We start from the raw sequence: 55,132 nt of genomic DNA on the forward strand, positions 1-55,132 counted from the left end.
ACTCAATTTATGACACATAACGCTCCGCATATCTCGTGAATATGATCTCCAGACGATATCTCTGTCAAAAAACTGAAGAAAGACAACAATAGCCATCGTCAAAAGAATAATGGTTACTGCAGGCTTAACCCTCAAATTGATGCCACAAAACTTAGTTTCATTTTTAGTTGATGAAAGGCCAGGTACGCCATATATCTTCTCTACTGTATTGAGGACCCTTCTTGCCGATGCTGCGGTATTGGCAAAGCGGGAATACAAATGCCACAACAAAAAAACAACCACAAAGATTCCTGCGGCAGATACACTCAACGACATTGGGTCGCTGCTAGACACCTTTTCCGTAAAGAGAAAACTAAAAACAACAAAGGCACCTGCAATTGCAAAATAGGAAACAGTATCGTAGTGCCTTACTTCATACCCAAGATTAGCATAGCCTTGAGAAGGGAAGTGATTTAGATCATAGTTTGATATATCCACCCATTTTTCTTTCAGCTCCGCGATTGCGCGCTTTTCATGGCTAATCTGTTTAGATAAAAGGGCTTTGTTTGATGAGTTCTTTGATGCTTCATAAGTCAAGTGATATTGCTGCAAGACTCGACCGAATATATACTTTACTCGCATCATGTGAAATTCAGATGTAATGACATGAACTTCTCCAACCTCCCCCATGCCATTGAGAAACTTTAAAACTCCAAAAGCATCTTCCAATGTATTGGAAGTTTTAGTATGAGGCAAAATCCTATCAGGATTGATTCCTTCCCCTACTAAATACGAACCCAATAATTTTCCATGAGGTGTTGATGATGCGTTGAAATTCTTTCCGAAAGACCCCGTCGGGATTACTGAGTATTCACCATTGTTTTTCAAAAAGTCAATTGCGGCATTGGCCCGAAAAATGGTCGTCTCGGAAAGATTTTCGTCTTCATCATTTTCATTCCCCAGAAGCACCAATATCTTAATTCCCTCACGACTCATCTCGCCTCCCTAATATCTATCTTGCAAAAAGTTGGATGCCTAGACATCATGATTCCCTGTGCGAGTGTCGGCCTCCTGCGTTTTATCGTGGGTTAGTAAAACCAGAGCCACACTGTTTGTTAGGCATCAAACACCGCAGGAGGTCGACATGGTTAAAATTAACACACTTTTCGTCGGACTGGACGTACACAAGGAAAGCACTGATGTCGCTTTGATTTCCGATTCGATGGGGGACACTGTGCGCTACTACGGCACGGTTTCCACCAACATTAGGGCCTTCGACAAATTGCTGAAACAGCAGGCGACCAAGGCCAATCAACTCTGTGTTGTCTATGAAGCCGGTCCGTGTGGCTTCTGGCTCTACCGCCATCTCCAAAATCGAGGTATCGACTGCTGGGTCATTGCTCCTGCCCTCATTCCAAAAGCTCCCGGAGACAGGGTTAAGACCGACAGGCGCGATGCCTGTGCCTTAGCTCGTCTGGCCCGCTCTGGTGATATCGCACCCATTTATGTTCCTGACGCCAGAGATGAGGCGATCCGCGACCTCATTCGCTGCCGTGAGGATGCCATGTTGGACCTGCGCCAGGCTCGCCAACGTCTCAAGTCGTTCCTGCTTCGCAATGGCCATCCCTGTAGTGGCCGCCAAAACTGGACCGACGCCTATAAGCGTCATTTGGCCGACATCCACTTCCTCGAACCTGCCCAGAAGATCACCTTCCAGGATTATATCCACACCGTCACCGAGCGTTACGAGCGGCTGCAGCGCCTCGAGGTCGAAATGGAGACAATGGCCGAATCCTGGCGCTGGTATCCCTTGGTACAACAATTCACCGTGCTTCGAGGCATCCGCTTCCTGTCGGCCATCACCCTAATGGCGGAGTTGGGAGACTTGAGGCGCTTCTCCAGCCCCAGACAGTTGATGAATTTTGTTGGCCTCACTCCCAACGAGTACTCCAGCGGCGCCAGGGAGAAGCGTGGCCACATCACCAAGTGTGGCAATACCCATGCGCGACGCATCCTGATTGAAGCCGCCTGGTCCTACCGCTTCAGCCCCAAAGTCTCACGTGACCTGCAGATACGCCAGCAGCACCACTCTCCCAAACTGCAGCAGCGCTCCTGGGAGATTCAGCTGCGGCTGTGCGCCCGCTTTCGGCGCTTGCAGGCGCGGGGCAAGGAGTACAACAAGGTGGTTACCGCCGTCGCCAGAGAGTTCACTGGCTACCTCTGGGACATTGCTCAGCGCTTTGAACCAGAGCGACGCGTCCACTTGGGTTAACAATCAGGAAAACCATCCTGGTGAGACAGACCGGCGGCAGTGGTGAGAGCAACCCTCGACGGCGTTAGGCGTTCAAATACGCGATCCTAGAATGAGGCAAGGCTCCAGCGGCGCAAACAAGTAATGCGGATAACCAAACCCGCGAATATCAGCAAGGTCAACCGCCGAACATTGACTTGCCAAAGGTCGCTCACCGGGGTGTCCAAGCCGGCCTTTTGGGGCCCGGCCTGGACAGATCTTTGCCTATTGACAGGGGGAATCATATCAACGCCGCATTAAGGTGTGAGCGACGTTTGGCTATACTTGAGCGAAGCGAAAATGCCAAGCGTTGCGAATCACTCTTAAATGCTTTGTTAGGCATTTTTTTCTAACTTTTTAATCTCATCGTTTAACTGAGCTAAAAGAGTATCAACATCATCGCGGGTTAGATTGTCTTCTATGTGTTTAGATAGCCACGGATCTGTGTTTATGTTAATTGCAATTTCAATTGAACCGTCAGGCATTTGCTCTTTTTCAACACTTTCGAGAACAAAACCATCGAAATTCCAAGCTTCAAAAACACGATCAACATTGCGTTCAATCTGCTTTTCTCGCGTTAAGTCCATAGTTAAGTATTCAACTAGGGACTTATGAAACTCAGACTTTTTCCATGCTTCTTTCACTGATTCACCAACCGTGACCGCGAGTAAACCTAAGGCTGCAGTGGTTACCAAGCCAGTAATGGTGATGCTACCGCGCTCAATTTTTTCGATGTAGTAAGCATCGATATGATTCAACTTACCTTTGAGCTTGTCACGAATTGATTGTTTTTCTGAAGGACTCAAATCGCTTTGATTCACCAACACCATTACTTCTTGATATTGAATTTCTCGAATAACCGACGAAAATTTTTTAAGGATGGAGCGAAATGTACGGTCAGATACAAGATCTAACGTAGGGTGATAAATTTTAAAATATATATCTTTCATAAGATTTGGGGCTAGAGTCTAGGCTTATGCCGTTAGTAACACAATTTTAGCGAAAGTATGACTATATCAGGGACTGACGACCTAAACCGCTGAGCCATCGACATTTTTACTTATTCCCTGTCGGAATGTCAAATGTTTAGGTAATGCCTAACATTTTAATATGCGGAACCGTTCCGCCTTTCACTCATCGAGATTGTCCGCCTATCCCCGATTTGCTTACGGCGCGGCTCTCGTTGAAAATCCCCTTGATTCCGGCAGTTCGGAGCCTTGACCAGAGATCCAGGGCAAGCTGAATTGCGCGAAAGGCGGCCCCAGCTTGGGGAAAGGCGGAAGATCACTTCAACTGTATGTATATACAGTAACTATTGGTTCGCCACGGTTAGCGTTTGCAAACATATAAGCCATTGATATTATTCGACTATAATCCAGGCGTCGTTTTCATCAGGGTAAGCTCCGCCATCTGGCCAGGCGGTTGAGCCTGCCACGGAGCGATCCTTCCTAGCCTATCTGGCTGATTTTTAAGAAAGTAACGTTACAACTTTGACGCGGGCTTTTCAAAGGGGTCAAGTCACATGATGGGTCGGCATCAGTAAAATTCAGCACCATTTCAGACTCCAGGCGGTGTAGCTTCACGTCGCAATCCTATGACTTCGATTCTGGCGCGGACCATGGTCGTAGTACTATGTGGCCACCGATCCCAATACCGGAGTTTCCATGCCCCATTTCGTCATCGACTGCGCTCAAGAGGTGCTTGAAGGCCGGGACCAACAGGCTGTCCTGCGCGCCCTGCACCAGGCCGCCCTCGCCTCCGGCCTGTTCAACGAGGCCGCCATCAAGGTGCGCATCAACTCCTATGCCACCTACCTGGCCGGCGGCAGTCAGGATCCCTTTATCCACCTGTTTGCCCATATCCTCGACGGCCGCACCGCCGACCAGCGGGCCGAACTGTCCAAGCTGATGGTGGCCGAGTTGACCAGACTCTTCCCCGAGGTGCCCAAGATCGCCGCCAATGTCTATGAGATGAGCCGGCAGGACTACGTCAGCCGGCAGATGCTGGAAAGCGGCGACGGCCACTGATGACGGTGCTAGTTACCGGCAGTGCCGGACGCATCGGCCGCGCCATCTATGTTCACCTGGCCAATCTGGGGTACCCGGTAAGGGGCGTTGACCAGACCCCCTGCTCCACCGCCGATCTGGTGGGGGATCTCTGTAACGGCGAGGTTCGTCGGCAAGCCCTTGAGGGTGTCACCGCCCTGGTGCATACCGCGGCGCTGCATGCGCCCCACGTAGGACTTTGCAGCGACAGTGAGTTTGAGCGCATCAATGTGCAGCTGACCCAGGCGCTGGTCACCGAGGGGGTCAACCAAGGGCTGCGACAGCTGGTGTTCACCAGCACCACCGCCCTCTATGGCCATGCGTCCAAACCGACTCAGGGTCGCGCGGCCTGGGTGGATGAGCAGGTGACGCCGCAACCCAGAAACGTCTACCACCGCAGTAACCTGGCGGCGGAGAGCTGGCTCAGGCAATTCAGCCAGGAGACCGGTTTGCCGGTGACCGTGCTACGCATCTCCCGCTGCTTCCCCGAGGCGGTGGATACCATGGCGGTGTTTCGTTTAAGCCGGGGCATCGACGCCAGGGATGTGGCCTGCGGTCACGAGTTGGCCCTGCGCCACGCCCTGCCCGGCTTTACCCTGTTTAACCTCTCCGGTGCCACCCCCTTCAACAAGGGGGAGACCGAGGCGCTCTATCGCGATGCCGCCGCCCTAATTCGAAAGAAGCTGCCGCGGCTCGCCGATGAGTTTAAACGCCGCGGCTGGGGCCTGCCCGCCTCGCTGGATCGGGTCTACGATGCCGGTGCCGCCACCACCGCTCTGGGGTGGCAGCCGCAGCACGGCGTCGAGTCGGTGCTGGCCCTGTATGACCAGGGGTTGGCCGAGGTGCTGCCCCCGGGCTGGCAGGCCGCCAGATAGAGGGCCAGATTAAATGGGCTGTGTCTGAGTGAGCCGTTGAGGTGATTCAATGCCTTGCTCTAAACGGACTGGCCCATGTCATGACACACTCGCACATGAATGGGCACTCGGTGCGCTTTTCAACAGACACTGGCCCCTGACGTTGGTCAGGATGACGATGGTGCGTGTGATGCAGGGCGCACCCGGTAGCCAGGCTCGGGAGTGATCTGCAGCTCGGTACAGAGTGGATTCACCCCACTGCGGCCCCCGCCAGCACGGTCATGCCGGCGCATGCCGCTATCCAGAGGCTGTACCTGCAAGGAGTTGGGGACCTCTGGGACCGATGTCGACAGACACTGGACCCTGACGTTGGTCAGGGTGACGATGGTACCTAGGATACGGGGCGCACCAAAGAAAGTCCGGTGCGCTCGGCACCGGGCTGATTGGTTTGGTAGCCTGCTGCCGTCAGGCCCGCTCTTTCGGCCCGAACAGGTGATCCAGACTGGTGTACCTGCCGCCTCCCATGAAATAGAGGGCCAGCAGCATCACGAAGTAGGTGATGGCGAACTCGATGCCATTGTTGAGGATGACAAACTTGCCCGAGGAGGTGAGCCATTCGTAGTTGCCGTGCTGCTGCAAAATGGCGTTGGCGCGCTCCAGTTTCTCCGGGGCGGCCATCACCTGGTCGTTGGCCAGCCAGCTGGAGGCGTCGGCGATGGCCAGCCAGCCGTTGTCCCAGTGCACCGCAAAGGCGGCCACCAGCATGGTCACCATCAGCGGCAGGCTGATGAGGCGGGTGAACAGCCCCAGGATCAGCAGCAGGCCACCGACAAACTCGGTGCCCGCCGCCAGGGCCGCCATCACCTCGGGGAACGGCAGCCCCAGGCCCCATTCGGGGTTGCCAAACCAGGCGGCGGTGTCCTCGAAGTGGCTCAGCTTGTTGTAGCCGGCCTGGACAAAGATCGGCGCCAGGTAGAGACGGATCGCCAGGGGGGCCAGTCCCTCCAGAGACTGGGTTGCCCGGAAGAAGCCTTGCCACAGATGGATCAGAGCCTGCATAACTATATTCCTTTTAAGTTACTACTGACTAAGATGACCGGCGTGGTGACCCCTGGCTTTCACCGAAGTTAATTTTTTGATAAATCAGCCAGATCATCTATCAAAGAGCCTAGCTCACGATTCAGTCTCTTGCGCTGCTTTCCGGTGAGGCTGGCGTTGATCGACTCCAGGGCGTCGGCGAAGTTGTGCTGGTTGATGGTCAGTTGCGCCCGGTAGCCGGCGGGACGGATCTTGTCCGGGGTGACCAGCAGCAGCCTGAGCTCACTCTGCAGCCGCTGGCCGTCGCTGCGGTTGCGCAGCGCCTCACCGAAGCGCTCCTGCCACGCCTGGCGATAGGCCACCCACAGGTCCATGGACTGGTGGCGCTCATGGTTGAAGTCGTCGACCGCCTGGCGCTGCAGCGGGGTCAGCTTGCCCACCCAGCGCTTCAGGCTCTTGGCGGTGCGCTTGTTGGCCCGGGCCACGCGCTGGTCAAAGTCCTTGTTCAGGTAGCGATCAAGGTCTTTCTGGTTTTCTCTGCGAATGTTGGCCAGCAACTGCTCCACCTGCTCATCGGTCAGGGTCTGCATCAGCGGCACCAGTCTGGGCATCAGGTGATCGAAGATCCGCAGCCAGTGCTGCTCCAGGCGGCCGATGTGGGCCAGGGCGTCTTCGGAGGTCAGTTGATGGTTGATCTGGTGCCTGAGGGTCAGCAACTGGTGGCGGTACCTGGGCAGCTCCTCGCGACGGTGCCACGCCAGCATCTCGTCCACCATATCCTCGAACTGCGTCTCCTGGGAACGGGAAAGGTCAACGTAATCCGCCACCTCCCACTCGATGATCCAATCCAGCCAGTTATAGACAAACTTGGTGCTGCAGCCGGTCAACACCAGCGCCAACACCATCACAAGCACCCACCGTCCCTTCAAGGCCCACTCCCGGTTTGCGAACCGATCAATGTTGTTAACCCACTGTTAGAGCAGGACTCTGTGCGGAAAGTTCCGGGGACCAGGCTAGAGAGGTAGCCGCGACGCAAGCCCCTGGGCCAGCAGTTGCCGGTAGCGGTCGGCCCACGGCGTCAGTTGGGCCGGGTCGCCGCCCTTGGCCAGGGCCTGCCGACACCAGCTAAGGCAGGTCAGCAGGTAGAGCTGACCGGCGGCGTGCAGGGCGGCCTGTTCCCTGGCATCGACGTCAACCCCCACGGCGCGGTAATAGGCGGGCGCCGCGCTGGCCATATCGGGCCATTCCAGCATCAGGCAGGCCAGGTCCCACAGCGGGTGACCAAAACCGGCGTACTCGAAGTCGATCAGGCGCAGCCGCTGTTGCCCCTGGTGTGACCCACTGAGCCAGTTGCCGCGGCTGGGATCATGGTGGGTCATGCCGGGCCTAAGCCGGCTGGCCAGCAGCTGCTGCTGCAGGGCTGCGCCCTGCGGCCCCAGTCCCCCGGCGTAATCCAGGCGCGCCGGGGCAATCGGCAATTGGTGAAACCGGGCGAGCAGTTCGGCCGCCTGCACAGGCGCCAGCACCTCTGCCCGGCTTCCCCAAAGCTCAACAATGGAGAAGCGGTGGGTCGGATCCCAGTAGAGCAGCTCCGGTGTCAACCCCGCCCTGGCGGCGCCCTGCCAGGCGAGACGCTCGGCGGCGCGATCGGTGTCCATCCGCGCCCCGGCGCCGTGAACCCTCAGCAGCGCCCGGGGCTCACTGGGATCAATGCGGTAGAGGGCGTTAGCGCTGCCGCCGCCGAAGGGGCTCAGCCTGGCGCCGGCGTAGGCCGGCACCTCGCTGAGCAGGACCTCAGGCGAACGCCGGCTCACCCTGACTCCGGTAGGCGCTGCGCCAAGTGAAGTAGCTGGCCAGGGCCAGGCCCACATAGAGGACAAACAGACCGCTGGTCAGCAGCAGCTGCTTGCTGATGTAGAGGTAGATGGAGACCAGATCGATCACCACCCAGTAGAGCCAGTTTTCCACCACCTTGCGGGCGGTCATCACCGTGCCCACCACCGCAAAGCAGGTGGTGGCGGAGTCCAGGTAGGCCATGTCGGCGTGGGTGTAGTTGTCCATCACATAACCCAGCCCCAGCGCCACCAGGGTGGTGAGGCCGATCACCCTCAGGTGGCGATCGGCGCTCCAGACCTGGTAGTTCAGCCCCTCTCCCCGGCCGCCGAAACGCCACTGCCAGAAGCCGTAGAGTGCCATCAGCAGGTAGTAGCCGTTGAGCACCGACTCCATCAGCAGCGACACCTCCCAGAACAGCAGGGTGTAGATCAGGGTGCTGAAGAACGCCGCCGGCCAGCACCACAGGCTGCCGCGCATCGCCAGCAGCAGGTAGGCCAGGGCCAGCACCACCGCCACCCCCTCCCACAGGGTCATGGCGCCGGCCTGGGCCAGCGCCTCACTGACAAGGTTACTCACTGTGGTCAAGGTTCACGCCGCCGGGGATAAACTTGCAGACAAACACCCCCTTGCCCCACTCCCGGTGGGCCGCCTTCATCTCGGTGGCCAGCAGGGCCATGATGGTGTCGTAGTCTCCGCACAGTTGGGTGCTCATGCCATTGGTCTTGCGCTGGATCTCCGGGTAGGCGTCCAGGCGGCCGATGAACCATTGGATGGGTCGCAGGTACTGATCCTTGAGTGGGTAGAGGCTGATCTCCACGGCGAGTTGCATGGCGTTCTCCTTAGAAGTAGTCGTAACGGAAAGTCAGGCCGAACTGGCGGGGATCGCCGTAACGCACGTACAGGTGATCCTGCCAGCCGTCGTTGGGCTCGTTGCCGAAGGTAAACCCGCGCACCCCGTACTTCTCGTCGGTCAGGTTGCGGCCCCACAAGTAGAGGGCCCAGCGCTCCGCCTCGTAGCCCAGCTTGGTGTTCCACAGCACGTAAGAGTCGGACTCGGCGTTGCTGGTGGCAGAATCAGAGTAGTAGAAACTGTCCTGACCGTTGGCCACCAGGTTGGCGAACCAGCCCAGATCGTGACGGTAGCTGGCCCCCAGGTTGAACTGGTAGCTGGGCGAGTGGGCCAGCTCACGGCCGCTGAGATCGATGGGGGTGCCGTACTTGTCATTGTAGATGTAGTCGTCGTAGGAGGCGTCCAGCAGGCCCAGGCTGCCGTACAGCTCCAGGTTGGCGGTCAGCGCCCAGCTGAAGTCCGCCTCCAGGCCATAACTGGTGGAGCCGGTGGCGTTGGTGGTGTAGAGGAAGAAGCGCTGCGGATTGTTGGGATCCTGCACCGAGGCTTCCACCTGCTGATCCTGGCGGTCCATGTAGAACAGGGCGACGGTGGTGGACAGGGCCCCCTCCAGCCAGCCGCTCTTGACGCCGATCTCGTAGTTGTAGAGGGTCTCGTCCTCAAACTCCTTGGCGCCCGGCAGATCGGCGGGCACGTCCATGTTGAAGCCGCCGGCCTTGTAGCCGCGGGCGATGCGCAGGTAACCCAGGTGACGGTCACCCAGGTAGCGGCTGGCGGAGAGGTGGCCGCCCCACATGGTCTCGCTGGGGGAGAAGCTTTCACCGCTGTCGTCGCTGTAGTCGCTGCTGCGGTGCTCGATGCGCAGCCCGGCGGAGAACAGCCACTGGCCCAGTTCACTGTCCAGTTGGGCAAAGATGGCGCTGTTGGTGGCCTCGTAGTCGGACTTGAGGAACACGTCCTCCCAGCCGTTGTAGAAGCTCTCCAGATCGTTGGACTCCTCCAGCTTCATGGCGTAGGCGCCCACCAGCCAGTCGGTGGTGCCGGCAAAGATTCGACCCTGCTCGCCGGAGACCAACCGCAGCTCCTGGCTGTAGGTGGTGCGCTGCTGGTCCTTGTCCCACCAATAGTCGTACTGGCAGGGCACGGCGGCACCGGTCTCCCAGTCTTCACACTGGAGATTGCTCCAGTAGGCCGGGTTGGCCCAGTCGCCGTCGTAGGCGTGGCGGGCTTCGGTATCGGCCAGGCCGGTGATGGAGACCAGGGAGACGGCGCTGCTGGCCGCCCAGTTGAGTTTCAGCGAAGCACCGGTAGTGGCCTGGCTGTCCTCGCCCGGCTGGTCGGTCAGGGTGTCGAAGCCGTTGTTGTCCAGGGTCCAGGCGTCGTAGCCGTTGTCCAGGTCTGCGTGCAGCAGGGTCAGGTCGGCGGTCAGGTTGTCACTGGCCAACCAGCGCAGCTTGAGGCGCCCGGTCAGCTCATCGCGCTCATTGGTGTCGTCCCGGCCCAGGTAGAGGTTGTCGCGAAAGCCGTTCTGCTGGGTCTGCTGCAGCGAGGCGCGGTACAGCAGGGTGTCGCTGAGGCTGCCGCCGGCGTAGGCGCCCACGGAGACCAGATCGTCCTCACCCAGGCTGACCTCGGTGCCCGCCTCAAACTGCTCGGTGGGATCGTTGCTCTTGACGTAGATGACTCCGGCCAGGGCGTTGGCGCCGTAGCGGGTGCCCTGGGGGCCACGCAGCACCTCGACCTGCTGCAGGTCGAACAGGCTGGCGGCCATGCCGATGCCGGACAGGTCGATGTCATCGACGATAAAGCCCACGGAAGCGTTGGGGGCCCCCTGGTACTCCTCCTGCTCGCCGACGCCGCGGATCTGGAAGTAGCGGGGACGGGAGGTGGCCCCGGCCCAACTGAGGTTGGGGATGTTCTTCAGCACATCCTCGAAATGCTCGCCGCCCTGCTCCTGCATACGGGCGGTGTCCACCACGGTGACGCTGCTGGGCAGGCGGGCGATGTCGGCGTCGCGGAAATCGGCGTTGACGGTGATGGTTTCAATATCCTGGGCCTGCACAGAGCAGGAGACCGCCAGGGCAACAATGGAAAGCTTGGTGCGCATAGCCTTTAGACTTCTCTATTACTAAAAGGGAATACGACCGGATTTTGGGCAGGGACTTCAAGGCTGGGCCTTTCCTACGCCGGTATGATCCGGATCAGGTTCGCGGGTTTTCCAGTAGGAATCTCAGTATCGGTATCGATACACCCCGAGGCAGAGTTCAGTATACCCTGGCCACGGCACCTGAATCCACGCTGAATGGCGTTTACGCGGTTTTTTTGACCAGCCTGGGGCCGTTTGGCCAGACCCAGAACGCGGCGCGCACAAAAATGGACGGTGTCTGAGTTAGCCGTTTAAGTTAGGCGATGCCTGGGTTTAATCGGGCCAGCCCATGTCATGGCACCCTCAAGCATAAATGGCAACCTGGAACACTTTTCAACAGACGCTGGCCCCTGACGTGCGTCAGGGTGACGATGATGCGGGTGGTGCAGGAAGCACCCGGTAGCCAGGCTCAGCAGTCATCTGCAGGTTGCTGCCGAGTGGATTCCACCCACTGCGGCGCCTTCCAGCACGGTCATGCCGGCGCATGCCAGTATCCAGAGGCTGTTTCGTAAGGGCTTTTTTGGGCCTCCGGGGTCGATTCCGACAGACCTTGGTCCCTGACGTGCGTCAGGATGTTGCTGAGAACACCAAGAGCAAGGTGGGTTGGTGAGCAACGGTGATTTAAGACACGGCCCAAAAAAGCCGCTGAATACAGCGGCTCTTCAGCGGGGGACAGCGTCTGTCCTACTCGCCCACCACCCGGCGGACACTGAGCTCGAACTCCAGCGCCCCGGGACTCAGGGCCACCGCACTCACCTGGCGGCGTTCGCCGCCGGCCAGGTTAATGGCGCGCCAGCCGCGGTTGGCGGACTCCATCTCGGCCCCGCTCTCGTCGAAGAACACGAAGCGATATTGCAGATAGAGGTCGCCGGAGGCCTTGGAGACCAGGTCAGCCCGCCCCTGCAGGCGGCCGCCCATCAGCGACTTGTGCAGCTGGGTCACGGTCACCTCCCGCGCCAGGCTGGCGTTGTCCACCTTGATCTTGTCGGCGTCCGAGCGGACCACCAGGCCGGAGGTATTGGTGCTGCAACCGCCCAGAAGCAGGGCAAGCAACAGGGTGGGGATCCAATGACGCATGGTGACGCTCCTAATCGATAAGGAAGTGGGCTCTCGCGGTGGCGATGGGCTGTTTGCGGTTCGTCTGCCAACAGCTTACCGAAACGTTGGCCACCCGGCGACCCTGACGGGTGATACGGCACTCGGCGTAGGTTTCCCGGGCGTAGCCGGCACGCAGGTAATCGATGGAGAAGTCGACGATCTTGGGCACCCGGGCGGTGCGCAGAATCACCATCAACTGGACCATGGCGGACATCTCCATAAAGCCGGCGATGACGCCGCCATGGAGCGCCGGCAGCATCGGGTTGCCCATGTTGTCGGGGTTGTTGGGCAAACGGAACACCAGCTCCTCGCCCAGCTGCTCGCAGTTCATACCCAGATGCTGGGCATAGGGGATCAGCGCCAGCAGTTCGGTGTAATCCTTGTCGGCCACCGCCTGCTGCACTACCGGTTTGATGTTCATGCCTTCTCCTCCCCCAGCAGCGCGGCTCGAAACGCTTCGGTGACCAGTTCAGGACCGATTCTCATGAAGGAGCACACCACCTGAGCGATGGGATCGTCGATGGACTCCTGGTAGGCGATGCCCCGGGTAAAGGCCACCGACGAGGTGAGTTTGAAGCACTCCACCATGGCGTACACCGGCTGGTCCGGTTTGGCGGCCTTCATGTAATCCACCCGGAGATCCAGGGTGGGGCACAGCTCCAACTGCTCCTCTTTGGCGAAGATGGCGCAGATCACCGCCGCACCTGAAGCGGTGTCCATCAGGGTGGTGATCACCCCGCCGTGGAGCACCTTGGATTCGGGGTAACCTACCAGTTCGGGTTCGTAGGGCAGGCACAGAAGCACATGGTGCTCACTGGCTTCCAGGCAGTCGATCTTGAGCTTGCGGCACTGCGCCAGCTCATTGACAAACCGACCGGCCAGATCGGTCAGGGGGAAAAATTCAGGGTTAACAGGTTGCATCACAGTGGTTGAAGTTCCTTATCGTTTGCTCACTACCTCTGGCACCCCGGGGCGCCATCGAAGCAACGTCAGTGTGCTTTTCTGCCCTTAAAACAGGGGTCAAGACAGCTGTTAAGGATATCACTGAAGATGATTTACCGCTATTTGCCACCGATTCCCCCAGCCTGCCACTGGAAATCTATCGCTCCAGCGCCAGCGAAACGGCTCTGCGGCCATCCTCTCCTAGCCCAACGGGCCAACAGCTGCCGGCACAGGGCCTTCAACTGGGCGGCCACGGACCACCAGTCCCTTGCCCTCCAGCAGCGGACGGTAGGCTCCTGGCCCGCCTGATCGCCGCCCAGTTGACGCCCAAGGCTTCCCATTTGCCGCCGACGGATCTACAGTCGACCTAAGGGATTAATTTTTAGTCTGTTATTGTGAAATGGAGCGCCCCCTATGTCCCAGCCGCTGATCCTGCATCACTACGCGCTGTCCCCCTTCTCCGAGAAGATTCGGCTGATTCTGGGGGCCTCGGGGTTGCCGTGGCACTCCCTGCTGGTCTCCCCCCTGCCCCCACGCCCCGCTACCGACCCGCTGACCGGGGGCTACCGGCGTATCCCGGTGGCCCAGCTTGGGGCAGACCTGATCTGTGACAGCGAACTGATCGCAGAGGAGATCAGCGCCCTGGCCCAACAGCCCACCCTGGCCCCGTCGGCCAGCGACCGTCCGGCCCGGGAGTTCACCGCCTTCGCCGAGTCATCGCTGTTTTTCGATGCGGTCACCTCGGTGCCGCCCAGGCGGGCGCTGCATCAACTCAGGCAGCACCTGTCGCTGTGGGATACCGCCCGCTTCATCTGGGACCGGCTGGGGATCGCCCGGGAAACCGGCCGCCGTGAGCCCCTGGCCCAGGTGGCCCGGCGCTTTCGGCAGCGGTTAACCGACATCGAGGAGACCCTGCAGGGCCCCTACCTGTTCGGTAACCAGCCCGGTCACCCGGACTTCGCCCTCTACCACCCGCTGTGGTTTGTGGTCAACGTGGGCGGGGAGCCGCTGCCACCCCGGCTGCCACGGCTGACTCAGTGGTACCAGCAGATGAGCGCCTTTGGCCATGGTCAGCCCCGCGACATCCGCGGCCGCGAGGCCCTGTCGCTGGCCGCCGTCAGTCAGCCCCGCCCTCTCCCGCCGACGGCGCTGGATCATCCGGATATCGGCAAATCGGTGAGAATCACCCCGGGCGACTACGCCAGGGTCGCAACCCTAGGAACCCTGGCGGGCGTCACCGAGCAGCGCTGGATCCTGCGCCGGCAGACCCGGAGGTTCGACGCCGTCCACGTCCACTTCCCCCGTCAGGGCTACCATTACAAAGTCGCATAAAAATCGCTGTGTCTGGGTTGGCTGTTGAAGTAAGGCGATGCCTTGGTTTAACCGGGCCAGCCCATGTGATGACATACTCAAGCAAAACTCGGGACTTGGTGCTCATTTCGACAGCCCCTGGACCCTGACGTGCGTCAGGGTGACCATGGTGCGTGTGATGCAGGGCGCTCCCGGCAGCCAGGCTCAGCAGTCATTCTCGGGTTGCCACAGAGTGGATTCCACCCACTGCGGCCCCCGCCAGCACGGTCATGCCGGCGCATGCCGGTATCCAAAGGCTGTGCCTGGAAGAGTGTTGTGGGCCTCCAGGGAGGATGTCGACAGCCCCTGGACCCTGACGTGCGTCAGGGTGCGTGTGGTGCAGGGCGCTCCCGGCAGCCAGGCTCAGCAGTCATTCTCGGGTTGCTACAGAGTGGATTCCACCCACTGCGGCCCCCGCCAGCACGGTCATGCCGGCGCATGCCGGTATCCAGAGGCTGTGCCTGCAAGGGCTTTGGGGAGCCTCTAGGATCGACGTCGACAGACGGTGATTGCTGACCGTCTTCTGGATGACGATTGACAGGGTGTTGCTGAGAGCAACAAGAGCAGGGTTGGTGGGTGAACAACGGTTATTTAAGGCTCAGCCTAACAAAGGGGAGCCTCAGGCTCCCCTCGGTCGATCATTACACCGCCAGCATCGGACCCAGGGGCTTGCCCCCCAGCAGGTGCATATGGATGTGAAACACCTCCTGACCGCCATGCTGATTGCAGTTGATGATCAAGCGGTAGCCATCCTCATCGATGCCCGCTTCCTTGGCCAGCTTGGCGGCCACGGTCACCATTCGTCCCAGGGCCGGCTCATCGGCCGCCTTGACGTCATTGATGGTGGGGATCAGGGTGTTGGGCACGATCAGCAGGTGGTGGGGCGCCTTGGGACTGATGTCCCTGAACGCGGTGACCAGATCGTCCTGGTAGAGGATCTCGGTGGGGATCTCACGACGGATAATTTTGGAAAAGATGGTTTCTTCGGCCATTTTACAGGCTCCGGCTAGTCGGTTTTGTCCAAGAATCTCAGTATACTTGGCAAATCAGAGTTAGGGAAACCACGGTATCGGGAAACAGTCGACCCTGTGCCCGCTCCCCAGGGAGTTCAACGGTTTCCCTCAAGGACCGCGTCCGTTCCGCACACCGGACCATGCCAAAGGATACCAAATTCATGCTTCTCTACCGCATCAGCCCCGTCGATCCCCACGCCCACCTGTTCGAAGTCAGCATCGAGACCGGCCCGGCCCACCCCGGCCAGCGCTTCTCCCTGCCCAGCTGGATCCCCGGCAGCTACATGGTACGGGATTTCGCCCGCAACCTAATCCAGGTCGAGGGCACCGATGGCGACCGCCCCGTCCGCCTGGCCCAGCTGGACAAGCAGCGCTGGCAGTTGGAGGAGGATTGCGACCAGTTGGTGATCCGCTACCGGGTCTACGCCTGGGACCTGTCGGTGCGCAGCGCCCACCTGGACCAGACCCATGGCTTCTTCAACGGCACCAGCGTCTTCCTCAAAGTGGAGGGCCGCGAAGGGGAGCCGGTGCAGTTGGAGATTCAACCGCCTCAGGGCGAGGGCTACGGCGACTGGCGGGTAGCCACTGCCATGCCCCTGGCCTCGGGCACCGAGCGTTACGCCTTCGGCCGCTACCAGGCCAGCGACTACGACGAGCTTATCGACCATCCGGTGGAGATGGGCACCTTCACCCTGGCCAGCTTCCGGGCCCGGGGGGTGCAACACGACCTGGTGCTGACCGGTCGCCACTGGGCGGACACCGACCGCATCTGCGCCGACCTGACCAAGATCTGCGAAACCGAGATCGACCTGTTCGGCGGCAGCGCCCCCTACGACTACTACCTGTTCATGACCATGGTGCTGGGCGAGGGTTTCGGCGGCCTGGAGCACCGCGCCTCCACCGCCCTGGTGTGTGGGCGCGGCGACCTGCCCGCCACCGGCGAAACCGAGATGACCGAGGGGTACCGCACCTTCCTGTCCCTCTGTTCCCACGAGTATTTCCACAACTGGAACGTCAAGCGGATCAAGCCCGCCCGCTTCGTCCCCTACGAGCTGGATCAGGAGAGTTATACCCGCCAGCTGTGGGCCTACGAGGGGGTCACCTCCTACTACGACGATTGGCTGACCTACCGGGCCGGCTGTGTCGACCGGGACACCTACCTGACCATGCTGGGGGAGCTGATGACCCGGGTCACCCGAGGCAGCGGTCGCTTCAAGCAGAGCCTGAGCGACAGCTCCTTCAACGCCTGGACCAAGTTCTACAAGCAGGATGAGAACGCCCAGAACGCCATCGTCAGCTACTACACCAAGGGGGCGATGTTTGCCCTGTTCCTCGACCTCTCCATCCGCAAGGAGACCGGTGGCCGCCACAATCTCGACCAGCTGATGCAGCGGTTGTGGCAGGAGTTCGGCCTCAAGGGGATCGGCACCGAGGATGACACTCACCAGCGTATCGTCAGTGAACTGATCGGCCGCGATGCCGGCGACCTGTTCGCCTGGCTCGATCGCACCGAGGATCTGCCCCTGGCACCGCTGCTGGCGGAGTTCGGCGTCGAGCTCAGCCAGCGCAGCGCCACCTCCAACAGTGACAAGGGCGGCACCCGCGGCGAGGGGCTGGCGGTCGAGTTGGGCGCCAAATACAACACCGCCGCCGTCGGGGTGACCATCGCCAATGTCGCCGAAGGCGGGGACGCCCACCGCCTGGGCCTGGCCGCCGGTGACAACCTCATCGCCGTGGACGGCCTGCAGGTGGGCAGTGATCTGGACAAACGGCTCAACCGCTACGGCGCCGGCGCCCGCCTGAGCTGCCACTGGTTCCGCCGCGATGAGCTGATGAGCGGTACCCTGACCCTGACCCCGGCACGCCACACCACCAGCGTGCTGACGGTCACCGACGAGGGGAAGCTGGCTGGGTGGCTGTGATCCCCATCGGCGGCGAAGCCTGAGATGATCCTCGACCAGTTTCACCAGTGTCTGGCAAAGCTGGGGGCCGATGCCGGCGCCCTCTTGGCCCACCAAGGACGCTGCCAGCCGCTGAAGCTGGAGGCGGGCGCGGTGCTGCTGCCCCAGGGGGCGAACCAGAGTTCGGCGTTCTTCCTCGGCAGCGGAGTGCTCCGGGCCTGCCACTACTCCAGCGAAGGCCAGGAGCACATCAAGGAGTTCTACCTGCCCGGCGAGCTGTGCCTCCTCTACGCCAGCTGGCTGGATGGCCGGCCCACCGAGTACCAGCTGGAGGCCCTAACCCGGGTCGAGGTGCTGAAGCTGCCCCTGGCGCTGCTGGACCTGCCCCAGTGGCAGGGGGTCTGCCGGGCGCTGATGAGGCAGCAACTGCTCTACAAGGAGGAGAAGGAGGCGTTCTTCCTGCTCAACACCCCCCAGGAGCGCTACCAGGCCCTGCTGAGCCGCTGGCCTCAGTGGGTCGAGCAGATCAGCCAGGCACAACTGGCCCGCTACATCGGCATCAGCCCCATCAGCCTGTCACGAATTCGCCGGCGCATTAACCAAGGTTAATGCCGCCCGGCGGCCATCGACGGAAACTGGCGCCATCCCACGATGACCCGGAGTCCTGATGTCGCCGTTTTTACTGTCCCAATTGCTGGTTGGCGTCGCCATCCTGCTGGATATCGCCTCGTTCCAGTTCCGCCAGCGGCGGCACATTCTGCTGTGCCTCTGTGTCTCCACCCTGCTCACCGCCCTCCACTTCCTGCTGCTGCATCACTGGACCGCCGCCGGACTGATGTTGCTGGCCAGCAGCCGCTTTGCCCTGAGCATTCGCACCACCTCGCCTCGGTGGCAGTGGCTGTTTGTGGTGCTGGGACTGGGGGTGATGGCCGCCACCTGGGGTGGCCTGCCGAGCCTGCTCAGCGGGCTCGGCAGCACCATTCAGACCATCGCCGCCTTCCGCCCCTGTGATCGGCAGCTCAGGCTGACCATGCTGCTGGGGATCAGCTTCTGGCTGGCCCACAACCTGCTGGTGGGCTCGCCGATGGCTGTGGCGATGGAGTCACTGTTCATCCTGTCCAACCTGGTAGGATACTGGCGCCACTACGGCGTGCCATTTTCAGATCGCAGGCCCCGTCCCCGCGCCGCTGCGCCGAAGCGGGAGGCCGCCTGATGACCGACGGCTGAGGCATCAGCCGCTTTTCTGCCCGGCTGCCAACCTGATTGTCCGAACGTTGCGTTCGGAAATAGTGTTTGTGAACTCGATGGCGATCATCAGTCAATTTTGGTACAAATCAGGTAGCAGGTTCTGCAGCCACGAAAACTGAACACAGCTCGACTGGCAATTTTCGCCGGTGCGCCCATACTTGAGTTCAGTAGGTTAAGGAGGTGACTGATGCAGTCCAGAACTCAACTCAATGCCCTGTTACACAAGCGCTTTAAAGACGCCCAGTCCATCTCGGACCTGAGGGAGCGACTGCGCGATGTCGAAGAGGAGCTGCATCAGGTGTTTGCCGATGAGCTGGCGCAGTTCATTACGCCCGAAGAGGAGCAGAAGAGAGTCTCCTGACCCGGGAACCGACAACGCCTCGCTGAGCGAGGCGTTGTCGTCTGTGACAGAGACCCTAGTGCACCGCCTGGTAAACGGCGCTGTGGCCCTTCACCCACTCTCCCTGCTTGAGATAGAACGCCTGCTGGTGCATCTCGCCATCCACGAAGCGGATCTCCGAGCGCACCTCCTTGACCCCCTCCGCCGCGCCGGCCACCCGTTCATGGAAATAGAACACCCCATCCTTGGCATAGGCGGTCCCCTTGGTGTAGAAACCTGCGGTGGTGAAGTAGTAGAACACCAGACTGTCGGCCTGCTCATCCCAGACCATCAGGGTCTCCCCCTCGTACTGGCCCTGGTTCAGCGAGTGGGTGATGCGCACCGCCTTGCCCTGCAGCGCCGGTTGCCACTGGGAGACATCGATCACCGGGTTGTCCGGGGTGGAATCGGAGAACTCTCCGCGCCACACCTTGCCCAGGAAGGGGCGCAACGGCTCCAGTTTGGCATCCAGCTCCCAGCCCCAGGCGGGGCGGAGCACAAACAGCAGTAGCAGGGGGATCCATCTGACCATCATGCCGTCCTTTGTTGGCTGTCGAAGTATCGGTTTAATGCCCGCTCCCAGCGCTGGAGAAACTCCTGCCAAAACCCCTGGTCGAGGCGGTCCAGCTGGCTTTGCCCCCTTGGGCCGATGGCGGTATAGAGGTAGTTCAATTGGATGACGCAGCCACCGGGCGCCGGGCTGACCCCGATGCGGATGCGGGTCACCAGCTGTTCGGGGAGGGTCTTGAGGAGCTCCAGCTGGCCCTGATCCGGGTCACTGGCCAGGACGTACCAGGTGGCAAGCCCCCCGGGCTCCTGGGTGGTGAAGACACAATCGGTTTCGATTCGGCCGACGTTGCTCCACACCATCAGCGGATCCCAGCCGGGAACCCATTCGCGCTCGCGCACCGGGCACATCAGTGGAAACACCTCTGACGCACTGCGGTTGCTGCGGATCTCGCCGCTGTACTGCCTGGTCTGGCGGGGACGGACAATCATCTTGCTCTCCATGGAAACCGGCGAAAAAAGAGTATCTTTATTCGCCGTTTACCTTACATCCTTAGGAGACTATAGCAAGAAATCACCCCGGGGTTAGTTGCCGTAGATCCCTTCTATGGCGGCCTTGCGAGCCTCCCACACCTGGCTGCGGCCATTGACGGTCAGTCCCAGGTCGGTGATCAGCCCCCCTTTCAGGTCGTAAATCCAGGCATGAACGCTGAGTTCCTGGCCCCGATCCCAGGCGGCTTTGCAGATGGTGGTCTGGCAGACGTTGGCCGCCTGCTCGATGGCGTTGAGTTCACACAGGCGGTTGCAGCGATCCTCGGCGTCCATGGCATCCAGAAGCAGCTTGTGGTCCTCGTAGGTGTCGCGGACATGGCGCAGCCAGTTGCTGGCCAGCCCCAGGTAGTCGCCCTGCATGGAGGCGTTGACGCCACCACAGCCGTAGTGACCACAGACGATGATGTGCTTCACCTTAAGCACATCGACGGCATACTCGATCACCGACAGGCAGTTCATGTCACTGTGGACCACCACGTTGGCGATGTTGCGGTGAACGAAGATCTCTCCGGGCGCCAGATCGATAATCTGGTTGGCGGGCACCCGGCTGTCGGAGCAACCGATCCACAGGTAATCGGGGGACTGCTGCCCCACCAGTTGACTGAAAAACTCTGGATTCTCCTTCTCGACCCGTTCGGCCCACTGTCTGTTGCGCTCAAACAGATGATCTAGATCTGCCATCTCTCTACCCCGTTGATTAAAGTGCGCCGCATTATAGCGAAAACCATAGGTGCAACTGGTCGAAACACCCGATGGGAATATTCGGGATTTCTGGCGATTTTCAGCGGTTTAATTATCATTAAACCAGATTTGAGCAACTTTTGGACCCTTTTGTGAGCCCAATTCAGCTGCGTGTCGCCCGGTGGGAGGACATTCCCGCCATCCAACTGGTGCGCAACGCCGTGCGCGAAAACCGCCTGTCGGTCGCCGGCAGCATCAAGGAGGCCGATGTCGCCAGCTACCTCGAGGCGCGGGGCCGAGGCTGGGTGTGCGAAGCCGGGGATCGCATCGTCGGCTTCACCTTCGCCGACGCCATCGACGCCAGCATCTGGGCGCTGTTCCTTCTCCCGGAGTGGGAGGGCCAGGGATTGGGACGGCGCCTGCTGGAGACCGCCTGTAACTGGCTGTTCGCGCAGGGGGTCAAGGAGATCCGCCTCAGCACCGCCCGTCACACCCGGGCCCACGGCTTCTACCTGAAGCTGGGGTGGCGCGAAACCGGCGCCCGCGGCAACGGCGAGGCCAAGCTGCGCCTGAGGCGCCCTAGGGCGCCAGCCGCTCCACCTGCCAGTTAGCCCCCTCCCTGGTATAGAGGAAGCGGTCGTGCAGGCGCCGGTCGCCCCCCTGCCAGAACTCCACCGTCTCCGGTTTCACCCGGTAGCCACCCCAGAAATCGGGCAGCGGCACCTCACCCTTGGCAAATTTCTGTTTCAACTCCAGAAATTTGGATTCCAGCACCTGGCGGGCGGAGATACGGCTGCTCTGCTGGGAGACCCAGGCACCGATCTGGCTGTCCTTGGGCCGGGTGACAAAGTAGGCCAGCACCTCGCGCTTGCTCAGCGGCTCGGCTGTGCCGGTGAAGTGCACCTGACGCTCCAGCTCGTGCCAGGGCATCAGCAGGCTGACCTTGGGATTGTGGGCAATGTGGGCCGACTTGCGGCTGCCGAGGTTGGTGAAGAACACCAGCCCATCCTGATCGAACTTCTTCAGCAGGACGATGCGCTGAAACGGCTGCCCGCTGCCGTCCACCGTAGCCAGGCTCATGGCCGTAGGGTCGGAAAAGCCCGCCTCACTGGCCTGGTGCATCCAGGTTTCAAACAGCGCCAGCGGATCCTCGGGCAGATCCTTGCGGCGCAGGCCGCCCTTGAGGTATTCACGGCGAACATTAGTGTAATCGGCCACTTTCTACTTCCTTGATCTATAACTCATTCTCATCGGCATCATCGCCGACCTTCCCCTATTCTACTGCCCGGTGCGGCATTTGCTAAGCACCACCCTGACGGTGTCTCTGGCGGCGGTACTGCTCCGGGGTGCTGCCGGAGAGCCGGGTGAACATGGTGATGAACGCCGAGGGGCTGGAGTAGCCCAGCTCCAGGGCCACCTGGTTGACCCTCATGCCGCGACGCAGCATCCCCAGGGCCTCCAGGAAACGCAGCCTTTGCCGCCAGTCGCTGAAGCTCATCCCCAGATGGCGATGGAAGTGGCGGGTCAGGGTGCGCTCAGTGCTGTACACCTGGGCCGCCCACTGCGCCAGAGTGCGTTTATCGGCCGGGTCCTGCTGCAGGGCGGTGATGATTGGCCTGAGCAACGGCTCGTCGCTGTGGGGCAGATAGGCGGCCATCGGCTCCTCCCTCAGCAGTTGATCCACCAGCACCATGGCCAGGCGGTGATCCTCCGGGGTGCTGGCGTACTGCTGCTGACGATCGGCAAAATCCTCCATGATCGCCCGGAACACCCCGGAGAGACGGATCATGCAGGCTGCCCCGGGCAGCCGTTCCGAAAGCTCCGGCCTCAGGTAGAGGGCCCGGTAACTGACCTTCTGGCGACTGTAGCTGGTGTGCTCCACCAGGGGCGGAATCCAGATGGCGTACTGGGGGGGCGACAGGAAGGGGCGGCCGTCGACGTTGATCTCGATCACCCCCTGCTCCACCACGTTCAACTGGCCCCAGCTGTGGCTGTGGGGCAGGAAGGTGGTGTCGGCGGCGATATCCTCACGGTGGAGGTAGATGTCGCTGGCGGAAGTCTCGAAGGGCAGCGGATATCGCTCCAGAACCTCGGTGACAAGCTCCTGATCCATAACCACTCTACCCCCATCACAACAATCTGTCCTGACAGCATAACACTTTGTCAGAAATTCGTTATATCTATTTTTGCTGTCACCTTTAAAATGCGCCCCCGTAGTTAAATCCCCTTAGTCGTGTGGAGTCGTTGCCCGTGAGCAAATCCGCCTACCTGTTCCCCCTGGCCACCGTCATCGCCTGGGCGGGAAATGGTATCGTCAGCAAGATGTCCGTGGACGTGGTCAGCCCGGGAACCATAGCGTTCTATCGCTGGCTGCTGGCCGCCCTGGTGCTGCTGCCATTTGTCGCCAAGACCCTGTGGCGCCAGCGTCAGGCCATTCGCAAACAGTTTTTTAAGTTGAGTGTCCTCGGGGCCCTGGGAATGGTGGTGCTGCAGACCCTGACCTACGTATCAGCCCAGACCACCTCGGCCACCAACATCGCCCTGATCGGCTCCGTGGTGCCGATGATGACCATGGCCTGGGGGGTGATGCTGAACCGGGAGCGCCCCACCCAGGGGATGATCGCCGGCTCGCTGATCTCCTTCCTGGGGCTGTCGGTGCTGCTGACCCAAGGTCAGCCCCTGGCGCTGCTGCATCAGCCCCTGAATCAGGGTGATATCCTGCTGCTGCTGGGGGCGATCTGTTACGGCCTCTATGGGGTGCTGCTGCGCAGGTGGAAACTGCCCTTCTCCACCTGGCCATCACTGTTCCTGCAGATGACCATGGGCGCCCTGTGGCTGCTGCCGGTCTACCTGACCCAGGCGGACCGCAGCGTCTCTGCCGAAGCCTGGCCCATGGTGCTGTTCGCCGCTCTGGTGGCCTCGCTGTTTGCCACCTACAGCTGGTTGCGGGGCATTCAGGCCCTGGGCGCCAACCGTTGTACCGCCTTTATGAATCTGAACCCGCTGATCGGCACCGGCCTGGCGATCTGGCTGTTGGAGGAGAGCCTGGCCCCCTCCCACTGCCTGGGCGGCGGCCTTACCCTGCTGGGGGTGTTCCTGACCCAGCGGCTCAAGTCTCCGGTCCGCCTGCGGCGGCGCCGACTGCCGGTCACCGAAGGCTAAGACAACCAGACACGAGCACGAAAAAGGCCAGCCCCGGGGCTGGCCTTACTGTTTCAGCGTTCTGAATCAGAGAGGATCAGAACTTCCAGCCCAGCTGCAGCGCGGCGCCGCGCTCCTCGTCATCGCCAAACTGGGCCGCCAGATCCAGGCTGAAGCAGTCCCAGGGGCTGATCCCCAGGCCAAAGGTCAGCAGATCTTCGTAGTTGTCCGACAGGTCGGTAACGTAACCGGCACGAAGCTGGGCATGGGTCCAGGTCAGCTCCAGGCCGGTTCGCACCAGCTGGCGCGCCTTCAGCAGCTGCGGCGCACTGCTCTCCACCACGAAGGACTCATCCTCCACCAGATCGGCCTCGACGGTGGCGCCGAAGATCCCCTGCTGCCAGGCCACTGCGGCGGCGTAGGTGGGCTTCAGAGTCAGGGTATGGCCTTCCATATTGTCGATGGAGTGTTCGATCAGGTTGTACCCCACCAGGCCAAAACGCCAGTTACCATAGGCCTTGTGCAAGCCCAGATCCAAGTTGAAACCGGCATCGTCGCTGAGATAATCGTCGTCGAAGTAGTCTTCATTGTCGTAGTTGTTGATGTTGGCGCGATACAGGTAGGTATCCAACCGCTGGTACTTGGGTGAGACACCGACACTGAACTCACCGATCCCCGGCAGGGAGAGTTCCCTGGCCAGGTTCAGGGCCACCTCGGACACCACCACGGCGTGGGCCACCCCCTCGGATTGCAGCTGGTCGGGGTCAAACACGCCGGTCACCAGCGCCTGCTCCACCAGCACCCGGTCATTGTCGGCGTAATCGAAATCACCGTTTGCCACCACATAGCCGCCGATGGTCAGGCCCCAGGCCAGTGTGTCGGAAGGCACGAAGATCCCCAGGTCCAGGTTGGCTTCCCCCACCAGTCGGGTGTCGTCCAGGGCTTCCAGTTCCGCCAGCAGGGCATCGGCATCGGCCTGAGTCGGCGGATCGGTCGGATCCATGGCATTGATCTTGTCTTCAAAGCGCTCGATGGCGTCCTGGGTGTCGTCCACCTGGTCCAGGGCATCCTCATACTCCTTGGCCAGGGCGTTGACGCCCAGGCGGATGTAGAGGTCATCCCCCTCTTCGAAGCGGGTCAACAGGGCGGGATTCAGGGGGGCGCGGGTGAAATCGCCGCTGGCGATACCGGTGTAACCGGCGCCAGCACTCTTGGCATCCATGCCCACTGCGGCGGTGGCGGGAACGGCAACGGCCGCCAGGGCCAGGCTCACTACGGATAACTTCATCATCTCTACCTATCTGCGTGGTATCTTTTGTTGCTGCCCGGGGCAGCGTTAACGGGACCGGCCGGTTATCGCGACGTGCGATCCCAGAGGTTACAGCGACAGACCACGGCTTTCCCTTGAGTGACGGCGTCCGGACGGCACGCCACTGAAGCGGAGTCGGGCTGCTCTAGCTGTATCGGCCCCTGCCGGTGGAGTGTTAATAAAAAAACACCCTGCCGAGGCAGGGTGCTGAATTTTATCAGATTTCAATTTACCAGATCTTGACGCGCTTCTCAGGAGGCAGATACATGGCATCGCCCTCCTTCACATCAAAGTACTTGTAAAACTCATCCATGTTGGACAGGGGACCGTTGGCCCGGAACTGGGACGGGGAGTGAGGATCGGTGGCAACACGGTTACGCAGCGCCTGTTCCTTGTACTTGCCACGCCAGATCTGGCCCCAGCCGATGAAGAAGCGCTGGTCGCCGGTCAGGCCATCCATCACCGGGGCCTCCTTGCCTTCCAGGGACATCTTGTAGGCCTTATAGGCGATGGTGGCTCCGGACAGGTCGCCGATATTCTCACCCAGGGTCAGCTTGCCGTTGACGTTGAGGTCATCGAACACCTGGTAGCCGTCGTACTGAGCCACCAGGGCGCCGCCGCGCTTCTGGAACGCCTCCAGGTCGGACTCGGTCCACCAGTTCTTCAGGTTGCCGTCCTTGTCGTAACGGGCACCCTGGTCATCGAAGCCGTGGCCCATCTCGTGACCAATCACCGCGCCGATGCCACCGTAGTTCACCGCGTCATCCGCCTCCATGTTAAAGAAGGGAGGCTGCAGGATCGCCGCCGGGAACACGATCTCGTTCATCACCGGGCTGTAGTAGGCGTTGACCGTCTGCGGCGTCATGTGCCACTCGTAGCGGCGAATGGGGCCGCCCAGCTTCTCCAGGTCCTTGTTGTGCGCCACCAGGGAGGAGCGAATGGAGTTGCCGATCAGGTCGTCGGACTTGATCTCCAGGGCGGAGTAATCCTCCCACTGGTCCGGGTAACCGATCTTGGGGGTAAAGGCGGCCAGCTTCTCCTTGGCCTTCACCTTGGTCTCCGGGCTCATCCACTCCAGCTCATCGATGCTGGCGCCGTAGGCCTTGCGCAGGTTCTCCACCAGCTCCTTCATACGGGCCTTGGCTTCTGGCGGGAAGTGCTTCTCGACATACACCTTGCCCACGACCTCGCCCAGGCTGCCGCTGACCAGAGAGACGGCGCGCTTCCAGCGCTCCTTCTGCACCTCCTGGCCGTTGAGCTGACGGGAGAAGAAGTCGAAGTTCTCATCGTCGAACTGCTTGGGCAGCAGGCTGGCGTAGGAGGTCAGCAGGTGCCAGTTCAGGTAGGTCTTCCACGCTTCGACGGAGTTGTCGGCCAGAACCTGATCCAGGGTCTCGATGTAGCTGGGCTGGTTGATGATGATGTCGGATTGCTTGTCGCCGCCGATCACCTTCAGGTAGCCCTGCCAGTCGATGTTGGCGGCCAGCTTGGGTAGATCTTCAACCTGGTACTTGTTGTAGCGCTTCTCGCTGTCGCGGCTCTCGACCCGGGTCCAGTGACCTTCGGCCAGGGCGGTCTCGATGGCCATCACGGTCTTGGCCGCCTCGGCGGGGTTGGCCACGCCGGCCATGGCAAACATCTTCTCCATGTGGCCCAGGAAGCCCTCACGGATCTTGACGAAGCGCTCGCCATCGTTGAAGTAGTAATCGCGATCGGGCAGAGACAGGCCTGCCTGCCAGATGTGGGTGGCGTAACGCTCGGAGTTCTTGGCATCGACGTTGATGTAGAACGCCATGGGGGTGCCGGCGCCGATCATCTGGCTGTGCGCGAAATAGGCGACCACGTCGTTGCGGCTGCTGATCTTGGCGATCTTGTCCATCTCCGGCTCAAGAGGGCTCAGGCCCAGGCTCTCGATGGTGTCGGTATCCATGAAGGAGCGATAGAGGTCGCCCACCTTCTGCTCGTCGCTGCCGGCCTTGAGACCGGGCTTGGCCGCCAGCTCCTCGATGATCACCTTGACGTCATCACGGGCTTTCTCACGCAGGTCGTAGAAAGCACCGGAGCTGGTGCGATCGGCGGGCACCTCTGTGGTCTTCATCCAGGTACCATTGACGTAGGAGTAAAAGTCATCCTGGGGACGGACGCTATTGTCGAAGTTTTGGAACTCGATTCCGGAAGTCAGTTGCTTCTGAACGGCTTGGGCTACGGGAGTGGGCTGGGAAGCTTCATTCTGGGCACAGCCCGCTACCAGCAATGCGGAGGCGCACAGGCCGCCAATAATCACGCGTTTCATCAGCATATCCTTATGATATATGGAGCTAATAGAATAAAACTCCACGATACTAGCCCCCAAAGGATCACAGGTCAAAACCGACTTTGTTACAACCTGATTCCACAGTGATGATGATTCGTTGACCGGGCAGGCCACTGCCACGGCCTATGGAGGCGATCAGCCCGCGCCAGATCGCCTGTCGTGGAGCTTGAGATATTGATCCTGAAGAATGTACATCCTCTTAACATCGCAGTAACGACCGTTAATGAAGTACTCCTGCACCAGGTGACCCTCCTCAAGGAAGCCGCAATCCTGATACAGGTGCAGGGCGCGCGGGTTCTCCACGGCCACCAGCAGATACACCTTGTGCAGATTGAGTATGGTGAAGGAGTAATCCAGCGCCTTATGGATCATCTGCCGGGCCAGCCCCCGCCCCTGGTGCTCGGGGGCGATGATGATCTGAAACTCGGCGCTTCGGTGGATGTAGTTGATCTCGATAAGTTCGACCAGGCCAATCAACTCACCGTCGATATCCTCGACCACGAAGCGGCGCTCGGCGTTGTCGTGCACATGCTTGTTGTAGAGCTGCTCCAGCTCGTCGAAAGACTCGTAGGGCTCCTCGAACCAGTAGGCCATGATGTTGCGGTTGTTGTTCAGGTGATGAACAAACTTAAGATCGCTGCGCTCAAGGGCCCGCAGCGCCAGTTTCATTTGGCTCATAGACTCTGTCCGGTCACTTAACTGCTACCACATTAACCCAGGCGACGATGGCGGGCGATCATTTTCATTTGAGCCTGCCCCGGCTCGCCCCCCTTGTCAGGCCCGCTAGCCGATGGGATCATCGAGGCTGTGGGCCGGGGAAACCAGCGGGACCCGTTGTCGGTAACATAGAAGTGCTCCTCCAGTCGCACACCGTCACTGAGCCGCTTCGGTGTCGGCAACGCCGCCGATCCGGGCTTTAGCCGAGAGAGTACACCGCCACAATGCGGTAGGGACCGGGTTCACACCCGTGGAACTGTCCGCAGGAGAGCAGCGTCTTGGCCTGCTCCAGTGTCGCCAGCAGGCAGCACTCGTTGACCCCAACCCGCTCCGCCAGGTGGCTGCAGGAGAGCAGCGAACACTCCGGCTGATTGCCCAGGGAGCAGCTGACGATGTCGAACCCTTCCAGCTTGGGCGCCCTGGGGATCTCGACGGCAATCGGCCGCTCCTGATCGGCACTGATCCCCTCCCACCGGTTCAGGCTGTCGTTCCACTGTTCGCCATAGAGCTCGTAATAGAACGCCAACACCGGCTCCGCCTCCACTGGGGCCCGCTCCAGGGCACGCTCCGCTTCCGCTCGGCTGTTGAGCATCCAGTAGCCATTAAAAAGCGACTCACTCTTTTCGTAACAGACAAGGTTGTGGGAGTTACAACCACTGACGGAATAAAGCCGCTTTACATTATCATTGTTTAACCATTGGGGCCTATCGACAACCCGCTTGGCCATATAACCCATAGGTATCATCTGTATCGTCCTATCAACTGGAATCACGGTTAATGAGCGCCGAGAATCGCCCACTCTTCATTGTTATTAAATCAGCACCCTTTTTCGGGGACACTCAACTCCGCACCGGCACTCAACCACCGGCGAAAATAGAAGATTATTTATTCTTCCACTCTGAGAAACCACGCCAAAAAACACCCGCCCAAATTTTAACCCATTAAATACAATATCTTAGCCAGACAACCGCAAGGTGCCGGCGGGCAGGGCACATCAGCCATGGCGTATATGAAGCCCAAGCCGTACTTCCCAGAAGCAGGGCTAAGAACAAACACAGAAATGACAAATAGGCTCATCCAATTCAATGTTGAACAAACTAATTTATATATAACTAATTTACCAAAGCCTGATTTTCATTTTTTCTGCAACTGGAACAGACAGCCAGAAAGGCTCCCTCAGGTACAATATTTGGATGGACGAATATATAAACCGCACGGCTGAATACCATCGGTTTTAATATCTGATCCCATTCACTAGCGACTGAAATATTTAATCATGTGGGATTTAGGGCGGCCAGTTTAACCACAGGTTCAGTTAAACACAATGGAGTTAACTTCTTTTTTAGGTGCGCTTACTTTGGTGATTTTCCACCCAACCCGCTGGATCGAAGCAGCCAATTATCAGTATATTAACTGTATCTGCACCGGACGGCCCGCCCTTTAGCCAAGGAGGCTTTATGCTCCGTTTCCTGCTCCTTGCCGCAAGCTGCCTCGCCCTCCCCGCCCAAGCGCTGGATGCCCGAGAGATTGTCCGCCTGTCCGACCAGCAGATGCGGGGGGAGTCCAGCTATGCGGAGATGACCATGTCCATCATCCGTCCCGGCTGGACCCGGACCATGACCATGAAAAGCTGGACCAAGGGTCAGGATCTCTCCCTGGTGCTGGTGACCGCCCCGGCCAGGGACCGGGGCAGCGCATCACTGCGAAGAGGACGGGAGATGTGGAACTGGGTCCCCGGAATTGAGCGCATCATCAAGATCGCCCCCTCCATGTTGGGACAATCCTGGATGGGCTCCGACTTCACCAATGACGATCTGATCAACCAGTCCTCTATCGTGGTGGACTACCGCCACCGGCTGCTGGGCACCGAGGCGATCGACGGGGAGGAGTGCTGGGTTATCGATGCGGCCGCCAGGGAGAGCGCCCCGGTAGTATGGTCCAGGATCAAGCTCTGGATCGGCAGGGAGAGCCTGCTGCAGAGACGGGCCGAGTTTTACGACGAGTTTGATGAACGGGTCAACGATCTGGTTACCTACGATGTGAAGAGGATCGGCGGGCGGCTCATCGCCACCAGGATGGAGATGCTCCCCGCCGACAAACCCGGGCACCTGACCCGGGTCATCACCCACCAGGCCCAGTTTGATTTCGATGTCGACGACAGTTTCTTCTCCCAGTCGCAGATGAAGCGGCTCAGGGACTGACCCATGCTACTCACCCTCGCCTGGCGTAACCTGTGGAGACAAAAACGGCGGACCCTGCTCACCGCCGCGGCCCTGGCGCTGGCAATGCTGCTCTCCCTGCTCACACGCAGTCTGCAGGAGGGCACCTACGACAGCAACATCGACAACGCCGCCCGACTCTCCACCGGCTTGCTGCAGATCCAGCACCCGGAATTTCATGACAGCCAAAGCATCGATCATCTGGTGCCCGCCACCCAGGCCTTCATCACCCCGGCTCAATCCCTTGCCGAGGTCAGCCTGGTCCTGCCTCGGCTGGCAAGTTTTGCCCTGGCGGCCTCAGAGCAGACGTCGAAGGGGGTGCGGGTCCTGGGGGTGCCACCGGCCCAGGAGGATGACTACTCCGGCCTGGCGCAAAAGGTGGTCAGCGGCCACTACCTGCAACCCGGGAGGGCCCAGGCTCTGCTGGGAGAGACCCTGGCTCGCCACCTGGGTCTGGCCATCGGCGATGAGGTGGCCCTCTACGGCCAGGGCTACCATGGCCAGACCGCCGCCGGTCTGTTTCGGATCGTCGGCCTGGTGCGCTTCCCGATGCCCGGATTTGACTCGGCCCTGGTCTACCTGCCTTTGGATCAGGCCCAACAGCTGTTCAGTACCGGCCGGCACGTCAGCAGCTGGCTGATCCACCCCAGGTCACTGCAGGCGCTCGCCCCGCTCACCGACCGGGTTGCCCGTCTCTACCCGGAGCAGGCAGTGCTCGACTGGCACAGCCTATCTCCAGAGATGGCGCAACAGATTCAGATGGATCGGGCCGGCGGCCAGTTTATGATCCTGCTGCTCTACGGGGTGGTGGGGTTCGGCCTGTTTGCCACATTGATGATGATGACGTTGGAGCGTCGCCGGGAGTTTGCAGTGATGATGGCCACCGGCATGACTCGCGGCAGGCTGATGCTGCTGGTGATGACCGAATCGCTGCTGCTCGCCATCTTAGGGCTGATCCTGGGTCTGGCCCTGGCCCTGCCGCTGATCCTCTGGTTCAGCCACCATCCAATCCGGCTCAGTGGCGAAGCCGCCCAGATGATGCTGGAACTGGGCTGGGAACCGGCCATGCCGATGCAGCTGTCCGCCACCCTGATGGTTCAGCAGGCCGCCGTGGTGCTGCTGCTGCTGCTGATCTGCCTGCCCTATCCCCTGTGGCGCATAGGGAGGCTCAACCTGGTCAATGCCCTCAAGGGAGGTGACGATGCTGATTAGGTTGGCCTGGCGCAACCTGTGGCGTAACCGGCTTCGCACCGGCATCATGCTGGCCACCATGGTGTTCGGCCTCACCGGTGTGGTCACCCTGATGGGCTTCCTCTCCGGCATGTACGCCAACATGATCGACAACGCCATCGCCTGGCAGACCAGTCACCTCCAGGTCCAGCGCGCCGGATACCGCGACGACCCGACCATCTCCCTGACCCTGGTGGCCCCGGGGGCCCTGATGGACGCGTTGCGATCCGATCCCAGGGTGGCGGCGGTCTCACCCCGCTTCCTGGCCGAGGGGATGGTGGCTTCGGCACACAGCAATCGCGGGGTGATCATCCGTGGCGTGCTGCCAGAGGCGGAATCCGGGGTCACCCCCGTTGCCGGCCGATTGACCGAGGGGGCCTGGCTCGACGACCAGGGTCGCAATCCGGTGGTGCTCTCCACCAGGACGGCCCACAGGCTGAAACTGCGGCTGGGCTCCAAGGTGGTGTTGACCTTCACCGACGCCGGCGGCGAGGTCACCGGGGCTGCCTTTCGGGTGCGGGGGCTGTTCCGCACCCCATCGAGCCAGTTTGACGACAACAACCTCTATGTTCGCCAACGGGACCTGCAGGCGCTGGCCGGGCTGCAGGGCACCCATGAGATCGCCGTGAGGCTCCGCCAGGAGGATTTCCGCCAGACCCGGGAGCTGCAGGGGGTGATCGGTGACCTCAGGCGCGTCAGCGCCCCGGCCAATCAGGTGATGGGCTGGCGGCAGATCCAGCCGATGCTGGCCTCCCTGTTGGCCCAGAGCAGAACCAGCAACGGCATCATCCTGGCGATCTACGTGGCAGCCATGGGCCTGGGGATCCTCAACATCATGCTGATGTCGGTGTTCGAACGCACCCGTGAGTTCGGCGTGCTGATGGCGGTCGGCATGCACCGCTACCGGGTGTTTATGTTGATCCTCACCGAAACCACCCTGATGGGTGTCGGCGGCTGCCTGCTCGGGCTGGGCCTGAGCTCGGCGCTGATCGCCCTGCTGTCCCACACCGGCATCAACCTGGAGCTGATGTCCGACGGCCTGGGCGCCTTCGGCGTCGATACCCTGCTCTACCCCAGGGTCGAGCCACGGGAGTACCTGATGATCCTGACCGCCGTGGTGGCCACCGCCATCCTGGCGTCCCTCTACCCCGCCCGCCAGATCCTGAAGCAACGGCCGGTCGACGCCATGTCGGAGAAGCATTAGCCATGTCCATCATTACCAAGCAGTTGCGCAAGACCTACAACGCCGACACCGACTTCCCGGTTCACGCCGTGGACAACGTGGATTTGACCATAGATCAGGGGGAGTTTGTGGCGATCATGGGCCCCTCGGGCTCGGGCAAGACCACCCTGCTGAACCTGCTCGGGGGACTGGACACGCCCACTGCCGGGGAAGTGATCGTCGACGGGCGGCGAATAGATACCCTGCCCCATGACCAGTTGATCGCCTTTCGCCGGGATCAGGTGGGGTTCATCTTTCAGGACTACAGTCTGCTGCCGGTACTGACCGCCCTGGAGAACGTCGAGTTCGTTATGCAGCTCCAGGGCCACAACAGCAGCGAATGCCGGGCTAGGGCCGAGTCGCTGCTGGCCAGGGTGGGCTTGGCGCAGCACGGACATAAGCGGCCATCGAAACTCTCCGGCGGCCAGCAGCAGAGGGTGGCCGTGGCCCGCGCCCTGGCCCCCAATCCCAGGTTTGTGATGGCCGATGAGCCCACCGCCAACCTGGATGCCCAGAGCACCTCCGAACTGCTGGACATCATGCAGCAGCTCAACCGCCAGGAGGGGACCACCTTTATCTTCTCCACCCACGATCCCCGGGTGATCACCCGGGCCCGGCGGGTGGTGATGATGGAGGATGGGCGGATCACCGAGGATCGCCGCCAATGAGGCTGGCCCTCCTACTGCCGTTCAGCGCCCAGGCCCTGGCCCAGATCCCCGGGCTGGCCCCTCAGTCGCCGTGGGAGCTGTCGGGCTACCTCAAGGGGATGACCAGCCTCAGTCAGCCCGATGGCGCCGCCAGCCGCAGCGAACAGCTGCTGCATCAACGTATCGACCTGGAGTACCGGGGGCGGCAAGGTTGGCGGTTCAACCTGGGGATGCGCAACCGCCTGCTCTACAGCGATGCCCTGTCCCAACCCGGTTACGACGACCTGATCGGTGGCGACCGCGGCTACTGGGATCTGTCGGCCAACTGGCTGGAGCGGGACTCAATGCTGGGCACCAGCAGCCTCGATCGGCTCTACCTCACCTGGCAGGACAGCCTCTGGCAGCTGCGCGGCGGACGCTTTCGCATCAACTGGAGCATGACCACGGTGTGGAACCCCAACGACCTGTTCAACGCCTACTCCATCTATGACTTCGACTATGAGGAGCGCCCGGGCAGCGATGCACTGATGCTGACCCGCCAGTTGGGGGTGGCCAGCGAGCTGAACCTGGTGGTCAGCCCAAGCGATGATCCCGACCGCCACAGCTATGCCGTGCGCTACCTGTTCAACCATCTGGGGTGGGACGCCCAACTGCTGGCGGGCAAGTCGGATCTGGACCGGGTGGTGGGGCTGGGGTTGGCCTCGGACCTGGGGGGCGCTGGGATACGGGGAGAGCTGAGCCATTTCGATCCCAGCGACCAGGCGTCACAGCTGCGGCAGCCGAGCTGGGTGGTCAGCCTGGAGGGTGACTACAGCTTTGCCGGGCCACGCAACCTGTCGGTGCGGGGGGCGCTGCTCTACATCAGCGAGCCGCTGGCCCCCCCCTCGGCGGCAGACTATCTCAGGGCGCCGCTCACCGCCCGCACCCTCAGCTTTACCGAGTTCACCGGCTACGGCGAGCTGGGCTGGGATCTGACCGCCCTGACCCGGCTGACCCTGTCCGCCAGCTATTACGATGACGGGTCGCTGTTCACCGGAGCCAGTTTCAACCACTCACTGGCCGATGACTGGACCCTGCTGGGGGTGGTGCAGCGCTTCGACGGCAGCACAGCCAGCCTGTTTGGCCAGAGCCCGGCCACCCTGTGGTACGCCCAGATCCGCTGGAGTTTCTGAGCCGGGATCAGCGATCGGACTTCAGCACATCGTCGTGGAACGGCTGATGGTCGGGGTGCTCCGCAGGCTCGGCGGCTTCCCTGGCCTGCTTCTCATGCAACGCTTCAATCAGCTTGCGGTTGTACTCGGCGAAATAGATATCCTCCGCCGCCTTGGCCCTGAGCCGCATGCACTCGACAAAATCCGCCATGGCCACCCCCTGCACTCCCCATGCCTAATCTTAAGGGTAGCCCAAGGAGCGCCGCGCTGAGGGCGGCGCTGGCCGAGATCAGCCGTTGCTCTGGGGCCTGCGGCGGCGGCGACGGGGATTGGGCTTGGCCGAGGGTGCCTCTTCGGCGCGGGCTCGGTTGCTGTCCGGCCCCTTGCCATGGCTGCGTCGCCGAGGCGGCTTCTTGGCCGCCGGTCGGTCCCCCTCCTTGGCCACGGTTTCGCCCTGGCCATCGGCCCTGGGCGCCTTGGGCTTCTTGGGCTTCTTCTTCTTCGGTGGCCGGATCGGCTTGGAGTCCGCCAGCGGGTTCTGCGGTTCGTGACCGGCCAGGACTTCCCGCTCCAGGTGACGCTGGATCAGCTGCTCAATGGCCTCCAGTTGCTCCTGTTCATCCTGACACACCAGGGAGATGGCGTGGCCACTGGCGCCGGCCCGGCCGGTACGGCCGATGCGGTGCACGTAGTCCTCCGCCACCTGGGGCAGATCGAAGTTCACCACCTGGGGCAGTTGGTCAATGTCCAGGCCTCGGGCGGCGATGTCCGTGGCCACCAGCACCCGGATGGCACCGGATTTGAAATCCGCCAGCGCCCGGGTGCGGGCTCCCTGGCTCTTGTTGCCGTGGATGGCGGCGGCGGTGATCTTGAACTCTTCCAGATAGCGGGTCAGCCTGTTGGCGCCATGCTTGGTGCGGGTGAACACCAGCACCTGCTGCCAGTTGTTCTTGCCGATCAGCTCCGCCAGCGCCAGCGACTTGCGCTTCTTGTCGACCGGGTGGACCACCTGCTCAACGGTCTTGGCGGCGGCGTTGCGCGGAGTCACCGAGATCTCCACCGGATTGTGCACCAGCCCCTTGGCCAGCTCGCGGATCTCCTCGGAGAAGGTGGCGGAGAACAGCAGGTTCTGACGCTTGGCCGGCAGCAAGGCCAGGATCTTCTTGATGTCGCGGATGAAACCCATATCCAGCATCCGGTCCGCCTCATCGAGCACCAGCACTTCCAGCTGGTCAAACCGCACCGCATTCTGCTGGTAGAGATCCAGCAGCCGCCCCGGCGTGGCCACCAGCAGATCCACCCCACGGCTCAGCGCCTTCATCTGGGGGTTGATGGAGACGCCACCGAACACCACCGCGGATCGCAGCGGGGTGTTCTTGCCGTAGTTGTCCACGCTCTCCTGTACCTGGGCCGCCAACTCCCGGGTGGGGGTAAGCACCAGGGCCCGACACTTGTTGCCGCGGGCCCGCTCTCCGGAGCGCAGCCGTTCCAGGATAGGCAGGGTGAAACCGGCGGTCTTGCCGGTGCCGGTCTGGGCCGCCGCCATCACATCCTGACCTTCGAGGACGGCGGGGATCGCCTGCGCCTGAATGGGAGAGGGAGTCTCGTAACCAAGGTCTGCAATGGCGTCAAGGAGGGGCTGGGAGAGGCCCAGATCGGTAAACTGCATCGGCATCTTCTGTGTGAGTCGGCTCACCCCTGTGGTGGCCGGGGTGCGCAGTGTACCTGAAAGCGGTTGGGTCGCCACCCTTTTTTAATCAGGGATACCCTTAACCATGGGCCTCAAACACCTCGTCCACAGGCGTATGAGCCAGGTGGTTGGTGTAGTTGCTCATCACTTTCTGCCCGACGGCCAGCACCATATCCAGCAGATTGGCTTTGGTGAAGCCGGCGTTGAGGAAGACCTGGATCTGGGCGTCACTGAGTCTTCCCCGCTCCCGCACCAGCGCCACTGTCGTGTCCCTGAGCAGTTGCAGCCTCGGATCATCCAGTGGTGCTCCGGATTTGAGTGCCTCGATCACCCCCTCCTCTATCCCCATGTCCTGAGCGATGGCCGAGTGAACCGGCAGGCAGTAGTGGCACTCATGAAAGCCATTGATGGCCTGCCACACCACGGTACGCTCCAGATCGCTGAAACTGGAGCCGCAAAACAGCTGATGGGCCAGCTTGTAGGCCTGCAATAACCGGGGGGACTCCGCCATCACCGCATGCAGGTTGGGGATGATACCGAACTCCCGTTTCGACTCGGCCAACAGGGGTTTGCTGTCGGCGGGGGCATCGGCATCGGAGTAGAGGGTGAAAGAGATCATCACGACTCCCAAGCATGTAAAGACAGGTTCCAGAGGGGCCGGAGGCCCCTCTGCCAGAGTCTCAGTAGAGATGGATGACAAAGAGGCAGTCAAACCCCATGGGGTCTCCCGGGTTCCCGGCAAACCGGGTCAAGTCGACCATGCCAGACAACCTGACGGTCCCCATGGCACCGGCGAACCGCTTGCTGCCCCACAGGATGGCATTGCCTGTGCCGGCCGCCCCGGTCACATGGGTGATCGTCTGCCCGGAGGGGGTAACGGTGTTATGAACCACGGGCTGAACCGAGGTGTTTCCCCGGGTTACCAGGGTGCCCTGCGGAAGGTGGAAGAAGGTGGTGCCTACCAGGGCAATACCCGAGCCCACCGGGGTGATGTTTGACAGACAATCGGTGGCGCTGCCGATGTGACGGCGGTTATTGGCATCCATCAGTTGCACATCGAAGCAGATGGCATCGTCATCCATCCCATCACCATCGATGTCCGGTACGGTGCTCTGATACATCTCACCGGTTCCCACCAGGTTCAGCACCAGCAGATCTCCCGCCCCCTGCTCATTGGCCCAGGCCGGCGCCGACGTCAGGCAAAGCAGAGAAACCGCGCTGATCATGCGTAACAGGGTTTTCATGGATCGTCTCCTTGGATTACAAATCCAGAGTTGGATCATCAAGGGGGATGTATATGCTGCAATGAAACAGCCTAGAACACGGAACTGGCGCGCACCAACCAAAGTTGTAATAGAAGCCTTCCGTCAGGCTGGATCCGAGATTGGCCGGTGGGCGACACACACCTGGCCCCTGGCGCCCCCGGGCTCAGGTGTGAGCTCGGGTCGCTGCCATAAGGGATCGGGTCCACAGCCGGAGGCCTGACAGCAGTGTCACCTCTGCGGTACCGACCCAGGCCAGCCCTGGCCCACCAGCGCCCTTGCGCCTTTTCAATCACCGTCAAACTAGTTACCCTATAGCCTGTGTAATCAGTAAGTAAGCAACTATGAGTCAGGCCAGCCCCATTGTTCACAAGACCCGCACCCAGCTGGTGGTGGAGGTTTTGCGCGAAAAGATCCTCTCCGGCGACATCAAGGCGGGAGAGCCCCTGAGGCAGAGCGCACTGGCCGAGGAGCTGAACGTCAGCCGCATCCCGGTGCGGGAGGCCCTGGTGCAGCTGGAAGCCGAGGGTCTGGTGAAGTTCGAAGCCCACAAGGGCGCCACCGCCACCGAGCTGTCGGTGGAACAAGCCGGCGAACTGTTTGAACTGCGCGCCCTGATTGAGCCGGATCTGCTGGCCAAGTCCATCCCTCACCTCAGCGAGGCGCAGCTGGACGCCGCCGAAGCGGTGCTGCTGCAGCTGGAGTCCGCCTTCCGCGAGGAGAACGCCATCAACATGTGGAGTGAACTGAACACCCAATTTCACTCCGCCCTCTACCTGGGGGCCAACCGGCCGCAGGCGATGGAGGTGATCAAAAGCCTCAACACCAACTCCGACCGCTACATCCGCCTGCAGCTGTTGCTGACCGGGGGCATCCCCAGGGCGGAAACCGAACACCGCCAGCTGCTGGAACTGTGCCGGCAACGAAACGTCCAGGCGGCGGTCACCCTGCTCACCAACCACATCCTGCACGCCAAGTCCGGCGTGGAGCGGCTGGTGCAGCAGCACGTCGATAATCAACAATAACCGTGAGGCCCATGGCCCCGCCGCAGCACTGCCGGTGACTCGGGGGAGGACATCCCCGGCGGCCGCTGGTATGATGCTGCAATTCCGAATGGTGGTGTGACCAGTTAACCACACCCCGTGCTTTTTGGAGAGCGTTCATGCTACATGCCCAGATTACCGGCTGGGGCAAGTGTTTGCCCCCGGCCACCCTGACCAACGACGACCTGGCCACCTTCATGGAGACCTCTGACGAGTGGATCCGCAGCCGCACCGGCATCGGTCAGCGCCACATCAGCCACGTCAGCACCTCCGCCCTGGCCGCCGTGGCCGCCAAGCACGCCCTGGCCGCCGCCGGCATTGACGGCAGCGATCTGGATATGATCATCCTGGGCAGCGCCACCCCGGACACCCTGGTGCCCAATATCGCCGCCACGGTTCAGGCCGAGGTGGGTGCCCAGTGCGCCGCCTTCGACATCAACGCCGCCTGCTCCGGCTTCCTCTACGCCCTGGGCCTGGCCACCGCCCAGATCCGCAGCGGCCAGTGCCGCCGGGTGCTGGTGATCGGTGCCGAGCGACTCACCTTCCTGCTGAACTGGATGCAGCGGGACACCGCGGTACTGTTCGGTGACGGCGCCGGCGCCGTGGTGTTGGAGGCGGTAGAGAGCGACGAGCCCACCGGGGTGCTGAGCTACGCCATGAACAACGATCCCCAGGCGCGCGACATCCTCAAGGTGGCCGCCTTCGGCTCCGACATGGATCGCCTCAGCCCGGACGCCGCCAATTTCCAGTTCCAGTTTGAGGGGCGAGAGATCTTCAAGCGGGCCATCGCCGGCATGTCCGCCCTGGGCCAGAAGGTGCTGGCCGAGAGCAACACCGCCCTGGATCAGGTGGACCTGGTGGTGCCCCACCAGGCCAATGTGCGCATCATCGATACCCTGATCGGCAAGATGGGTCTGCCCGCCGAGAAGGCGTTCATCAACATCGAGAACTATGGCAACACCTCTGCCGCTACCGTGCCCATCGCCCTGTGTGACGCCCTGGAACAGGGCCGTATCCGGCCCGGAGACACCCTGCTCTCCTGCGCCTTCGGTGCCGGTCTCACCTCCGCCGCGGCGGTGATCAAGTGGGGCGACCGGGTCATTCCGGTGAACACCAGTGACGCCCAGTTGCCACCGTGCGACAAGAGCGGCCTGGAGCTGATCGCGCCGGCCGTCGCCGCCGCCAGGACCAAGCTCGAGGGCTGAGCCCACCCCAGCATCAGCAACGGCGCCGAACGGCGCCGTTGCTATTTCAGGTCGACCTTCGCCGCATCCCAGTAGAGATCGCAGCCATGGAGCCCAGCCAGGGCACGGTTGAGTCCGCCAAAACTGTCGAACCGGCGCTGCTCGCCGGTGAGGCAGTACCAGACGAAGCGGTAGCAGTTGTCCCTGAACAGATCATAGTTGCGGTGCTGGTAGAGGCAGCGGGCCGCCCGCTCCACAGAGGCCACCACCGTCAGCGGCCGGTGATGGCGGTCGACGCAGACAAACAGCTTGCGGCCGGTGCGCCCCTGGACAAACCGGCGCGGCGAGACCAGCCGCACCAATCCGCTGCCGTGCAGTTCGATGATCTGATCCGGGGCCACCCACAGGCCCACATGTTCCACCGCCCCGTAGACATGGCAAGCCACCAGCGAGCCGGGCCTGGGGTCCACCCTGGCCTTGCCCTCGTCCCACTCGCTGGGACGCAATTTCAGCCGGGGATCGGGGCTGAGTTCATGGTAGCGGCGCCGACGGGCCCGGTCCCGGCCCCGTTTGTAGTCCGCCGCCGCCAGCCCCCCCGCCAGGGCCGCCAGTATCCAGGGTATGGCCATGGGCTCCTCCAGGTTGATGCCTGTGTTTATCCTAGCAACGAACCGCCCGAGTGCCAGAGGGGGAAACTGTTACCGGATATGAGGTGATCTCAGGGCCCGAGCAGCTCACCCAGCAAGGGATTGCCCCCCATGGCGGCGGCCTGGGCCATCAGCAATTCACCACAGGCCAGGGCGTCCACCAGGGCATCATGGCCGGGGTAGTAGGGCAAACCGTAGCGGTCGCGGCAACCGGCCAGGGTCAGGTCCCCCGGGGCGAGGTGTTTGCCCTGGCGCAACAGCCGCCGCTTCTCCAGCTCCAGGGTGTCCACCGCCAGCAGCGGCGCGTCCGATACCCGGCACTGGCACAGGGCCCGTCCTAGGAAAGCGAGGTCCAGCTCGGCGTTATGACACACCAGGATCCGTCCCTCCAGCAGCGGCCACAGCCGCGCCAGGGCGGCTTGCGGCGACAGCGCCTGCTCCAGCTGGCCATCGACGATGCCGTGGATGGTGGCGGACTCCCCGACGCCGGTCCGGGCCTTCACCAACTGGTAGAACGCCTGGCGGCACTGGATGCGACCGCCGTCGAGGGGCACCGCGCCGATGCTGACGATCTCATCCTGCCTCGGGTTCAACCCGGTTAGCTCCAGGTCCAGCGCCAGCAGCGGCAGCTGGCGAAAGCGAGCACCCAGGTGTTCGGCGACAGGGACACTCTCGCCACTGCGCCAGGCCTGCCAACGCCAGCGCCACAGTTTGCCGCTGAACAGGCTCACAGCTGCTTCCCAAACTTGAGCTTGACGCCGTCCTGGGCCTGGCCGACCACCACAAAGGCGTCTTTAAGCTGGTGACGGACCAGCTGAGACAGGGAGCGGGGCTCCAGGTAGTTGCTGGCCCTCTCCCCCGCCTGCCATTGACGTTCGTGGTTATCCAGCCGCTGCTGACGGATGAACTCCAGGGCATCGGCGATGTTGAGGGCATCGGTGCGGGTCAGCAGCCCCGCCTCCATGGCGGCTTTGAGGCGCCTGGGGGTCTCCACCTCCTCGCTGGCGCACGCCAGGGCGTAGAGACGGCCGATGTCGTTGACGATCGCCAGCCCGCGGTGTTTCAGGTCCACCCCCTCCTTCTGCTCCCCATCCTTGTCAAGCACCCACTGGCGGAAGAAGCCCAGCGGGGGACGGCGGTTGATGCAGTTGCGCGCCAGGTAGGTGAGGAAAAAGTCGGACTGGCTGGCCCGCTGCACCACGTACTGCTGCAACCGCCTGGCCAAGGCCAGGTCCCCGGCGATGCCGCGGATATCGAAGAAGATGGAGCTGTGCATCACCGCCATCGGCTCCGGCTCGCAGATCCAGCGATCAAACTGGTGTTTCCAGCCCTGCTCCGACAGGCACCACTTTGGGTTCATCGCCATCACCCCGCCCTTGCACAGAGTCTGACCGCAGCGGTCCAGACCCCGGCAGACAAACTCGGCCAGTGACAGAAAGTATTGCCTCTCCTCGTCACTGGGTTCCTTAGCCAGCAGCAGGCCGTTGTCCTGGTCTGATCCCACCACTTGGTCCATCCGCGCCTGGGAGCCGAACGCCAGCCAGCACCAGTTGATCGGCGCCGGCCCCAGCTGCGCCTTGGCCAGGTTGATCAGCCGCTCGGTCAGCCGGTCCGAGATGGCGGTCAGCAGCCGCCCCACCTGCTCGGCGGAGACGTCGGCGGCCACCTGAGCCTTGACCAGCTTGGGCACCCCCTCCATCACCCGCACCAGCCCATCCAGGTCGTGACAGCGATTCAACTGCTTGATGATCAGCGCCGGGTCCGAGTCCAGCTGACGCATCAGGTCGTTGCTGGTCACCAATCCCACCAGCTTGCCGCTTTCGGCCACCGGCAGGTGGTGGATGTTATTACGGGTCATCATCAACTGGGCATCAAACCAGGTGGCCTGGGGCTCGGCGCACAGCGGCTCGACGGTCATCACCTCGCTGACCCTGGTGGTCACCGCCACCCCCTTGGCCAGTACCCGGTTGCGCAAATCACGATCGGTGAGGATGCCGATGATCCTGCCCTCATGGGTGATGGGCAGGCAGGAGATGCGGTGTTCACTCATCCTCGCCGCCGCCTCGGCCACGCTCATCCCGGCCTCGCCGCTGACCACGTCGGCGCTCATCACCCGCGCCAGCTTCATGGCGTTGGTGTGCCTGTGACTGTCATAACGCTCTCCGAGGCGGATCCGCTGGCCGTGCTGGCGATTGAAGAAGCGCTCAAACTCCTTGTGGTGGTGTCGAAGCTCGTCGAACATCGCTTGGGGGATGAGGTAGAGCAGGCCATCTTCGATGATATGGATATCCGCCGCCGTCGGCTCACCAGTCAGCAGCGCCCTGAACCCGAAGCACTGGTGGCTGTCGAGACGGGCCAGCAGCTCCCCCTCCTTGCTGTGCAGCTCAAACACGCCACTGGCGATCAGGTAGAGGCTGGGGTTATCCGGGTCAAACTCAATCATCCGGTCGCGGCGGCTGGCGTAAGCGATCTCGATGCTGGCGGCGCACCTCTCCCTCGCCTCCCGGGGCAGGGTATCGAAGGGCACAGTGTCAGACAGGAACTGCACCAGCGGAGTAAGACCATGGTCCATTTCGGTCTCCTAGGGCGTGTGTCTCGTAGGTGTTTAGAGTCTGGGCCCGAAGGGCTGCATCCTCATTGAGAGCCAACTACAGGCGTGCTGATACCACAATGGCCAGATGTTGGCGCAAAAACAATCCGAAAAGGCCAACAGGCCTTAGTCCTTTAGTCGAAGTCGGCTCGTGCCGGTGATCCGTCTTTGATAGTCTCAACCCATCACAGGCAAGGAGCCCCACTATGTTAACAGTAATCGAGCCCCTCTTCTTACTCGGCGGCGCCGTTCTGGTGCTCACCTCGCTCACCCTCTACAGCAGGCGCCAGAAGCACCTGCACGGCTTCTGGCAGGTGTGGGTCGGCAAGCTCAAAGACTTCACCATTGCCGAGTTCCGCTTCTACCGCATGGGAATTCTGTTTCTCTTTATCGGCATCGTCCTGCGTATCGTCAACCTCACCATGATCTGACCCCGGATGCCAGTTTGGCCACCCTGACCAGGGTAACAAAGATAAAAAAGGGGCGGTCATACCGCCCCATCTCTTTGTTGTTTGCTGACGTCAGCTTAGTGGGCCTGGGCCTTGCCAGAGCCCTTGGGGAAACGGATCTGTTCCACCAGGTCCTGAACATCCTCGGGCACCGCCGCGGTCACCTTGCTCACGGCAAAGGCGACGATGAAGTTCACCATCATCCCCAGGGTACCGATCCCCTCGGGGGAGATGCCGAACCACCAGTTCTCGGGAACGTTGCCCGCCGGGTTGATGAACTTGAAGTAGATGATGTAGGCCGCGGTGAAGCTGATGCCGGAGATCATGCCGGCGATGGCACCCTCTTTGTTCATCTTCTTGGAGAAGATCCCCATGATAATGGCCGGGAAGAAGGAGGACGCCGCCAGGCCGAAGGCAAACGCCACCACCTGAGCCACGAAGCCCGGCGGATTGATCCCCAGATAGCCCGCCACCATGATGGCGACGGCTGCCGCCACTCGGGCATAGGTCAGCTCCTGTCTGTCGGTGATGTTGGGCATCAACGACCGTTTCAACAGGTCATGGGACACCGAGGTGGAGATCACCAACAGCAGACCGGCGGAGGTGGACAGGGCCGCCGCCACACCACCGGCCGCCACCAGGGCGATCACCCAGTTGGGCAGTTCGGCGATCTCGGGGTTGGCCAGTACCATGATGTCACGGTCGATCTTCATCTCGTTGCGCTCATCGCCGGAGTAGAACATGCGACCGTCGCCGTTCTTGTCCTCCCAACTGATGAGGCCGGTGTCGCTCCAGTTCTTCACCCAGGAGGGCGCCTGCTCACCGACGATGCCACGGCCATCTTCGCCGTTGATGGTGTTGATCATGTTCACCCGGGCGAAGGAGGCAACCGCGGGAGCGGTGGTGTACAGCATGGCGATGAACACCAGGGCCCAGCCGGCAGAGAGACGGGCGTCACTCACCTTGGGCACGGTGAAGAAGCGCACGATCACGTGAGGCAGGCCGGCGGTCCCCACCATCAGGGCGGCGGTGATGAAGAACACGTCGATGGTGCTCTTGGAGCCGTCCGTGTACTGGTTGAACCCTAACTCCGTCGACAGTCCATCCAGTTTATCCAACAGGTACATCCCCGACCCGTCGCTGAGGGTCGAACCGAAGCCCAGCTGAGGCAGGGGGTTGTTGGTCATCATGATGGAGATGAACACCGCAGGCACCAAATAGGCGGTGATCAGCACGCAGAACTGGGCCACCTGGGTGTAGGTAATCCCCTTCATGCCGCCCAGCACCGCGTAGAAGAACACGATGGCCATGCCGATCACCACGCCGGTGACGATGTCCACCTCCAGGAAGCGGCTGAACACCACGCCCACGCCGCGCATCTGGCCTGCCACATAGGTGAAGCAGACAAAGATGGCACAGACCACGGCTACGATGCGGGCCAATTGGGAGTAGTAGCGGTCCCCGATGAAGTCGGGCACGGTAAACTTGCCGAACTTACGCAGGTAGGGAGCCAGGCACAGGGCCAGCAGCACGTATCCGCCGGTCCAGCCCATCAGGTAGACGCCGCCGTCATACCCCATGAAGGAGATCAACCCCGCCATGGAGATGAAGGAGGCGGCCGACATCCAGTCGGCGGCGGTGGCCATGCCGTTGGCCACCGGCGGTACCCCGCCGCCCGCGACGTAGAATTCGTTGGTGGAGCCGGCTTTGGCCCAGATGGCGATGCCAATGTACACCGCAAAAGTCAGGCCGACGATTATAAAGGTGAGTGTTTGCAGTTCCATGGTACGCTCCTAGTCTTCCTGAACCTTGTATTTCTTGTCCAGGGCGTTCATCTTGGCCACGTAGACGAAGATCAGCGCCACAAAGACGTAGATCGCCCCCTGTTGGGCAAACCAGAACCCCAGCTTAAAGCCGAACAGCTTGATGCTGTTCAGGGGCTCCACCAGCAAGATGCCAAAACCAAAGGAGACCACAAACCAGATCACCAGCAGTGACAGCAGCAGCCTGAGATTTTCCTTCCAATACGCTTTGGCGGATTCGGTACTTTCGAATGCCATAATCGCTCCCCATGTTTCCATTCTTGTAGTAGTGATCGCCCATCCAATGCGCATCCGGCCTATGCAACTGCTTCTTGAAACACAACTTATGACGCTGGATAGATGTGAATGGACACAGGTCGCAACGCCAGGCCGGATGCAAAACGTGATCGGCATCTCGTCGGTTCTAACCTAGCAAGGGGAGCGGTCTGAGCCTCGTAGACCTTAGTCTAAGGCTGGACAGAGACGGTCTAAGACAACCGAAATACCCCTTTAATTTCAGATGCTTAATCTCGTCTCTGAGGACTTTCTCAGGGGCGATAGACTTTGGTCGAAGGCAGACGAGGCGGGGGATGGTCGCCGGGCCAGGCGGCCCGGCGAAGAGGGCTAGGGCCGGGTCAGCAGGTACTGAACCAACTCCACATAGTCGCCCAGGGTACGGCCGGGGTTGACCACCAGATACTTGCCGTTGACCAGCACCGACGGAACGCCGGTGATCTTGGCCAGGGCGGTGCGACTGTCGCCATCGGCCAGCTTCAGCTTCAGATCACCACTGCTGGCAACCCTGTCATAGTCGGCACCGCTGACCCCGTGGTCGACGAAGAACTGCCTGAGTTCCGCATCGCTGTGGAGTGGCTTACCATCCTGCTGAATTCTTGAGAAAAACGCTTCGTGAGTCTGACCACTGACACCGAGGATCTCACTGATGTAGAACCCTTTGGCCGCCAGCTTCCAGCTGTCGCGGTTAAAGCTCACATGGGTGCGCTCGATATTGACCTTGTCCCCCAGGGCCAGGGTGATCTGCTTGAATGCAGGGTCGAAGCGATAACAGTGGCCGCAATAGTAGGAGAAAAACTCCCTGACCACCGGGGTATTGGACTCCGACAGGCCATCCACCACCTTGTAGTGAACCCCCTCCCTGAACTCCTGGGCGGGCGCGACGAAGGCAACCGCCATGAGCGCTAGCGCGAACAGTCTCGCAATCACAAATCAATCCTCTTAGAAAATATCCAGGAGGCAAGGCCTTGCCTCCCTCTACTGCCGCCCGATAGCCTTCGAGCTGACGTTGTTGACACATGTTAACCCACGGCCCCCCTCAATCCCAAATGGTCACAAAGTAAAGGGATTTCGGAATGGCACACCCCTTGCCTTTATCAGGTAAACAAACCGGCACCGCCGCCAGACGGTGCACCAGACTGCCGAGGAACATCATGAACATCAGCGCCCCCAGGGACTGAACCGCTCGGAGCGGATCTAATCGGTCAGTTCGATCCGCACCAGCACGGTGGCCGTCATCTCCTGGCCACCGGGCTGGTAGGCGTGATCCGCTTCCATCCGGCTCATCGCCATCACCGGCCTGGGGATGGGACCATTGACCTCCTGGATCGCCAGCACCTCCCCGAGCTTGTTGCCACTGACCCGGGCCAGGCGCCCGGCCTTATCCAGGGCATCCTGGAAGGCGGACTCCATCAATCCCCTCTGGTACTGTGCCCATTCACTGGACCAGTATCTGGGTGTCTCCACCTGGGTCACCCCGTTGTCCAACAGCAGCGCCAGCCAGCGTCCGGACTCGCCGGCGTCCAGGCTCAGGCCGATGCTGCGGACCGCCCGGTAGCCCACCAACTCGCGGCGGCGCTCCTCATAGTGGTACTCCGGCATCACCCGCAGCGATCCGGCATCCACCCTCTCCTTGGGAAGGTTGTTCTGCCTGAACAACTCCAGCAGCCGGGCCACCTGAGCATCCACCTGCTCCTTGGCAGTGGCCGGATCCTTGGCCAGCCTGTCCACGTGGGCCTCCAGCTGCACCCGGTCCACCGGCAGCTGTCCCTGGGCCTGGCCGGTCACCTCAACCCAGCGCCCGCCGGCCATCGCGCCAAGGGGGAGTGCCATCAATACCGCCAACATCCACGCCTTCATCCAGGCCTCCTTATATAAAGCAAAAGTTTGATTAAATAATCGAACCAGGTAAGATTGACATGAAGCATCAACGAGATAGCCAGCATGTCCTCTAATCAGCAACAACTGTTATCCCTACTGAAACGACTCGGCCCTACCCCAGTCACGCCGCTGGCGGCGGCCCTGGGCGTGACCACCATGGGCGCCCGGCAACACCTGGAAAAGCTGGAACAACAGTCCCTGGTCGGCCACTTCGACAGAAAGCAGGGTAAGGGCCGTCCCAGTCGTCACTGGCATTTGACCCGCCAGGGGCATCAAAGTTTCGGTGACAGACACAATGATGTGGCAATTCAAATGATTAATAGCTTGATCGCCCTGGAGGGAGAGGCGGCGGTAGAACGGTTGCTGGATCACCGGGGGCAGCAGCAGTTGCAGGAGTACCAACAAAGGCTCGACAACATCACCGCCCTGCCCCTCCGACTCGAGCGCCTTGCCAGTCTCCGCAGCGAAGAGGGTTACCTGGCCCGCATCGAGAGAGACGGTGACGACTGGTTACTGCTCGAGGATCACTGTCCCATCTGCAGCGCCGCCCGAGCCTGCCAAGGGTTCTGCCGCCACGAACTGTGCCTGTTCCAGGCCCTGCTGGCCCCGGCCCGGGTCGAGCGGGAACAGCACATCCTGACCGGTGCCCATCGCTGCTGCTACCGGATCAGCTCGGGCAGCACATAGAGATTGGTGTAGCGGTAGCGCCAGCCGAGACGCTGGCAGATGCGCTGCCCCTCCACCCAGCGTGGCTGGTGGAAGCCGGCCTCAAACTCCGGGGGGGCCAGCCCCAGCCGGTCGGTGCAGAAGCCGTAATAGCGGCGGCGACTGGGGTGATGTGGGGAGACCAGGTTGAAGGTTTCTCCCCAGTGATCGGCCCGCAGCAGTGCCAGGATGGCAGCAATCACATCCTCCCGGTGCACCAGGTTGACCGGATCGTCGCCGCCCGGCAGCTCGCGCTTGCCTGCCAGGAAGCGTCCGGGATGGCGCGCCCCACCCACCAGGCCGGACAATCGCAATATGGTCACCCGCGGAAACTTTTGGCGCACGGCTTGCTCCACCTTCAGCATTCGGGCGGCACGCTCTCCTTCGTCCACCTGCACCGATTCATCGACTCGGCCCCGGAGCTGTCCATAGACACTGGTGGCGCTGGTAAAGATCACCTTGGCGATCCCCGCCTCGACTGCGGCATCCAGCAGCGGGGCAAGCCGCTCATGGAACGGCAGGGCGTCGGCCTGTCTGCCCGGCGGCAGGCACAACACCATCACATCACACCTGGGCAGGGGTGGAATCTCCTGCTCCAGATCAACGAGCAAAGGCAGGGCGCCGACACCACTCACCGCGCTCAGACCGGACTCACTGCGGCGAGTTGCTGTAACATCATATCCCTTGGCGACCAGTTCGGCGGACAAGGGCAGCCCGAGCCAACCGGCCCCGGCGACAAGAACGTGGGACATCAGGCCCCTCCCAGATTGAGACTCAGATAATCACGGACAGAGCCAGGCAGCTCCGATTCCGCCACGGGTGCCACCACCGTCAGCCCCAGCTTAGCCAGGCTGACCACCGGCGCTTCGCGGCGAGGCACCCTGGGATCATAGAGGATCACCTCGGGGGCCTTCTGATCCCCCTTCCCCGCCGCGACCACCTTGGCGACGTCGCCACTACTCAGGCGCACCAGGGAGCCGGTGGGATAGAGCCCCAGCACCTTCACCAGGGTCTGCACGTAGTCGAGGTTCAGCTGACCACGGCGATGCTTGAACAGGTAGGCCAGGGCCAGGTGCGGGGAGAGCTGCTTATGGGAGCCGTTGATCAGGTGATCGTACTCGTTGGCCACGCTCAGCACCTGGGTCAGGGGGCAGATCTGCGCGCCCCTCAGTCCCTGGGGGTAGCCGGAGCCATCCAGCATCTCGTGGTGATTGGCCACCATCAGCCTGATGCGCTTGTGTCCCAGGGCGGCGCCCCTCAGCATCTCCAGTGCCAACTTGGGGTGGGCTTCCAGGTAGGCCTGCTCCGGCCGGGTCAGGGGAATACGCTTATTGAGGATGCTGTGGGGGATACGCAACTTGCCCACATCGTGGAACAGGGCAGCCATCGCCAACAATCTCAGGTCGGCGGAATCAAAGCCGCAGTGACGGCCAAGGACGATGGCCAGGGCACAGACGGCCACGCCATGGTAGTGCAACCCTTTGCCCATCTGGTGCGCCGCCAACTGCAGCAGCAGAATCTTTTCACCATAGGCGTCCAACTGCTCCAGCAGCAGGCCGATCGCCGCGCTGGCCTCGGCAAAGGCGCGGTCGGGCGAGGCGGCCAGGTAGCCGTAGGCACCCCGGGTCTGCTCCAGCACCTTGAGGTAGCCCTGTTCACAGCGGCGCAGCTGGCGGTGGTACTCGATGCTCTCGAGCCTTTGCTGCTCCTCGGCCTGGCGCTCGGCCCACTCCTCCTCGGTCACCGAGGGCGGCTCGGAGACGGCCAACCCCTCGCTTTGCCGAGACGACTCGGACTCCTCCACCTGCAGGTAGACATACTTCAGGCCCAGCCTGGCTATTACCGCGATCTGCTGGTTGTCCTTGAGGGTGAAGCGGCTGAACAGGAAGGGGTGCTCCTTCCAGGAGAGGGGCAGCCGGATCGCCTGCCCCACTTGCAGCTTCTCAATCGGCAGTTGGATCTCAGTCACCGCCATGCGCCCTCTCATCCGGTTCGGTTACCGCTCGACTCAGACTCAATAGCGCCATCCCTGCTGACGGAAGATAAACCCCAGCAACCAGATGGGACCAATGAGCAAAAATTGAACATCTTTAAAAAAGCTGGGCTTTTTTCCTTCCACATGGTGTCCGTAGAACTGGCCGATCCAGGCCATCACAAAGATCAGCACACTGAGCATCAGGATCTGGCTCAGATTGCTGATCACCCACAGCATCGGCAGGGCGATCGCCCCCATGGCTGCCGCCAGCGGGGGGGAGAGTCGAAGGTAGAAGAGCAGTGCCGCCGCCACCGCCAGCAGCGCCACCCAGGGTGACAGGGACCAAAGCATGCCGAGGACACTGAAGGTGATCAGCGGCACGCAGATCCAGTGAATCATCTTGTTGGTTGGGTTACGGTGACTCTCACCATATTCGGTGAACCACTGCTCTACGGATTTCATCTGAGGTCTCCCTGATCTCATTGGCCGGTCATCAGGCTAGAGGAAATACCGCTACCTTAAGCCTCTGCCGACGGCGACGCCGCCGGAGGTCGTTACCTTAAGATTACAGCGTCATCTTACCCCGACTCACCAAGGAGATGGAGAGTCGGCGACTCTTGGGTAACCATCCAAACAACATTCTGTTTCTCAAAGGCTATTACAATGAGCCCCCGGGCTCAAGTCAACCGCCGAGCAGGCTGAGCAGTCCCTGCTCGTCCATCACCTCCACCCCCAGTTGCTGGGCCTTGGTCAACTTGGAGCCGGCTTTCTCTCCGGCCACCACACAGTGGGTGTTCTTGGAGACGCTGCCGCTGACCTTGGCTCCCAGCGCCTCCAGACCCGCCTTGGCCTCGCTGCGGCTCATCTGACTCAGGGTTCCGGTCAGCACCCAGGTCTGCCCCTTCAGGGGCTGCTCCGACTCGTCCGCCTGCGCCATCTCGGGCCAGTGGATGCCGGCCCGCTCAGGATCCACCAGGGCGGCTATCACCTCCTGGTTGTGGGGCTCACGGAAGAACTTGTGCACATGGCGCGCGACGATCTCCCCCACGTCGTCCACCTCGATCAGCTGCTCCACATCGGCGGTGGCCACCGCCTCCAGAGTGCGGAAATGACGGGCCAGGTTGGCGGCGGTGGCCTCGCCGACCTCGCGGATCCCCAGCGAGTAGAGGAACTTGGGCAGAGTGGTCTCCCTGGCCGCCTGCAGCGCCGCCACCAAGTTCTGGGCGGACTTGGATCCCATCCGCTCCAGCATGGTCAGGGTGGAGGCGCTGAGCTTAAACAGATCCGCCGGGGTGTCCACCAGCTCCCGGTCCACCAGCTGCTCGACGATCTTGTCTCCGAGGCCATCCACGTCCAGCGCCTTGCGGGAGGCGAAGTGCTTGATCGCCTCCTTGCGCTGGGCCCGGCAGTAGAGGCCGCCGGCACAGCGGGCCACCGCTTCCCCCTCCAGCCGCTCGATTGCGGAACCGCACACCGGACAGCTGTCGGGAAACTCGATGAGCCGGGCGTTATCCGGACGGCGCTCGGCCACCACGGAGACGATCTGGGGGATCACGTCACCGGCGCGACGAATGATGACGCTGTCACCCACCATCACCCCCAGACGGGCGATCTCATCGGCGTTGTGCAGGGTAGCGTTGGAGACGGTGACCCCGCCGACAAACACCGGTTTGAGCCGGGCCACCGGGGTGATGGCGCCGGTGCGCCCCACCTGGAACTCCACCCCCTCCAGGAGGGTGATCTCCTCCTGAGCCGGGAATTTACCGGCGATGGCCCAACGGGGCGCCCGCGCCACAAAGCCAAGCCGGCGCTGCAGGGCGATGGCGTTCACCTTATTGACCACGCCGTCGATCTCGTAGGGCAACCCATCGCGGCGCGCCAGGATATCCCGGTAGTACGCCAGTGCCTGCTCCTCCCCGGTCACCACCTTGACCTGATCGCTGACCGGCAAGCCCCAGCTCTTAAGGGCCTGAAGCTGGTCATAGTGAGTGGCGGGCAGCGGCCTAGACTCCCCCTCCACCACACCCAGGCTGTAGGCGTAGAAACTGAGGGGACGGGAGGCGGTGATCCTGGAGTCGAGCTGACGCAGGCTGCCGGCGGCAGCGTTTCTCGGGTTGACGAAGGTCTTCCCCCCCTTGGCACGGGCCCGTTCGTTGAACGCTTCGAAGCCCGCCTTGGGCATAAACACCTCGCCGCGAACCTCCAGGACCCTGGGCACCCCCTCCCCCCTGAGCACCAGGGGGATCGCCTTGATGGTGCGAACATTGTCGATGATCCCCTCACCTGTGGTGCCATCGCCCCGGGTGGCGGCGCTCACCAGTTGACCCTCTTCATAGATCAGGCTGACCGCCAGCCCATCCAACTTGGGCTCACAGCACAGCTCGATCTCCGACTCGCCCAGCAGGTTGCCGACCCGCTCATAGAAGGCAAGGAACTCCGCCTCGTTCATGGCGTTGTCCAGCGACAGCATCGGCACCCGGTGACGCACCGGAGTGAACTTGTCCAGGGCAAGGCCGCCCACCCGGCTGGTGGGGGAGTTGGCCAGTTTCAATTCGGGGTGGGCCTGCTCCAGGGCCTGCAACTCCCGCATCATCCGGTCATACTCGGCGTCGGTGATGCTGGGGTTGTCCTCGACGTAGTAGGCGTGGTTGTGCCGCTCAATCTCGCGGCTGAGGCGTTCAATTCTCTGTTTGGCGTTGTCAGTCATAACTAAACAGGCCGCCCGGGGCGGCCTTTCTCTGTGGGGTGAACCAGCGCCCGGGCGGGGCGCGGTGAGAAGAGCCGGCGCGACGATCAGGCCGGCTGGCTTTCAAACTTCTGAATACGTGCCATGTAGCGCTCCTTGCTGATATCGCTCCACTCCTGGTGCTGATCGTTGAGCACCTTGCCACCATGCATGTCCGCCAGGGCCTGGGCGGCCCCCATCATCATCGAGAAGCCGACGGTCTCATCACACTGGTTGGGCAGAGTCATGAACAGCGACACCCCCTCGGTTTCGAACTGCTCCATGGTGTCCGGATCGAACACGCCGGGGTTGACCATGTTGGCCAGGGAGTACATCACCGGACCACGGCCGGCGCTGTCCTGGTGACGGTGGAAGATGTTCATCTCGCCGAACTTCATTCCCAGGGTCAGGAAGTTGTGCAACAACTCGGCTCCGTGCAGCGTCTGCCCCTCGGCAGCCACCACGTGCATCACCAGCACATCTTCCGGAGAGGTCACCAGGCCGGTTTCCGGTTGCCGGGGCTCAGGCTCGACCACCTCATCGGCGCCGAACAGCGGATCCACCGCCTCGGCATCGCACCTCTCCTGGGCACCGATCTCCGGCTCCGTGACGGACGCGCTCGGCTGCGGCGTCTCGCATGGCTCGCTCGGTTGCCCTGGCTCGGCGCCACTCTCGGCAGCCGAGGTGACCAGCGGTTGCACCTCTGCGGGCACCGTCTCGGGGTCGGCAAACAGCTGAGGTTCCACCTTGGTGTGAGCGCCGGGTGCGGCGGCCTCCTCGTGGCCTGCAGAGAGGGCAGGCTCCCTGGGCTGTTCCGGCTCGCCGCCGCTGATGGTGCGCACCTGCCCGACCCCGTTAAGATCAAACCCCTTGGCGTCACGGCTGGGCTCCGGCTCCAGGGGCTGCAGGGGGCGCGCCTTCATCTTGCGGGGTTGTTGCCTGCGAATCGACCACAGACCGTGGGCCAGCAGACCCACGATAGACAGCAAACCAACGACAATCAAAATAATGCGAAAATCATCCATAGCGGTGTGGAACCTTGTAGTTTTTACAGTTGAGCCATTGCAGCGGCTTCTTCGACGTTGACCGCGACGATGCGTGATGCCCCCGGCTCATGCATGGTCACCCCGGTCAACTGGTCAGCCATCTCCATGCTGACCTTGTTGTGACTAATATAAATAAACTGAACCGTTTCGGACATCTCTTTTACCAGGCGGCAGAAGCGGCCCACGTTGGCATCATCCAGCGGCGCATCCACCTCGTCCAGCAAGCAGAAGGGTGCCGGATTCAGCCTGAATATGGCGAACACCAGTGACAAGGCGGTCAGGGCCTTTTCTCCCCCGGAGAGCAGGTGGATGGTGGCGTTCTTCTTGCCCGGGGGCCGTGCCATGATGGTCACCCCGGTCTCCAGCAGGTCATCATCGGTCAGCGCCAGGTAGGCGCTGCCGCCACCGAACACCTTGGGAAACAGCTCGCCCAGCCCCTGGTTGACCTCGTCGAAGGTAGCCTTAAACCGCTGGCGGGTCTCCCGGTCGATCTTGCGAATGGCCGACTCCAGGGTATCCAGGGCCTCAGTCAGATCGTCATTCTGCTCATCCAGGTAGCGCTTGCGCTGCGACTGCTGCTCATACTCCTCGATGGCCGCCAGGTTGATGGCGCCCAACCGCTTGATCCGCTCCCGGACACGGGTGAGCTCCTCCTGCCAGCTGGCCACCGCCGCGTCGGCGGGCAGTTGATCCAACACCAGCTTCAGTGACACTTCGGACTCCGCCAGCAGGTCCAGTTGGCCCTGAGCCTGAACCCTCAGCCCCTCGTGCTCCATCTTGAGTTCGGTGATCGCCTGGGTCAGGGTGTTGAGCCGGTCAATCTGGCCCCGGTTGGCTTCGTGAATCCTTGCAAGCTGAGCCTCGACGCCGTTCATCTTCGCGTTCAGCGCGGTGATCGCCTGCTCCTGCTCCGAGCGCCGTTCCAGGGCGGCCTCCAATTCCATCTGCCGCTCGGCCAGGGGCTCCAACAGCTCCTGCTGCTGCTCACGGGCCTCCTCCAGCCGGCCGCGCCACAGCTCGGCACTGCCCTGCTGTTGCCCCAGTTGGGCCTCGATCCCCTGCAGCCGGGTGCTGACCGTCTGTCGTTGCAGGGTGGTCTGCTGCAGTTGAGCCTGTTGCTGAGCGACGCGGGCTCTCAGGGCATCACTCTGGCCCTGATGGCTCTGGTGTTGCCCCTGCA

General features: G+C 61.6%; 58 protein-coding genes and 1 riboswitch (2 of these 59 running past the window's edge). Of the genes, 19 read left to right on the plus strand and 39 right to left on the minus strand.

The window, feature by feature from the left end; genetic code table 11:
- Window positions 1-975 carry the 5' portion of a YdcF family protein gene (locus FCL40_RS05505; protein WP_136852137.1) on the minus strand. Its footprint begins 72 nt before the window's first position, so 975 of the gene's 1,047 nt are visible here — the first part of the coding sequence; the start codon lies at window positions 973-975; its stop codon lies beyond the left edge, outside the window.
- A gap of 148 nt (window positions 976-1,123) precedes the next feature.
- On the opposite strand from FCL40_RS05505, the gene FCL40_RS05510 reads away from it, so the two are divergent.
- Window positions 1,124-2,251: an IS110 family RNA-guided transposase gene (locus tag FCL40_RS05510; protein ID WP_136852139.1), complete on the plus strand. Its 1,128-nt coding sequence runs from the start codon at window positions 1,124-1,126 to the stop codon at window positions 2,249-2,251.
- A gap of 353 nt (window positions 2,252-2,604) precedes the next feature.
- On the opposite strand, the gene FCL40_RS05515 is transcribed toward FCL40_RS05510, so the two are convergent.
- Window positions 2,605-3,219 carry a hypothetical protein gene (locus tag FCL40_RS05515; protein ID WP_130270170.1) on the minus strand — a complete coding sequence of 205 codons (615 nt, stop codon included), beginning with the start codon at window positions 3,217-3,219 and terminating at the stop codon, window positions 2,605-2,607.
- A 714-nt stretch (window positions 3,220-3,933) separates the two neighbouring features.
- On the opposite strand from FCL40_RS05515, the gene FCL40_RS05520 reads away from it, so the two are divergent.
- Together FCL40_RS05520 and FCL40_RS05525 are read left to right on the plus strand one after the other, a co-directional pair.
- The gene (locus tag FCL40_RS05520) at window positions 3,934-4,296 is read left to right on the plus strand and encodes a 5-carboxymethyl-2-hydroxymuconate Delta-isomerase (protein WP_136852141.1); all 363 of its coding nucleotides are present in this window, start codon (window positions 3,934-3,936) and stop codon (window positions 4,294-4,296) included.
- A complete protein-coding gene (locus FCL40_RS05525; protein WP_136852143.1) occupies window positions 4,296-5,189 on the plus strand; it encodes an NAD-dependent epimerase/dehydratase family protein in 894 nt (297 codons plus the stop codon). The genes FCL40_RS05520 and FCL40_RS05525 overlap by 1 nt, the downstream gene beginning before the upstream one ends.
- Window positions 5,190-5,633: 444 nt before the next feature.
- Here the strand turns inward: FCL40_RS05525 and FCL40_RS05530 are convergent, their stop codons facing one another.
- The 9 genes from FCL40_RS05530 to FCL40_RS05570 form a co-directional block, all read right to left on the minus strand.
- Window positions 5,634-6,227 carry an HvfX family Cu-binding RiPP maturation protein gene (locus FCL40_RS05530; RefSeq protein ID WP_136852145.1) on the minus strand — a complete coding sequence of 198 codons (594 nt, stop codon included), beginning with the start codon at window positions 6,225-6,227 and terminating at the stop codon, window positions 5,634-5,636.
- A 68-nt stretch (window positions 6,228-6,295) separates the two neighbouring features.
- Window positions 6,296-7,135: a DUF6279 family lipoprotein gene (locus tag FCL40_RS05535; protein ID WP_136852147.1), complete on the minus strand. Its 840-nt coding sequence runs from the start codon at window positions 7,133-7,135 to the stop codon at window positions 6,296-6,298.
- Between the two features lie 84 nt (window positions 7,136-7,219).
- On the minus strand, window positions 7,220-8,020 hold the full coding sequence (locus FCL40_RS05540; RefSeq protein ID WP_136852149.1) for a phosphotransferase: 801 nt from the start codon (window positions 8,018-8,020) through the stop codon (window positions 7,220-7,222).
- A complete protein-coding gene (gene pnuC / locus FCL40_RS05545; protein WP_136852235.1) occupies window positions 8,001-8,576 on the minus strand; it encodes a nicotinamide riboside transporter PnuC in 576 nt (191 codons plus the stop codon). Before pnuC ends, FCL40_RS05540 begins: the two co-directional genes overlap by 20 nt.
- Window positions 8,577-8,610: 34 nt before the next feature.
- Entirely contained in the window at window positions 8,611-8,871 is a 261-nt protein-coding gene (locus FCL40_RS05550) for a hypothetical protein (RefSeq protein WP_136852151.1), read from the minus strand.
- Window positions 8,872-8,881: 10 nt separating this feature from the next.
- Window positions 8,882-10,999, minus strand: coding sequence for a TonB-dependent receptor (locus FCL40_RS05555; RefSeq protein WP_136852153.1), 2,118 nt, complete (start codon window positions 10,997-10,999; stop codon window positions 8,882-8,884).
- A 54-nt stretch (window positions 11,000-11,053) separates the two neighbouring features.
- Window positions 11,054-11,157, minus strand: a riboswitch (TPP riboswitch).
- 565 nt (window positions 11,158-11,722) lie between these two features.
- The gene (locus FCL40_RS05560; protein ID WP_136852155.1) at window positions 11,723-12,115 is read right to left on the minus strand and encodes a DUF1425 domain-containing protein; all 393 of its coding nucleotides are present in this window, start codon (window positions 12,113-12,115) and stop codon (window positions 11,723-11,725) included.
- Window positions 12,116-12,125: 10 nt separating this feature from the next.
- The gene (locus FCL40_RS05565) at window positions 12,126-12,557 is read right to left on the minus strand and encodes a PaaI family thioesterase (protein ID WP_136852157.1); all 432 of its coding nucleotides are present in this window, start codon (window positions 12,555-12,557) and stop codon (window positions 12,126-12,128) included.
- Window positions 12,554-13,057, minus strand: coding sequence for a PaaI family thioesterase (locus FCL40_RS05570; protein ID WP_136852236.1), 504 nt, complete (start codon window positions 13,055-13,057; stop codon window positions 12,554-12,556). The genes FCL40_RS05565 and FCL40_RS05570 overlap by 4 nt, the downstream gene beginning before the upstream one ends.
- A 435-nt stretch (window positions 13,058-13,492) precedes the next feature.
- On the opposite strand from FCL40_RS05570, the gene FCL40_RS05575 reads away from it, so the two are divergent.
- Window positions 13,493-14,410: a glutathione S-transferase family protein gene (locus FCL40_RS05575; protein WP_136852159.1), complete on the plus strand. Its 918-nt coding sequence runs from the start codon at window positions 13,493-13,495 to the stop codon at window positions 14,408-14,410.
- A 659-nt stretch (window positions 14,411-15,069) separates the two neighbouring features.
- Here the strand turns inward: FCL40_RS05575 and hinT are convergent.
- The gene (gene hinT, locus FCL40_RS05580; RefSeq protein WP_136852161.1) at window positions 15,070-15,420 is read right to left on the minus strand and encodes a purine nucleoside phosphoramidase; all 351 of its coding nucleotides are present in this window, start codon (window positions 15,418-15,420) and stop codon (window positions 15,070-15,072) included.
- Between the two features lie 182 nt (window positions 15,421-15,602).
- On the opposite strand from hinT, the gene FCL40_RS05585 reads away from it, so the two are divergent.
- The 4 genes from FCL40_RS05585 to FCL40_RS18560 all read left to right on the plus strand — a co-directional run bounded on the left by FCL40_RS05585 (window position 15,603) and on the right by FCL40_RS18560 (window position 18,951).
- A complete protein-coding gene (locus FCL40_RS05585) occupies window positions 15,603-17,363 on the plus strand; it encodes a M61 family metallopeptidase (RefSeq protein ID WP_136852163.1) in 1,761 nt (586 codons plus the stop codon).
- A gap of 24 nt (window positions 17,364-17,387) precedes the next feature.
- Window positions 17,388-17,951, plus strand: coding sequence for a Crp/Fnr family transcriptional regulator (locus FCL40_RS05590; protein WP_136852164.1), 564 nt, complete (start codon window positions 17,388-17,390; stop codon window positions 17,949-17,951).
- A gap of 58 nt (window positions 17,952-18,009) precedes the next feature.
- Window positions 18,010-18,555 (plus strand): YgjV family protein, encoded by a 546-nt coding sequence (locus FCL40_RS05595; RefSeq protein WP_136852165.1) that lies wholly within the window; start codon window positions 18,010-18,012, stop codon window positions 18,553-18,555.
- Between the two features lie 222 nt (window positions 18,556-18,777).
- Complete coding sequence (locus FCL40_RS18560) at window positions 18,778-18,951, plus strand: hypothetical protein (protein ID WP_169307013.1); 174 nt, start codon at window positions 18,778-18,780, stop codon at window positions 18,949-18,951.
- Window positions 18,952-19,006: 55 nt separating this feature from the next.
- Here FCL40_RS18560 and FCL40_RS05600 read toward each other — a convergent pair whose 3' ends face one another.
- From FCL40_RS05600 to can, 3 genes are all read right to left on the minus strand, one after another.
- Window positions 19,007-19,501, minus strand: coding sequence for a hypothetical protein (locus tag FCL40_RS05600; protein WP_136852166.1), 495 nt, complete (start codon window positions 19,499-19,501; stop codon window positions 19,007-19,009).
- Complete coding sequence (locus FCL40_RS05605; RefSeq protein WP_136852167.1) at window positions 19,501-19,968, minus strand: hypothetical protein; 468 nt, start codon at window positions 19,966-19,968, stop codon at window positions 19,501-19,503. Before FCL40_RS05605 ends, FCL40_RS05600 begins: the two co-directional genes overlap by 1 nt.
- Window positions 19,969-20,061: 93 nt before the next feature.
- Window positions 20,062-20,709: a carbonate dehydratase gene (can, locus tag FCL40_RS05610; protein ID WP_136852168.1), complete on the minus strand. Its 648-nt coding sequence runs from the start codon at window positions 20,707-20,709 to the stop codon at window positions 20,062-20,064.
- Window positions 20,710-20,861: 152 nt separating this feature from the next.
- Between can and FCL40_RS05615 the strand changes: the two genes are divergently transcribed.
- Complete coding sequence (locus FCL40_RS05615; RefSeq protein ID WP_205729094.1) at window positions 20,862-21,320, plus strand: GNAT family N-acetyltransferase; 459 nt, start codon at window positions 20,862-20,864, stop codon at window positions 21,318-21,320.
- On the opposite strand, the gene pdxH is transcribed toward FCL40_RS05615, so the two are convergent.
- Window positions 21,289-21,927 carry a pyridoxamine 5'-phosphate oxidase gene (pdxH, locus tag FCL40_RS05620; RefSeq protein ID WP_136852169.1) on the minus strand — a complete coding sequence of 213 codons (639 nt, stop codon included), beginning with the start codon at window positions 21,925-21,927 and terminating at the stop codon, window positions 21,289-21,291. The genes FCL40_RS05615 and pdxH overlap by 32 nt on opposite strands.
- An 82-nt stretch (window positions 21,928-22,009) precedes the next feature.
- The gene (locus FCL40_RS05625; protein WP_136852170.1) at window positions 22,010-22,822 is read right to left on the minus strand and encodes an AraC family transcriptional regulator; all 813 of its coding nucleotides are present in this window, start codon (window positions 22,820-22,822) and stop codon (window positions 22,010-22,012) included.
- A gap of 137 nt (window positions 22,823-22,959) precedes the next feature.
- On the opposite strand from FCL40_RS05625, the gene FCL40_RS05630 reads away from it, so the two are divergent.
- Complete coding sequence (locus FCL40_RS05630) at window positions 22,960-23,871, plus strand: DMT family transporter (protein ID WP_169307014.1); 912 nt, start codon at window positions 22,960-22,962, stop codon at window positions 23,869-23,871.
- A gap of 76 nt (window positions 23,872-23,947) precedes the next feature.
- Here FCL40_RS05630 and FCL40_RS05635 read toward each other — a convergent pair whose 3' ends face one another.
- The 4 genes from FCL40_RS05635 to FCL40_RS05650 all read right to left on the minus strand — a co-directional run bounded on the left by FCL40_RS05635 (window position 23,948) and on the right by FCL40_RS05650 (window position 28,782).
- The gene (locus FCL40_RS05635; RefSeq protein ID WP_169307015.1) at window positions 23,948-25,138 is read right to left on the minus strand and encodes a conjugal transfer protein TraF; all 1,191 of its coding nucleotides are present in this window, start codon (window positions 25,136-25,138) and stop codon (window positions 23,948-23,950) included.
- Window positions 25,139-25,388: 250 nt separating this feature from the next.
- Window positions 25,389-27,452, minus strand: a complete 2,064-nt coding sequence (locus FCL40_RS05640; RefSeq protein WP_136852173.1) for a M13 family metallopeptidase — start codon at window positions 27,450-27,452, stop codon at window positions 25,389-25,391.
- A 156-nt stretch (window positions 27,453-27,608) separates the two neighbouring features.
- Window positions 27,609-28,151, minus strand: a complete 543-nt coding sequence (gene speG / locus FCL40_RS05645; RefSeq protein ID WP_229360274.1) for a spermidine N1-acetyltransferase — start codon at window positions 28,149-28,151, stop codon at window positions 27,609-27,611.
- Window positions 28,152-28,389: 238 nt separating this feature from the next.
- Entirely contained in the window at window positions 28,390-28,782 is a 393-nt protein-coding gene (locus FCL40_RS05650) for a hypothetical protein (RefSeq protein WP_136852174.1), read from the minus strand.
- A gap of 865 nt (window positions 28,783-29,647) precedes the next feature.
- Here FCL40_RS05650 and FCL40_RS05655 point away from each other — a divergent pair.
- From FCL40_RS05655 to FCL40_RS05675, 5 genes are read left to right on the plus strand one after another with little or no spacing between them, the layout of a single operon-like run.
- Window positions 29,648-30,391 (plus strand): outer membrane lipoprotein-sorting protein, encoded by a 744-nt coding sequence (locus FCL40_RS05655; RefSeq protein ID WP_136852175.1) that lies wholly within the window; start codon window positions 29,648-29,650, stop codon window positions 30,389-30,391.
- Window positions 30,392-30,394: 3 nt separating this feature from the next.
- Complete coding sequence (locus FCL40_RS05660; protein WP_136852176.1) at window positions 30,395-31,621, plus strand: ABC transporter permease; 1,227 nt, start codon at window positions 30,395-30,397, stop codon at window positions 31,619-31,621.
- The gene (locus FCL40_RS05665; protein WP_136852177.1) at window positions 31,611-32,843 is read left to right on the plus strand and encodes an ABC transporter permease; all 1,233 of its coding nucleotides are present in this window, start codon (window positions 31,611-31,613) and stop codon (window positions 32,841-32,843) included. The genes FCL40_RS05660 and FCL40_RS05665 overlap by 11 nt, the downstream gene beginning before the upstream one ends.
- 2 nt (window positions 32,844-32,845) lie before the next feature.
- Window positions 32,846-33,529 carry an ABC transporter ATP-binding protein gene (locus tag FCL40_RS05670; protein WP_136852178.1) on the plus strand — a complete coding sequence of 228 codons (684 nt, stop codon included), beginning with the start codon at window positions 32,846-32,848 and terminating at the stop codon, window positions 33,527-33,529.
- Entirely contained in the window at window positions 33,526-34,680 is a 1,155-nt protein-coding gene (locus FCL40_RS05675) for a hypothetical protein (protein WP_136852179.1), read from the plus strand. The genes FCL40_RS05670 and FCL40_RS05675 overlap by 4 nt, the downstream gene beginning before the upstream one ends.
- A gap of 7 nt (window positions 34,681-34,687) precedes the next feature.
- On the opposite strand, the gene FCL40_RS05680 is transcribed toward FCL40_RS05675, so the two are convergent.
- From FCL40_RS05680 to FCL40_RS05695, 4 genes are all read right to left on the minus strand, one after another.
- Entirely contained in the window at window positions 34,688-34,870 is a 183-nt protein-coding gene (locus FCL40_RS05680; RefSeq protein WP_136852180.1) for a hypothetical protein, read from the minus strand.
- A 78-nt stretch (window positions 34,871-34,948) separates the two neighbouring features.
- Window positions 34,949-36,328 carry a DEAD/DEAH box helicase gene (locus FCL40_RS05685; RefSeq protein WP_136852181.1) on the minus strand — a complete coding sequence of 460 codons (1,380 nt, stop codon included), beginning with the start codon at window positions 36,326-36,328 and terminating at the stop codon, window positions 34,949-34,951.
- Between the two features lie 100 nt (window positions 36,329-36,428).
- Window positions 36,429-36,968 (minus strand): carboxymuconolactone decarboxylase family protein, encoded by a 540-nt coding sequence (locus FCL40_RS05690; protein WP_136852182.1) that lies wholly within the window; start codon window positions 36,966-36,968, stop codon window positions 36,429-36,431.
- Between the two features lie 61 nt (window positions 36,969-37,029).
- Window positions 37,030-37,593: a hypothetical protein gene (locus FCL40_RS05695; RefSeq protein WP_136852183.1), complete on the minus strand. Its 564-nt coding sequence runs from the start codon at window positions 37,591-37,593 to the stop codon at window positions 37,030-37,032.
- 362 nt (window positions 37,594-37,955) lie between these two features.
- Between FCL40_RS05695 and FCL40_RS05700 the strand changes: the two genes are divergently transcribed.
- A complete protein-coding gene (locus FCL40_RS05700) occupies window positions 37,956-38,636 on the plus strand; it encodes a GntR family transcriptional regulator (RefSeq protein WP_136852184.1) in 681 nt (226 codons plus the stop codon).
- Window positions 38,637-38,773: 137 nt separating this feature from the next.
- Window positions 38,774-39,859, plus strand: coding sequence for a ketoacyl-ACP synthase III (locus FCL40_RS05705; protein ID WP_136852185.1), 1,086 nt, complete (start codon window positions 38,774-38,776; stop codon window positions 39,857-39,859).
- A gap of 41 nt (window positions 39,860-39,900) precedes the next feature.
- Here the strand turns inward: FCL40_RS05705 and FCL40_RS05710 are convergent, their stop codons facing one another.
- The 3 genes from FCL40_RS05710 to FCL40_RS05720 form a co-directional block, all read right to left on the minus strand.
- Window positions 39,901-40,467 carry a hypothetical protein gene (locus tag FCL40_RS05710; protein WP_136852186.1) on the minus strand — a complete coding sequence of 189 codons (567 nt, stop codon included), beginning with the start codon at window positions 40,465-40,467 and terminating at the stop codon, window positions 39,901-39,903.
- Between the two features lie 89 nt (window positions 40,468-40,556).
- A complete protein-coding gene (locus FCL40_RS05715) occupies window positions 40,557-41,216 on the minus strand; it encodes a 3'-5' exonuclease (RefSeq protein WP_136852187.1) in 660 nt (219 codons plus the stop codon).
- Window positions 41,213-43,057, minus strand: a complete 1,845-nt coding sequence (locus tag FCL40_RS05720) for a DUF294 nucleotidyltransferase-like domain-containing protein (RefSeq protein ID WP_136852188.1) — start codon at window positions 43,055-43,057, stop codon at window positions 41,213-41,215. Before FCL40_RS05720 ends, FCL40_RS05715 begins: the two co-directional genes overlap by 4 nt.
- Window positions 43,058-43,281: 224 nt before the next feature.
- Between FCL40_RS05720 and FCL40_RS05725 the strand changes: the two genes are divergently transcribed.
- Window positions 43,282-43,506 (plus strand): hypothetical protein, encoded by a 225-nt coding sequence (locus tag FCL40_RS05725; RefSeq protein ID WP_136852189.1) that lies wholly within the window; start codon window positions 43,282-43,284, stop codon window positions 43,504-43,506.
- Between the two features lie 95 nt (window positions 43,507-43,601).
- On the opposite strand, the gene FCL40_RS05730 is transcribed toward FCL40_RS05725, so the two are convergent.
- The 5 genes from FCL40_RS05730 to FCL40_RS05745 form a co-directional block, all read right to left on the minus strand.
- Window positions 43,602-45,308 (minus strand): sodium:solute symporter family protein, encoded by a 1,707-nt coding sequence (locus tag FCL40_RS05730; protein ID WP_136852190.1) that lies wholly within the window; start codon window positions 45,306-45,308, stop codon window positions 43,602-43,604.
- A 9-nt stretch (window positions 45,309-45,317) separates the two neighbouring features.
- Complete coding sequence (locus FCL40_RS05735; RefSeq protein WP_028109806.1) at window positions 45,318-45,584, minus strand: DUF4212 domain-containing protein; 267 nt, start codon at window positions 45,582-45,584, stop codon at window positions 45,318-45,320.
- Between the two features lie 366 nt (window positions 45,585-45,950).
- Window positions 45,951-46,550 carry a thiol:disulfide interchange protein DsbA/DsbL gene (locus tag FCL40_RS05740; protein WP_136852191.1) on the minus strand — a complete coding sequence of 200 codons (600 nt, stop codon included), beginning with the start codon at window positions 46,548-46,550 and terminating at the stop codon, window positions 45,951-45,953.
- A gap of 109 nt (window positions 46,551-46,659) precedes the next feature.
- Complete coding sequence (locus FCL40_RS18820; RefSeq protein ID WP_267873502.1) at window positions 46,660-46,782, minus strand: hypothetical protein; 123 nt, start codon at window positions 46,780-46,782, stop codon at window positions 46,660-46,662.
- Between the two features lie 35 nt (window positions 46,783-46,817).
- Window positions 46,818-47,480: an SIMPL domain-containing protein gene (locus FCL40_RS05745; RefSeq protein WP_136852192.1), complete on the minus strand. Its 663-nt coding sequence runs from the start codon at window positions 47,478-47,480 to the stop codon at window positions 46,818-46,820.
- An 84-nt stretch (window positions 47,481-47,564) separates the two neighbouring features.
- Between FCL40_RS05745 and FCL40_RS05750 the strand changes: the two genes are divergently transcribed.
- On the plus strand, window positions 47,565-48,188 hold the full coding sequence (locus tag FCL40_RS05750) for a helix-turn-helix transcriptional regulator (RefSeq protein WP_136852193.1): 624 nt from the start codon (window positions 47,565-47,567) through the stop codon (window positions 48,186-48,188).
- Here the strand turns inward: FCL40_RS05750 and FCL40_RS05755 are convergent.
- The 6 genes from FCL40_RS05755 to smc form a co-directional block, all read right to left on the minus strand.
- Window positions 48,161-48,958 (minus strand): NAD(P)H-binding protein, encoded by a 798-nt coding sequence (locus tag FCL40_RS05755; RefSeq protein ID WP_136852194.1) that lies wholly within the window; start codon window positions 48,956-48,958, stop codon window positions 48,161-48,163. The genes FCL40_RS05750 and FCL40_RS05755 overlap by 28 nt on opposite strands.
- A complete protein-coding gene (locus FCL40_RS05760) occupies window positions 48,958-50,175 on the minus strand; it encodes an HD-GYP domain-containing protein (protein ID WP_169307016.1) in 1,218 nt (405 codons plus the stop codon). Before FCL40_RS05760 ends, FCL40_RS05755 begins: the two co-directional genes overlap by 1 nt.
- A gap of 45 nt (window positions 50,176-50,220) precedes the next feature.
- Window positions 50,221-50,643: an Mpo1 family 2-hydroxy fatty acid dioxygenase gene (locus FCL40_RS05765; RefSeq protein WP_136852196.1), complete on the minus strand. Its 423-nt coding sequence runs from the start codon at window positions 50,641-50,643 to the stop codon at window positions 50,221-50,223.
- 220 nt (window positions 50,644-50,863) lie between these two features.
- Window positions 50,864-52,888: an NAD-dependent DNA ligase LigA gene (gene ligA / locus FCL40_RS05770; RefSeq protein WP_136852197.1), complete on the minus strand. Its 2,025-nt coding sequence runs from the start codon at window positions 52,886-52,888 to the stop codon at window positions 50,864-50,866.
- 86 nt (window positions 52,889-52,974) lie between these two features.
- Window positions 52,975-53,931 (minus strand): cell division protein ZipA, encoded by a 957-nt coding sequence (gene zipA / locus FCL40_RS05775; RefSeq protein ID WP_136852198.1) that lies wholly within the window; start codon window positions 53,929-53,931, stop codon window positions 52,975-52,977.
- 23 nt (window positions 53,932-53,954) lie between these two features.
- A protein-coding gene (gene smc, locus FCL40_RS05780) for a chromosome segregation protein SMC (protein WP_136852199.1) crosses the window boundary here: on the minus strand, window positions 53,955-55,132 show its end. Its footprint extends 2,257 nt past the window's final position; 1,178 of the gene's 3,435 nt are visible here — the last part of the coding sequence; its start codon lies beyond the right edge, outside the window; it ends in the stop codon at window positions 53,955-53,957.

This window comes from Ferrimonas sediminicola (assembly GCF_005116715.1).
GTDB classification, from domain to species: Bacteria; Pseudomonadota; Gammaproteobacteria; order Enterobacterales; family Shewanellaceae; genus Ferrimonas; species Ferrimonas sediminicola.

Excerpts from the sequence above, each read along its gene's own strand:
- FCL40_RS05510 (WP_136852139.1), top strand. The coding sequence starts at position 1,124 with ATGGTTAAAATTAACACACTTTTCGTCGGACTGGACGTACACAAGGAA.
- FCL40_RS05515 (WP_130270170.1), bottom strand. The coding sequence starts at position 3,219 with ATGAAAGATATATATTTTAAAATTTATCACCCTACGTTAGATCTTGTA.
- FCL40_RS05520 (WP_136852141.1), top strand. The coding sequence starts at position 3,934 with ATGCCCCATTTCGTCATCGACTGCGCTCAAGAGGTGCTTGAAGGCCGG.
- FCL40_RS05525 (WP_136852143.1), top strand. The coding sequence starts at position 4,296 with ATGACGGTGCTAGTTACCGGCAGTGCCGGACGCATCGGCCGCGCCATC.
- FCL40_RS05530 (WP_136852145.1), bottom strand. The coding sequence starts at position 6,227 with ATGCAGGCTCTGATCCATCTGTGGCAAGGCTTCTTCCGGGCAACCCAG.
- pnuC (WP_136852235.1), bottom strand. The coding sequence starts at position 8,576 with ATGACCCTGTGGGAGGGGGTGGCGGTGGTGCTGGCCCTGGCCTACCTG.
- FCL40_RS05550 (WP_136852151.1), bottom strand. The coding sequence starts at position 8,871 with ATGCAACTCGCCGTGGAGATCAGCCTCTACCCACTCAAGGATCAGTAC.
- FCL40_RS05555 (WP_136852153.1), bottom strand. The coding sequence starts at position 10,999 with ATGCGCACCAAGCTTTCCATTGTTGCCCTGGCGGTCTCCTGCTCTGTG.
- FCL40_RS05560 (WP_136852155.1), bottom strand. The coding sequence starts at position 12,115 with ATGCGTCATTGGATCCCCACCCTGTTGCTTGCCCTGCTTCTGGGCGGT.
- FCL40_RS05565 (WP_136852157.1), bottom strand. The coding sequence starts at position 12,557 with ATGAACATCAAACCGGTAGTGCAGCAGGCGGTGGCCGACAAGGATTAC.
- FCL40_RS05570 (WP_136852236.1), bottom strand. The coding sequence starts at position 13,057 with ATGCAACCTGTTAACCCTGAATTTTTCCCCCTGACCGATCTGGCCGGT.
- FCL40_RS05575 (WP_136852159.1), top strand. The coding sequence starts at position 13,493 with ATGTCCCAGCCGCTGATCCTGCATCACTACGCGCTGTCCCCCTTCTCC.
- hinT (WP_136852161.1), bottom strand. The coding sequence starts at position 15,420 with ATGGCCGAAGAAACCATCTTTTCCAAAATTATCCGTCGTGAGATCCCC.
- FCL40_RS05585 (WP_136852163.1), top strand. The coding sequence starts at position 15,603 with ATGCTTCTCTACCGCATCAGCCCCGTCGATCCCCACGCCCACCTGTTC.
- FCL40_RS05590 (WP_136852164.1), top strand. The coding sequence starts at position 17,388 with ATGATCCTCGACCAGTTTCACCAGTGTCTGGCAAAGCTGGGGGCCGAT.
- FCL40_RS05595 (WP_136852165.1), top strand. The coding sequence starts at position 18,010 with ATGTCGCCGTTTTTACTGTCCCAATTGCTGGTTGGCGTCGCCATCCTG.
- FCL40_RS18560 (WP_169307013.1), top strand. The coding sequence starts at position 18,778 with ATGCAGTCCAGAACTCAACTCAATGCCCTGTTACACAAGCGCTTTAAA.
- FCL40_RS05600 (WP_136852166.1), bottom strand. The coding sequence starts at position 19,501 with ATGGTCAGATGGATCCCCCTGCTACTGCTGTTTGTGCTCCGCCCCGCC.
- FCL40_RS05605 (WP_136852167.1), bottom strand. The coding sequence starts at position 19,968 with ATGATTGTCCGTCCCCGCCAGACCAGGCAGTACAGCGGCGAGATCCGC.
- can (WP_136852168.1), bottom strand. The coding sequence starts at position 20,709 with ATGGCAGATCTAGATCATCTGTTTGAGCGCAACAGACAGTGGGCCGAA.
- FCL40_RS05625 (WP_136852170.1), bottom strand. The coding sequence starts at position 22,822 with ATGGATCAGGAGCTTGTCACCGAGGTTCTGGAGCGATATCCGCTGCCC.
- FCL40_RS05635 (WP_169307015.1), bottom strand. The coding sequence starts at position 25,138 with ATGAAGTTATCCGTAGTGAGCCTGGCCCTGGCGGCCGTTGCCGTTCCC.
- FCL40_RS05640 (WP_136852173.1), bottom strand. The coding sequence starts at position 27,452 with ATGAAACGCGTGATTATTGGCGGCCTGTGCGCCTCCGCATTGCTGGTA.
- speG (WP_229360274.1), bottom strand. The coding sequence starts at position 28,151 with ATGAGCCAAATGAAACTGGCGCTGCGGGCCCTTGAGCGCAGCGATCTT.
- FCL40_RS05650 (WP_136852174.1), bottom strand. The coding sequence starts at position 28,782 with ATGCTCAACAGCCGAGCGGAAGCGGAGCGTGCCCTGGAGCGGGCCCCA.
- FCL40_RS05655 (WP_136852175.1), top strand. The coding sequence starts at position 29,648 with ATGCTCCGTTTCCTGCTCCTTGCCGCAAGCTGCCTCGCCCTCCCCGCC.
- FCL40_RS05660 (WP_136852176.1), top strand. The coding sequence starts at position 30,395 with ATGCTACTCACCCTCGCCTGGCGTAACCTGTGGAGACAAAAACGGCGG.
- FCL40_RS05665 (WP_136852177.1), top strand. The coding sequence starts at position 31,611 with ATGCTGATTAGGTTGGCCTGGCGCAACCTGTGGCGTAACCGGCTTCGC.
- FCL40_RS05670 (WP_136852178.1), top strand. The coding sequence starts at position 32,846 with ATGTCCATCATTACCAAGCAGTTGCGCAAGACCTACAACGCCGACACC.
- FCL40_RS05675 (WP_136852179.1), top strand. The coding sequence starts at position 33,526 with ATGAGGCTGGCCCTCCTACTGCCGTTCAGCGCCCAGGCCCTGGCCCAG.
- FCL40_RS05680 (WP_136852180.1), bottom strand. The coding sequence starts at position 34,870 with ATGGCGGATTTTGTCGAGTGCATGCGGCTCAGGGCCAAGGCGGCGGAG.
- FCL40_RS05685 (WP_136852181.1), bottom strand. The coding sequence starts at position 36,328 with ATGCAGTTTACCGATCTGGGCCTCTCCCAGCCCCTCCTTGACGCCATT.
- FCL40_RS05690 (WP_136852182.1), bottom strand. The coding sequence starts at position 36,968 with ATGATCTCTTTCACCCTCTACTCCGATGCCGATGCCCCCGCCGACAGC.
- FCL40_RS05695 (WP_136852183.1), bottom strand. The coding sequence starts at position 37,593 with ATGAAAACCCTGTTACGCATGATCAGCGCGGTTTCTCTGCTTTGCCTG.
- FCL40_RS05700 (WP_136852184.1), top strand. The coding sequence starts at position 37,956 with ATGAGTCAGGCCAGCCCCATTGTTCACAAGACCCGCACCCAGCTGGTG.
- FCL40_RS05705 (WP_136852185.1), top strand. The coding sequence starts at position 38,774 with ATGCTACATGCCCAGATTACCGGCTGGGGCAAGTGTTTGCCCCCGGCC.
- FCL40_RS05710 (WP_136852186.1), bottom strand. The coding sequence starts at position 40,467 with ATGGCCATACCCTGGATACTGGCGGCCCTGGCGGGGGGGCTGGCGGCG.
- FCL40_RS05720 (WP_136852188.1), bottom strand. The coding sequence starts at position 43,057 with ATGGACCATGGTCTTACTCCGCTGGTGCAGTTCCTGTCTGACACTGTG.
- FCL40_RS05725 (WP_136852189.1), top strand. The coding sequence starts at position 43,282 with ATGTTAACAGTAATCGAGCCCCTCTTCTTACTCGGCGGCGCCGTTCTG.
- FCL40_RS05730 (WP_136852190.1), bottom strand. The coding sequence starts at position 45,308 with ATGGAACTGCAAACACTCACCTTTATAATCGTCGGCCTGACTTTTGCG.
- FCL40_RS05735 (WP_028109806.1), bottom strand. The coding sequence starts at position 45,584 with ATGGCATTCGAAAGTACCGAATCCGCCAAAGCGTATTGGAAGGAAAAT.
- FCL40_RS18820 (WP_267873502.1), bottom strand. The coding sequence starts at position 46,782 with ATGTTCATGATGTTCCTCGGCAGTCTGGTGCACCGTCTGGCGGCGGTG.
- FCL40_RS05745 (WP_136852192.1), bottom strand. The coding sequence starts at position 47,480 with ATGAAGGCGTGGATGTTGGCGGTATTGATGGCACTCCCCCTTGGCGCG.
- FCL40_RS05750 (WP_136852193.1), top strand. The coding sequence starts at position 47,565 with ATGTCCTCTAATCAGCAACAACTGTTATCCCTACTGAAACGACTCGGC.
- FCL40_RS05755 (WP_136852194.1), bottom strand. The coding sequence starts at position 48,958 with ATGTCCCACGTTCTTGTCGCCGGGGCCGGTTGGCTCGGGCTGCCCTTG.
- FCL40_RS05765 (WP_136852196.1), bottom strand. The coding sequence starts at position 50,643 with ATGAAATCCGTAGAGCAGTGGTTCACCGAATATGGTGAGAGTCACCGT.
- ligA (WP_136852197.1), bottom strand. The coding sequence starts at position 52,888 with ATGACTGACAACGCCAAACAGAGAATTGAACGCCTCAGCCGCGAGATT.
- zipA (WP_136852198.1), bottom strand. The coding sequence starts at position 53,931 with ATGGATGATTTTCGCATTATTTTGATTGTCGTTGGTTTGCTGTCTATC.